Origin of the sequence: Pseudorhizobium xiangyangii (genome assembly GCF_020531965.1) — a bacterium.
Classification (GTDB): Bacteria; Pseudomonadota; Alphaproteobacteria; order Rhizobiales; family Rhizobiaceae; genus Neorhizobium; species Neorhizobium xiangyangii.
The window spans coordinates 56,648-113,108 of record NZ_JAJAWH010000013.1; the positions used below are offsets into that span (position 1 = coordinate 56,648).

Genomic DNA, 56,461 nt, shown 5'->3' on the forward strand with positions numbered 1-56,461 from the left:
TTCTTCGGCGTTTTTGGAAAGAGCTTCTTTGTGTTTTGGCAAACAGGACGCAGTTGTCGCGGCGACCGTTCAGGCTAACGCAAGGCGAGAGCGGGCACCGCATCCATGGCAATGCCCGCTCTCGTGATCTGAAGTCGGGATAACGTCAGCCTACCAGAGGGAGCCAAGGGCACGTCCCAGGGTGGCGAGGGAAAAGAATGCCGGCCATACCCACAAGGCTGCAGCCATGGCGGGGTGGTCACCTCGAAGACCCATGAAATCAAGGATGATAAGCCGGGCCTTGATGAGGGTCAGGACGAGGATGATCACAATCACGGCCAGAGGAACCGCTTCATGTTTCCATTGCGCCGCAATCAATGCTCCCACGATGGCAAGCATCATCACCCAGTTGGCGCTCGAGAACAGGCGGGAGGACTCTTTTGCTTTCATGACTGCTATCCGAGGTAGATCAAAGGGAACATCACAAGCCAGATCAGGTCGACGATATGCCAGATCGTGGTCGCCATCACGGTGTTCTGCTGGCGTGGCTTGAGGGCGATCAGAAGCAGAACCAACGTCAGAAATGCGACGTGTGCCAGGTGGAAGCCGGTGATGAGGAAATAAAGCTCAAAGAAAGAACCGAACGCCGGATTGGCCGCACTTGCGACTTCCGCGGAATATTCAGCGATCTTTACCGCAATGAACCCCAGTCCGAGAACGGAGGTTGCCGCGAGATAGAGCCTCTGCAGCCGTCGGTTCGAGCCAGCCTGGACCGCGAGAGCCGCTGTCCAACTGCTGGCCAACAGAACGACAGTGTTGAAACCCGCCAGACGTGTCGAAAGCTGCAACTTCCCGGCGGCAAACTCCGCCGGTTGAAAGAACGAGACCACGAGAAAGCCGGCAAACAAAATGCCGAAGGTGACCAGTTCACTCCACACCAGGATCCAGAGAAGCAGGTCTCCACCCTCGTCCGCCGTTTCTGTCGGCGAAACCGCCATGTCTGCCATTTACCATCTCCATTTGCGGACGGGAAAATGGCCGGGGATCAGCGATTGTTCTTTGTCAAATAGCAAAGACGGCACTGGTTTGGCCCCTAGAATGGTCCCAAACAAAGGAACATTCTATGACTGATGCACAAGTCGGCTTAGCACTGGCCACACCGATCATTGTCGGCTTCGCGATCGCCCTTCGAAAAATGGGGGTGCTTCAAGGCTACAGTTCTCTGGCAGCGGTCCTGTTTTCGGTCGCTATTGCTGCGGTATTGTTCTTTCAGCAATAGGCTCCCGTCGCATCAGGGATCCCGCCTTTATCCGTGGGCGCGCGAGGCGCAACCAGACCGCCGCCAATATGGGCAGAGCGGAGGTCACCTCATCTATTCCTGAAACAGCGTCGGCACTTCGATCACACGAGCATCTGCAGGCTCCGAGTCAATCATTTTGAACAACTCCTGCAACATGCCGGGGACATCCTGACGCAGCATGATGATGTTTTCGGTCAGCACCGAGACCAGCGGATCCCAGTCAAAGCACCCGATATGGGGAGGGCAGTCGCCAAAATGGCCGCTTGCCTTGATCCACCGTATCACGCCTTCCAAGGGAATGGTGGAGCTGACGAACATGGCCGCTGGAAGCTTGCCGTGCTTGGCCGCAAGCTCGCCAAGCGCGCGTTCAGCCTTTTCCGGCGCATAGCCGGTCGCCAGGATCATGGTGTCGTCTACGGCAATTCCGGCCTCTGAATGCGCGTCACGAAATCCTTGAATACGCTCGGTCGTGTTATGATCGGGTCGTCCGCCGACATACAGCAGCGGCTGGCCCGGCACACGATCGCCTGCCGAAGCCGCCAGAATGCGCTGTGTGAGCGCATTGGCGCCTCCACGGTTATCCGAAATGACCGAGGGCGCAAGTCGTCCCGGAAGGTCGAGATTGAGCGAACGCACGCCGGCTGCCGCGCAGATTTCGGTGATGCGATCCGGATCGGTGGCGCCGGTCGCAATCAGGCAATCCACCTGGTGTGCGATCATGGCGCGCGCAGCCTGTATCTCCAGCTCCGAATCGCGTTGCGTACAGGTAACGATTGGAAAGAGCCCCCGATCGCGCGCCATGGATTCAAATTTCTCGACGATCGATCCAAAATAGCGGTTGTCGTACTTGGGGACAATCATTCCAATCAGATGCGACTTGTCCCGCCGAAGGCCGCTGGCCTGCATGTTCAGTGCATAACCCTGCTCGTCTGCGATACGGGTGATCCGTTCCGCCAGTGCCACGCTGATACGCCGCTTTTTCCATGTTCCGTTCAACACCGAGCTGACCGCCGTCGGCGAGGCTCCGGACAGTGTCGCCAGATCATAGATCGTCATGCGCCTACCCGGTGCTTTACTCTCTTTGGCCAAATCCACTCTCCTCTTTGCTGCACCAGCTTGACAGCCAGATTTGGCTTATGCAAGTGTGCTGCATCGGTTGAGCAAAGATGCTCCACCGATTGAACAGATCCAAGGCATCCTGATGCTGCGGGGGGAGAAGCTTGAGCAAACCTCATTCGGCACGGCATTCCCGTGAAGATTGGCGGATGTATCGACGGCACGGGAGATGCGCCGGCGTAAGCAGATTTTCTGCTGCAATTCAGCGAGGCTGATTGGAAATTCGGAAATTTATGGAGGAGATGAATTGATGAGAAAGCACACTCTGCGTGCCGCTGTCAGCGCCCTCGGGCTGCTGGTCGGCAGCGCCGCCATGGCCCAGACCAGCGGCACCGTTGCGTTTCTGATGCCCGACCAGGGATCGACCCGCTATGAGGAGCACGACTACCCCGGCTTCAAGGCCGAAATGGCGAAGCTCTGCCCCGATTGCACGGTGATCTATCAGAACGCTAACGCCGACATGTCGCTGCAGCAGCAGCAGTTCAATTCTGCGATTACGCAGGGGGCAAAGGTCATCGTACTTGACCCCGTTGATTCTGCCGCGGCCTCAGCTCTTGTAACCATGGCACAGTCCCAGGGCATCAAGGTCATCGCCTATGACCGCCCGATTCCAGATACTCCGCCGGATTACTACGTGTCTTTCGACAACGAGGGCATTGGCTACGCCATTTCGAGGTCGCTGGTTGACCACATGAAGGCCGAGGGCATCCCGGAAGGTTCGGGCGTGCTGCAGATCAACGGTTCGCCCACCGACGCGGCCGCTGGCCTGATCCGTGACGGCATCCACCGCGGCCTGGCTGAATCGGGTTACAAGACCCTGGCTGAGTTCGACACGCCGGACTGGAAGCCAAGCGAAGCGCAGGAATGGGCTGCCGGTCAGGTCACCCGCTTCGGCGCCGAGATCAAAGGCGTCGTAGCTGCCAATGACGGCACCGGCGGTGGCGCGATCGCAGCCTTCAAGGCAGCTGGCGTCGATCCGGTTCCGCCGGTCACCGGCAACGACGCGGTCATCGCGGCGCTGCAGCTGATCATCTCCGGCGATCAGTACAACACCATCTCCAAGCCTTCGGAGATCGTGGCGGCAGCGGCGGCCAAGGTTGCCGTACAGCTTCTCAAGGGCGAAACCCCAGAGGCCAAGACCAAGCTGTACAATGCTCCGTCCGAGCTCTTCGTGCCTGCCGTCGTAACGGCCGAAAACATCAAGGCCGAGATCTTCGACAAGGGCATTCAGACGCCGGAAGAGGTGTGCACTGGTGAGTATGCCGAAGGCTGCAAGGCCCTGGGCATCACCAAGTAGACGAAGCGACCTATTGGCGCGCCGCGCGCGCCGATAGTTCTGCATCCGGCCGGTCCCTCCCGCCGGCCGGATGTTCACTGTTTGGTATCTGTTTACGTGAGGGTTATCGCAATGACGCATTCCACCCGGCCGCCTGAACAGGGTGAGACAATTCTCAGTCTTAAAGGCGTATCAAAGAAGTTCGGCGCGGTCTCAGCGCTGACCGACATCGAACTGGACGTGCGTGCCGGTGAAGTGGTGGCGTTGGTTGGCGACAATGGCGCCGGAAAATCCACGCTGGTCAAGGTTCTGGCAGGCGTGCATCAGCCGACCTCCGGGACGGTCGAATTCATGGGTCGCGAGGTTACGCTGGACAATCCGGCAACTGCATTGAACCTCGGCATCGCCACTGTGTTCCAGGACCTCGCGCTCTGCGAAAACCTCGACGTCGTGGCAAACCTCTTCCTTGGCCACGAATTGAACCCTCTGCGTCTAAACGAGGTGCAGATGGAGGTTCGGGCCTGGACATTGCTCAGGGAGCTTGCCGCCCGCATACCGTCGGTGCGCGAGCCTGTGGCCTCCCTGTCGGGCGGCCAGCGTCAGACTGTGGCTATTGCGCGTTCCCTGCTTCTCGACCCCAAGATCATCATGCTCGACGAGCCGACGGCTGCGCTTGGAGTTGCGCAGACCGCCGAGGTCCTGAATCTGATCGAACGCGTCCGCGACCGTGGACTGGGCGTCATCATCATCAGCCACAACATGGAAGATGTACGTGCCGTCGCCGACCGGATTGTCGTGCTGCGGCTGGGGCGCAATAGCGGGATTTTCACCCCTGACGCCAGCAATCATGAACTTGTCGCCGCAATCACCGGAGCGACAGAAAATGCCGTCTCGCGCCGCACTCAGCGCAAGGCCGTAGAAGTTGAAGGACCCCGTGTATGAGCGAGGCAAAGATTACACCACTTGACCGTGCCGATGAACGGGTGCGCCACGACGACACGATTAAGGGCGCGGTCCTGGCCTTTGTGGATCGAGTCCGCTCGGGCGATCTGGGAATGCTGCCCGTCGCGGTTGGCCTGGTCGTCATATCGGCGGTATTCACCAGCCTGAACCCGCTGTTCCTTGCGCCTAACAACCTTGTAAACCTCCTTTTCGACTGCGCAACCGTCGGCGTCATTTCGCTGGGTATCGTCTGCGTCCTGATGCTGGGCGAGATCGACCTTTCGGTCGGTTCGATGAGTGGGCTTGCCTCGGCCCTGATCGGAATGTTCTGGGTGAACATGGGCCTGCCCCTCCCGCTCGCCATCCTGATTGCCCTCGCCGCAGGTGCGCTGATCGGGGCGATCTATGCCTCGCTCTTCAACTGGATCGGCATGCCAAGCTTTATTTCAACGCTGGCCGGCCTGTTGGCGCTTCTGGGCTTCCAGCTCTATCTGCTGGGCACGAGTGGCTCGATCAATCTGCCCTACGCTTCGTCGATGGTAAAATTCGGCCAACTCCTGATCATGCCGGCCTGGTTCTCCCACACGGTTGCGTTGTTGCCCGGGATCGTTTTGCTCTGGAGCGGCCTGGGTGTCGCCAGGCAGCGCAAGACAGTGGGGCTGACCGCCCAGCCGCTCAGCATGCTTCTGGTCAAGGTGGTCGCATTGACGGCGGCATTGGAATTTGCCGTCTGGTATCTGAACCTTGGTCGAGGCGTGCCGTGGATGTTCGGCCTGTTCGTCCTTTTGGTCGTGATAATGAACTACGCGCTGACACGCACGAAGTGGGGTCGCTCGATGTTTGCCGTGGGCGGCAACCGCGAAGCCGCGCGTCGCTCGGGCATCAACGTCAAGCGCATCTACCTCTCGGCCTTCATGTTGTGCTCTACCCTGGCGGCGCTGGGCGGAATGCTGTCAGCTTCGCGGCTGGCATCCTCCAGCCAGCAAGCCGGCACGGGTGACGTGAACCTGAACGCGATAGCCGCGGCAGTCATAGGCGGCACCAGCCTCTTTGGCGGCCGTGGCAGTGCCTATTCCGCGCTACTGGGCATCATCGTCATTCAGGCCATTTCGAACGGGCTGACGCTTTTGAACCTCTCGTCGAGCCTGCGTTACATGATCACCGGTGGCGTCCTCGCCGTCGCGGTCATCGTCGACTCGCTGGCGCGCCGCTCCCGTGCGGCTCACGGCCGCGGCTGATCCAATTGGAGAATAACATGTCGGAAGAAATGAAGGGCAAAGTCGTCGCCATTACCGGTGCGGCCTCTGGGATCGGGCTGCAATGCGCCCGAACGCTGATAGACGCCGGGGCGACAGTGGTGCTGATCGACCGAGCCGAGGAGCGACTGAAGCAGCTCTGCGCCGAGATCGGGCCGAACGCACTGCCGCTGGTCGTCGATCTGCTTAACGGTCCACAGGTCTCGGCCATGTTGCCGCGCATCCTGGAACTCACCGGACGTCTCGATGTCTTTTACGCCAATGCCGGCTCCTATATCGGTGGCGCGGTGGCCGAGGGTGATCCGGACGCCTGGGACCGGATGCTCAATCTCAACGTCAATGCAGCCTTCCGCTCGGTGCATGCGGTGCTTCCGCACATGATCGCGCAGAAGTCGGGTGACATCATCTTTACCTCGTCGGTCGCCGGCGTGATCCCGGTGGTGTGGGAGCCGATCTACACAGCTTCGAAGTTCGCGGTGCAGGCATTCGTCCACTCTACCCGCCGTCAGGTCGCCCCGCATGGCATTCGTGTCTGCGCTGTGTTGCCCGGCCCGGTCGTGACAGCACTTCTCGACGACTGGCCCAAGGCCAAAATGGACGAGGCGCTGGCCAATGGCAGCCTGATGCAGCCGCAGGAAGTGGCCGACGCGGTGCTGTTCATGCTGACCCGCAAGCGCACAGTCACCGTTCGCGACCTGGTGATCATGCCGAGTAGCCTGGATCTCTGATTTCCGGGAAGGAAGCGCCATCATGACAGAACGCGACGAACGTCTCATCCTCGGTGTCGACGTAGGCACCGGCAGCGCGCGGGCCGGCTTGTTCGACCTTTCGGGCCGGATGCTGGCCTCCGCCAAGCGGGAAATCACCCTCTGGCGCGGCCCCGGCTCCATGGTGGAGCAGTCGTCGTCGCAAATCTGGTCCGCGATCTGCCAATCGGTTCGTGCAGCGCTGGACGAAGCCGGCATCGATCCGGCGCGGGTCGCCGGGGTTGGCTTCGATGCCACCTGTTCCCTTGTCGTACTGGGTGCGGGCGGGACGTCCCTGCCTGTTGGACCCTCGGAAGACCCTTCGCGCGATGTCATCGTGTGGATGGATCACCGCGCTGTCGAGCAGGCCGAGCGCATCAATGTCATGGGCCATGACGTGCTGCGTTATGTCGGCGGCAGCATCTCGCCTGAGATGGAGACGCCTAAACTTCTCTGGTTGAAGGAGAACCGACCCGAGGTTTTCGCCCAGGCATGGCAGTTTTTCGATCTCGCCGATTTCCTGACATGGAAGGCAACTGGCGATCTCGCACGCTCGACCTGCACGGTAACCTGCAAATGGACCTATCTGGCCCATGAACGTCGCTGGGATCCATCCTATTTCCGCCAGATCGGCCTAGGAGAACTGGCGGACGAGGATTTCGATTGTATCGGCAAGCGCGTGGTGGATCCCGGAACACCACTTGGCCAGGGCCTGACTGCAGCCGCTGCCGCCGATCTCGGTCTGCTTGTCGGAACAGCTGTTTCCGCCGGCATGATCGACGCCCACGCCGGTGGCATCGGCACTGTCGGGATCGAGGGTAGCCCCACGACCCATATGGCCTATGTCTTCGGCACCTCCTCCTGCACCATGACCTCGACTGCAGATCCAGTCTTCGTTCCCGGCGTCTGGGGGCCATATTTTTCGGCCATGGTGCCGGGAATGTGGTTGAACGAAGGTGGCCAGTCGGCGGCCGGCGCCGCGATCGACCATCTGATAGAATGCCATCCGGCCGGCGTCGAAGCACAGGAGATGGCGCGCGGGCGCGGCATTCCTGTGTCCCAGCTCCTCACGGAGCGGCTGCTGGCTCATACCTCTTCGATCTCCGACATCGTGCACCATGCTGACGGCCTGCATGTTGTTCCCGAATTCCTCGGCAACCGCGCACCCCATGCCGACCCGCATGCCCGCGCTGTCATTGTCGGGCTTGGGATGGAACGGGGCCTGGACAGTCTCGCTGCACTTTACCTCGCCGGCATCTGTGGCATCGGCTACGGGCTGCGGCAGATCATAGAAACTCAGGCGCAGGCCGGCGCACCGGTCGAGAAAGTCGTAATTTCAGGCGGTGCGGGACAATCGACAATGATCCGCCAAATTCTTGCGGACGCCATCGGCAAGCCGGTGCTCGCTTGTGAGGCAGAGGAGCCGGTTCTTCTGGGTGCGGCAACCTTGGGTTCTGTCGCCGCCGGCCTCTACCCCGATCTTCGAAGCGCGATGGCCGAGCTCAGTCGCGCAGGCGCTACGTTCCTGCCCGCGGATGGGGAGATCGCCTCATTGCACGCAACACGATATCGGGCATTCCAGCGCCTGCAGGCACTGGCGAGAGAAATCCGTTGATGGTGGCTCAGCAAGTGCCCCACCGGTTGATGCGAAGATCACTGATGCCCGTCGCATTTGCAGAGATGCTTCGATCTGGTCATCCGCGCGCACCATCCATGGCCTCGACGTCGCCAATTTCACAGAGGAGATCAAAATGAACAACCGTCTTGGTTTGCACGCCAACGTCTGGGTCGCGGGCTGGAGCGATGAGGAAGCCATCCGTGCGATCGATAAAACAGCCGAATTCGGCTTCGATCTCATCGAGATTTCGGCGATGGCTCCTCACTTGATGAACATTGACCTCACGCGCAAGCGGCTGGAACAGGCGGGTATCGGGGTCACCATGTCCCTGGGCCTGGATGCCGAGAAGGATATTTCCTCGCTTGATCCCGATCGGGTCCGTGCAGGCGAGGCACATCTGATGGATGTGGTTTCGACCGCCCGCGACATCGGTGCCACCCATGTCTGCGGCATCCTCTATTCCGCGTTCCAGAAGTATTCCGAACCCGCAACCTCGGCCGGTGTCGCGTCTTCGATCGAGGTGATGGCACGGGTGGCCGAAAAGGCCGCAGCCAGCGGCATCACGCTCGGCATGGAGGTCGTCAACCGGTACGAGACCAACATGATCAACACGGCAACGCAGGCGGTGGAATATTGCCGACGCGTCGGTGCGCCGAACGTCAAGGTTCACCTCGACGTCTATCACATGAACATCGAGGAGGCCGACGCCGTTGCGGCGATCCAGGCCACCGGCGACTATCTGGGATATTTCCACACCGGCGAAAGCCACCGGGGCTACATGGGCACCGGATCGATCGACTTGAAGTCGATGTTCCAGGCGCTGGCGCGGATCGGCTATGCCGGCCCGATCACCTATGAATCCTTCTCCTCTCGCGTCGTCGGCCAGCCGTTGACCGGTATCCTCGGCATCTGGCGTGAGACCTGGGAAGACGGAGACGATCTCGTACGGCATGCCAAGATGTACACCCAGTCGCAAATGATAGCCGCGCGCAACGCGGTATCTCGCAAGTCTAGCCTCGCCTGAACGGAGGGAGGCAGGCGAAACGAGGGAGGCGGTCCCAGGAAGATGTGAAATGGTCACTTTCGGCTGCGTAGCTGTTTCCTGACCAGACGGGTTCCGCCTTCCTGCACTGCATACGCTCGACCCGCCTCCCATGCTCGGAAAAGCCACGGGCTTGGTGCTAAAGTGTAAAATTGCACCGACCATCGACCTCACATATTCGGATAGACCGGCCCCTCGCCGCCCTGCGGCGGCACCCAGTTGATGTTCTGGTTGGGGTCCTTGATGTCGCAGGTCTTGCAGTGGACGCAGTTCTGCGCGTTGATAGCGAAGACGTCCTCGCCGTCCTTCTCGAGCCATTCGTAGACGTCGGCCGGACAGTAGCGGGTCGACGGGCCGGCATAGATGCCGAGCTCCGAGCGCTTCTGCAGATCCATGTCCTTCACCTGGAGATGGACCGGCTGGTCCTCCTCGTGGGTGGTGTTGGACAGGAACACCGAGGACAGCCGGTCGAAGGTCAGCACGCCGTCGGGACGCGGATAGTCGATGCGTCTGTGCCTGGCCGCCGGCTCCAGCGAGGCGGCGTCGGTCTTGCCGTGCTTCAGCGTGAACGGCGAAGTGCCGAAGATCTGTTTGACCCACATGTCGAGGCCGCCGAGCGCGATCCCCAACGCCGTCTGGGCCGTACCGACCGCTTAGTTCATCGGACGAATCTCAAGCACAGCTCAAAGGACCTTCTGCCGGTACGCAAACGATTCGACATCCTCTTGATGATCATGTATCCGGGCGATTAATCGTTTAATCAGGTCCCGTTCCGCGACGCGATGCACAGCAACCGCACTCGACCGAATCTCAGCCAGATAGCCGCCCTGCTCGATGTATCGGTGGCGACCGTATCAAATGCGCTTTCCGGCAAGGGGCGCGTTTCGAACGAATTGGCCGACAAGATCCGTGCGACAGCCTCCGATCTTGGTTATGTACCAGGGACAGCCGGGCGCGCCTTGCGTACAGGGCGGTCCTATGTGTTGGGGCTCGTGCTGCCGGATATCGCAAACCCGCTGTTTCCGCAGATCGCGCAGGCCATAGAGCACGCCGCTGCCAAGGCCGGATATGGGGTGTTGATTGCCGACTCGCGCGGTGATGTCGCAATGCAGACCGAGGTAATCAACCGGCTGCTTGAGCGGGGCGTCGATGGCGTCGTCATCTTGCCCCGGCGTGGCACCCGCATCTCCGACATCGGCAGTCCAATTGCCGTAATCGACAGCAGTTCGACGCCCGGCAACACCGTTTCAGCCGACCATTGGCAGGGTGGTCAACTGGTCGCCGAGCACCTCGTTTCGCTCGGCCACAGCAAGATCCTGATCATCGGGAACAATCCCGATTCCAACGTGCAGAACGATCGCATAGGCGGAATGAAATCGCGAATTCCGGCCAAGGTGCAAAGCGAAACCATTTGGATCGAAAGGCTGGAAGCCGCTGCCCATGTCGGCTGTTCGCTCGGGCTGGATCGAAAGTTTAAAGAAGGATTCACCGCCTTCGCGACCGTTTCTGACCTCCATGCCCTGCGCGCGCTGACCGAGCTTCTGGGGTGCGGCATCACCGTACCTGAGCAGGCAAGCGTCACGGGCTTCGATGATCTCACCTGGTCATCCGCCTTCAGACCGGCCCTGACGACCATCCACATGGACATGCCCGCGATTGCCAAGATTGCAGTGGACGCGCTGACCAGCGCGATCGAGGGCAACGCTGCGGGCGATACACCGCCAACGCCCGGACCGGTGCGGCCCTTGCCTGATGCCTGCGAAAGCGTGCCGATGACCCTCGTCGTGCGCCAGACCTCGGCGCCTCCTCGTTTGACTGCCGCTTAAAACATGAAGCCCCAGAAGGAGAACATCATGAAATTCAAGATGGTATTGGCCTCGGCCACCGCTCTGATGCTGAGCATGGGCGTAGCCCAAGCTCAGGAAAAGACGCTCACTATTTCTGTCTACGCCTTCGCGCAGGACGAGTTCAAGGAACTGGTCTACGATCCGTTCGAAGCCAAGTGCGGCTGCAAGCTCGTCGTCGAGACCGGCAACAGCGTCGAGCGTCTCGCCAAGATGGAAGCCAACAAGGCGAACCCGGTCATCGACATGGCCGTCGTCTCGATGGCGGACGCGCTTCAGGCAAGCCGCGCCGGGCTGACCGACAAGGTTGACACGACAAAGCTCACCAACTTCGGCAAGCTCTACGACATCGCCAAGGATCCGAACGGCGACGGCATGAGCGTCGGCTATACTTTCTACGCCACCTCGATCGTCTACCGGACCGACAAGATGAAGGTCGAATCCTGGGCCGATCTGCTCAAGGACGACGTCGTCTCTCACGTCGCTTTCCCGAACGTCACGACCAACCAGGGACCGCCTGCCCTCTACATGCTCGGTCAGGCGCTTGGAAACGACACACCGGACCTCAAGGGTCCGATCGAGGCCATCGGCGCGAAGAAGGACGAAATCGTCACCTTCTACGTGAAGTCATCGCAGCTCGTTCAGCTCATGCAGCAGGAAGAGATCTGGGCCGCGCCGATTGGCCGATTCTCCTGGGCGCCTTTCGCCAAGCTCGATCTGCCGCTCGCATGGGCAACCCCGAAGGAAGGTCAGACCGGCGGCATGAACGTCATGGTCATGACCAAGGGCTCGAAGAACCAGGACCTCGCGCTTGAGTTCATGGACTTCTGGCTCTCCACCGAAGTGCAGACGAAGCTTGCCGAAAAGCTCGTCGACAGCCCGGCCAATGCCGAAGTCAAGGTCTCCGACGAGGTCGCCGGCAACATCACCTACGGTGAGGAAACCGCAAAGAGCCTCAAGCTCATCCCGTCCGCCACAGCACTCGACAATCGCGATGCCTGGCTTTCGGAGTGGAACGCCACGGTCGGCCAGTAACCGCAGAACGTGGAGCCTCCCCCAGGGCTCCTGCCTGATCGACGCGGCGGGCGGACACACGTCCGCCGCGTCCTGCCTGCCAAAGAAACGGATCAAAAAAGGGTTAGACGAAATGTTCCAGAACCGGGCAGAAGCGCTGGCGCTTGCCCTTCCGGCGGCTCTCTTCGCTGCCATCGTCTTTCTGGTGCCGGTCGCCCTTCTTCTTTCCGAAGGGTTCCGATCGGCCGAGAGTTGGACGATCTCGGCCTATGTCGATTTCTTCGCCGAGCCACTCAACCGTGCAGTCTTCCTGCGCACGTTGAAGCTCGGCCTGATCGTGACCGTTGCCGCGGCCGTCATCGGCTACGCCACGGCCTATGCCATCGTCTCGCTGCCACCCGGCACAAAGGGCCGGATGATCGGTCTGGTCGTCCTGCCGCTAATGATTTCGCCCGTGGCGCGAACTTATGCCTGGATTGTCATCCTCGGTCGCACCGGCATCGTCAACCAGGGCCTGATGCTGTTCGGCCTGACCGACGAACCCCTGCGCATTCTCTTCACCGAGACCGCCGTCTTCATCGGACTGTTGCAGCTCTTCCTGCCGCTGATGGTCATCTCGCTGATCAGCGCCCTGGAAAACCTGCCCAAGGATGCCGTTCCGGCGGCTCGTGTTCTCGGAGCCAACTGGTTCCAGGTCTTCTGGAAGGTGATCCTGCCGCTGACCCGCGAGGGGCTGGTGGTCGGCGGCACCCTCGTCTTTACAGGCTCCATGACCGCATACATTACCCCCGCCATCCTCGGTGGCTCCAAGGTTCTCATGCTGGAGACCTTGCTCTACCAGCAAGTGACCGTAGCCAACAATTTCGTGTCCGCGAGCGTGATCGCCTTCATCCTGATCATCATGAGCTTCGCCGCCAACATCCTGCTGAGACGCATCGCCACTGCAAGGAACAAGAAATGATGCAGAGACTGTTTGCGCCCCTCACCCTGCTTCTCGTGATGATCTTCCTGATCGGGCCTTTCCTGATCATCGTCGCCGCCTCCTTCTCCGCCGGCGACACGTTGGCTTTCCCGCCGCAGGGCTTTTCGCTCAAGTGGATCGCCAAGGTCTTCACCGTGGAAAGCTTCCGCCAGAGTTTCGCGACGTCGATGGTCCTGGCGATAGGCGGCACCTTCGCCGCCCTCGTGCTCGGCATTCCCGCCTCCTACGCAATGTCGCGTTACCCGCTGCCCGGCGCCGAGACTGTGCGCTTCATGGTATCCATGCCGATCATAGTGCCCGGCATCATCGTCGGCCTCGCTCTGCTGCGCTATTTCGTGATCCCCTTGGGCATGTCGATCACCCTCGCTCTCTTCGTCGCCCACACGGCGCTGGTGCTGCCCTATGCTGTACGGGTCGTCTCCGCGAGCCTTGCCAATCTCCGCTCCGACATGGAGGAGGCAGCAGTCCTTTTGGGCTCGTCACGACTTGGAGCCTTCTTCCGCGTGGTATTGCCCAACATTCGCGGCGGCATCCTGTCGGCCTTCATCCTCGGCTTCGTGACGAGCTTCAACCAGGTGCCGGTCTCCCTCTTCCTGTCCGGCCCAGGCGTGCGCACGCTGCCAATCGACATGCTGGGCTATATGGAAATCGTGTTCGATCCCTCGATTGCCGCCCTTTCCTCGCTGCTCGCCTTCCTTTCCATCGGCATCGTCTTTGCCGCAGAACGCTTCCTGGGGTTTTCCCGTTATGTCTGACGCTTCGTTCCTCACCCTCGACAAGCTCTCGCTCGCCTATGGCAAGACCACTGCGGTCAAGGATCTCGACCTCCAGATCCGCAGAGGCGAACTCCTCGCGCTGCTCGGCCCTTCGGGCTGCGGCAAGACCACCACCATGCGATCCATCGCCGGTCTGATGCCGGTCCAGTCCGGGCGCATCACGCTCGACGGCAGGGATATCACGCGCGTCTCCGCCAACCGCCGCGAAGTCGGGCTCGTCTTCCAGTCCTACGCGCTTTTCCCGCACCTCTCCGTGTTCGAGAATGTCGCCTTCGGTCTGAAGCTCAAGGGCATGACTGGCGAGGTGCTGAACACCAAGGTCTCGGCCGCGCTGAAATCCGTCGGCCTGTCGCAGTTTGCCAGCCGCAAGACGCCGGAACTGTCGGGCGGCCAGCAGCAGCGCGTGGCGCTCGCCCGTTCCATGGTCATGGAACCGAAGGTGCTGATGCTGGACGAGCCGCTCTCCAACCTTGACGCCCGCCTTCGCCTCGAAATGCGCACCGAGCTGCAGCGTGTGCAAAAGGAAAGCGGCGTGACCATGATCTTCGTCACCCACGATCAGGTCGAGGCACTGGCGCTCGCCGATCGCATCGTCGTCATGCGCGACGGTGCCATCGAGCAAATCGGCACACCTGAAGACATCTACAATCGTCCCGCCTCGAGCTTCGTCGCCGATTTCGTCGGCTTCGAGAATATCTTCGCCGTCCGCAACGGCAAGATTGTTACCGAGAGCGGCGAAACCTCCCTTTCAGGCGCTGCGCCCGATACGGCAGGCCTTGCTTGGCGGCCGCGTGCGATCCCGTTGGGGTCAGGACCTTTCACTGGCATCGTGCGCGGTGTCTCCTTTGCCGGCAGCACCCGCGAATACGTGCTGGAAACGCCGGTCGGCATCGTCAAGGCCGAGACCGAGGCGTCGCTTCCTGCCCATGAACTCGGCGCATCGGTGGCGTTCGACCTCCCGGTCGAAAGTGCTGCGCCCCTTGACCGCTTCGGGTGAAATCGATGGGCGTGTGGATCGATACCGACATGGGCTTCGACGACATTGCGGCCATTCTGGTCGTGATGCATGCGAAACTCGACATCGACGGCATCTCGCTTGTCTTCGGCAATACGCCGATGGAACAGGTGAGGCGCAACGCCGCCGGTGCGGCAAGCGCCTTCGGCTGGACGTTGCCCATGCATGTCGGCCGTTCCGCACCCGTGATGGGTGCGCTTGAGACCGCACAGGCCATCCTCGGCGAAAGCGGCATCCCCACTGCCGGCCGCACGCTGCCCAGGAGCGAGGCACTGCCGGAAGGTGACGCCTTTTTGAGCCTTTGCCGCTGGCTGGAGGAAACGCACGCGCCGCGCCGGATCCTGGCCCTCGGACCGCTGAGCAACCTTGCGGCGCTGGCTCTTGCACGGCCGGACCTGGCCGCCCGCATCGACGAACTTACCTGGATGGGTGGCGGCCTGACCCGCGGCAACCATACGGCATCCGCCGAATTCAACGCGTTTGCCGATCCCGAAGCCGTAGCGATCGTTCTGGCCCATGGCCTGCCGCTACGCATGGTCGATCTCGATTTCTGCCGGAAAGTTCTTGCCGAGCCGTCCGAGGTCGAACCTTTACGGAGTGCCGGCGGTAAAAACGCGGAGTTGATCGCCGACATGCTCGCCGGCTTCATCGACATCGCCATCTCCCGCGGCCGTCCGGCCATGGCGCTCTACGATCCCGCGGCGGCCGCCGCCTTCGTCCGCCCCGACCTCGTCACTTTCGAACCGGCCCGCATCGAGATGGAGTGTGCGGGCAAGCTCACCCGTGGGCGTACGATAGTCGAGACGCGAGTAACACACGGCGCCTTCAACGCCCATTTTGCCACCGACTGCGATGCGTCCACCGTCAAGGACGTCATCATGGCAGCACTGCGCTGGGAGGCCGGCAAATGAAGAAATCCCGTCCGATGGAACCGCTCGACATCGCCGACGCTGACCTTCGCCTGCGCGCCGTTGCCGCCGCCAGGGGCGCCGCACCTTTCGACACGCTGATCGTCAACGGCATCCTCGTTGACATGGTCACCGGCGAGCACCGGCCGGCCGATATCGGCCTGGTCGGCCCGCTCATCGCATCGGTCCATGCTCCCGACACGCGCGCCGACGCCAGCGAAATCCTCGACGCAAAAGGCGGCTTCGTCACCCCGGGCCTCATCGACACGCACATGCATGTCGAAAGCTCAATGGTGACGCCCGCAACCTATGCGGACGCCGTCGTCGCGCGCGGCGTAACCACGGTCGTCTGGGATCCCCACGAGTTCGGCAATGTCCACGGCGTCTCCGGCGTCGATTTCGCCATCCGTGCGAGCCGCGGCCTTCCGCTGCGTTTCGTCGTCCTCGCCCCGTCCTGCGTTCCGTCGGCGCCGGGGCTCGAGGGCGCCGGTGCCGATTTCGACGCGACAACCGTCTCCTCCCTTCTCGGTCGCGATGAAATCGGTGGCGTTGCCGAAGTCATGAACATGCGCGACATTATCGAAGGCAAGCCACGCATGAGCGGCATCGTCAATGCCGGGCTCGCGGCGGGAAAACTCGTCTGTGGTCATGCCCGCAGCCTTGCGGGCCGCGATCTCCAGGCCTTCATGGCCGCCGGCGTCGCCTCCGATCACGAATTAACCTCCGGTGCGGACTTGATGGAGAAGCTACGCGCCGGGCTCGCGATCGAGATGCGCGGCTCCCACGATCACCTCCTGCCGGAATTTGTGGAGACGCTCAACGCTCTCGGCCACCTGCCGCAAACAGTGACGCTTTGCACCGACGACGTCTTTCCCGACGATCTCGTCAAGGGTGGCGGTCTGGACGATGTCGTGCGGCGCCTCGTGCGCTACGGTATGAAGCCCGAATGGGCACTGCAAGCCGCGACCCTGAACGGCGCACGCCGCCTTGGCCGCGAAGACCTGGGGTTGATCGCTGCCGGACGCCGCGCTGACATTGTCGTCTTCGCGGAGCTCACGCGCCTCGAGGCCACATTGGTCGTCGCCAACGGTGTAATCGTCGCCAAGAACAGCGCCATGCAGCAACAATCTCCACAAACCGACGCCGGTGAATTCCAGGCCTCGGTGAAGCTGCAGCCGCTTCTGCCTGACGATTTCCGCGTCCGCTCCAGCGGCAGCCGCGTTCGTGTCGCCACCATCGACAAGCCACGATTCACCCATTGGGGTGAAGCTGAAACAGACGTGGTCGATGGCTTTGTTACCCCACCCGAAGGTGCGACGCTCATCGCCGTCGCCCATCGCCACGGCCTGGGTGATCCTGCCCCGCGTGTCGGTTACTTGCGCCACTGGGGTACATGGAAGGGGGCCTTTGCTACCACCGTTGCCCATGACAGCCACAACCTCACCGTCTTCGGCGGAAACCCACATGACATAGCGATCGCCGCCAATGCGGTGATCACTGCCGGTGGCGGAATGGCCGTAGCAGCCGGCGGCAAGGTGCTCGTATTGCTGCCCCTGCCGGTCTCCGGCCTTGTCTCCGAAGCTCGCCTCGACGCGGTCGCCGACGGTTTCGCGGCGCTGCGTGAGGCGATGGATAAGGTTGTCGAATGGCAACCGCCGTATCTGGTATTCAAGGCCTGCTTCGGCGCCACGCTCGCCTGCAATGCCGGCCCACATCAGACGGACAGGGGCATTGCTGACGTGACCACCGGCATCGTTCTTGCATCGCCTGTACTTGACATCATTGCCTGACAACATGAAGCAAAAACCAGATGACTGATCCCATAACCGCCGACATCCCTTTCCTCACCGAAATCCGCCGCGATCTTCACGCGCATCCGGAACTTGGCTTCGAAGAGGTGCGGACAAGCGGGATCGTCGCCCGCCTGCTGGAGGAGGCAGGCATCACCCTTCATCGGGGCCTGGGCGGAACCGGCGTGGTTGGCACGCTGCAAGTGGGCAACGGCACTCGGAGCATCGGCCTTCGCGCAGACATGGATGCCCTCGCCATGCCGGAACTCGCCAACCGCTCCTACAGGTCCATTATCGACGGCAAGATGCATGCCTGCGGGCATGATGGGCACACGACCATTCTCCTCGGCGCTGCGCGGGCACTGGCGAGGAGCCGCAACTTCTCCGGCACCGTGCATTTCATCTTCCAACCGGCAGAGGAAGGCCGCGGCGGAGCAAAACGCATGATCGAAGAAGGACTATTCGACCGCTTTCCCTGCGATACGGTCTACGGCTTGCATAACATGCCCGGCCTCGATCCTGACGAGATCGCGGTGATCGAAGGCCCGCAACTCGCCTCATCCGACAGCTGGCTCGTGACGTTTCGTGGCATCGGCACCCATGGTGCCAAGCCGCATCTCGGCCGCGACCCGGTGACGGCCATGGGTACTTTCCTGACCTCGCTTCAGTCGATCGTCGGTCGTGTGGTCGATCCGCTGCAGCCGGCCGTCGTCAGCGCATGCTCCGTACAGGCAGGCGATCCGAAAGCGCTCAACGTGATCCCGGATATTGTCGAGATCGGCGGCACGGCACGGGCCTACACCCCTGAGGTACGCGACCAGCTGGAAACGGAGATCGGTCGCATCGCAGAAGGCACCGCACAAATGTTCGGCATCGCCGCCGACTATCGCTACATCCGCCGCATCCCGCCCGTCGTCAACCATCCGGATCCGACTTCCCGCGCGCTGGCCGCCGCTCGCGACGTCTTCGGCGACAAGGTCCGGACCGCCTTCCCGCCATCGACGGCAGGCGACGACTTCTCCTACATGTCCGGGAACATCCCCGGCTGCTATGTGTGGCTCGGCAACGGCCCCGCCGTTGACGGTGCCCTTCATCACAATACGTCCTATGACTTCAACGACGCAGCGATCGGTCCGGGCGTGCGCTTCTGGACTCGACTCGTCGAACGCGAACTGGCCACGGACTAGGAGGCACCATGCAGCCGCACGACTTCTGGCAAGAGATCCACCCTCCCGCGACATTCGACGTCAATCGCGGTCACCAGCACTTCTACCCCGCCAGCCTTGCCGACGGCCGGCAGATCCGCCTCCCCATTCGCCCGCTTGCGGATGGCAGCCACGCACTGGCCTCGCTCATCGTCAACCAGGCCAGCTTCGCCGTTCTCGATGCCCTTGCAACGGATCTCGCAGCACGGCTGAAGGAATCCGCACCGGACGTCGTGGTTGGCTTGCCGACACTTGGACTGACATTGGCGGCAGAAGTGGCAAAAAAACTCCACCACGGCCGTTACGTGCCCCTCGGTACGTCGCGCAAGTTCTGGTACGAAGAGGCGCTTTCGGTACCGCTATCGTCTATTACCACACCCGATCAGGTCAAAAGACTCTATGTCGATCCGCGCATGCTGCCGCTGCTCAAAGGCCGGCGCGTCGCACTCGTCGACGACGTCATCTCCAGCGGACGTTCGATCCGCGCCGGCCTTGAACTGCTCGACACCCTAGGGATTCGGCCCGTTGTCATCGGTGCCGCGATGTTGCAGTCCGATCGGTGGCGTGACGCCTCCGCCTATCCCTACGACGGATGGACCGACATCGTTCGCGGTTGCTTTGGCACGCCCATGCTCGAAAAGGACGCCGGCGGGTTGTGGCATGACTATACCTGACGCTAGCCAGGCGTTTTCTGGGGCGTGAGTGTCGGCACTCTTGTTGAAGGTCCCGGCCGACTAACTCTTGATGGAAACCGACTGCCACAGAGCAATGATCTTTGATGATCTGCCGATCAATGTGACGGCGATAATGCCGTTCTGAGCGAGAGCGCAACGAAAGCTGGTCCCTGAAGCTTTTCCGGCGGCTTAACTCAGGCCGCGACTTCCCGGATCGCTCGCGTAAAGACGGGCAGAGAGCGCTCCACCATGTCGTCGTTTGCGGTCAAACTGATCCGCAGACGTCCAGGCAATTGCGCGACGCTGCCCGGGAGCACCCAGACACCATCCGTCGCGAGGCGTGCCGCGAAGGCCATATCGTCGGGTATAGGGGAGCGTGGGATGATATAGAAGGTACCTTGAGGTACCGGCAAGTCGTATCCCGCTACCCTCAAGCCCTCGATCATACGATCGCGGCGCCGCGCCAGAGCGGCAACATCTATGCTAAGCTTCTCGAGATCAGGCAGTGCCCGCTGAAGCGTACGCCCGGCGAAAGCCCAACCGTGAGATACTTGCGCCATATCGACAGCCTCGCGTAGCTTTACGCGATCGCCCTCGGGCATATCTGCCCCGAGGGCCAGCCAGCCCAAGCGCTCGCCGGGCGCGAGCAAGGTCTTGCCGAAGGAATAGGCGATCAGCGTGTGCGGGTAGCTCTCGGCCGGACTGACATGCGCATTGCCGTCAAATACCAGTCGCGCGTAGGGCTCGTCGGCAAGAAGATAAATCACCTTGCCAAATCTTTCCGACGCGGCCACGAGCACGTCGGCCAGCGCATCGAGTTGAGCTCGTGGAAAAATGCGGCCGGTCGGATTGTGCGGCGTATTGACCACCACCACGCGGGTGCGCCGGGTGATCGCAGCCTCGATCCTTTCGAGATCAAGGTCGTAGGTTTCCGGTGCCAGGTCGACGGCAACGGGTGTCCCTGCCGCGCCACGAATCTGGGCACCATAGGCAAACCAGCCAGGACGCGGATAGATGACTTCCTCTCCCACCTCGAGCACGGCGAGCAGCGCCGCCGCTATCGCGCCGAACCCTCCAGCTGTAATGGCAATATCGGCCGGTTCGTAGGAGCGGCCACGCGCTTCGCTCAGCCTACGAGCGACCGTCTCGCGTGCCAGATCATTGTATTTCTGGTAGCCGAACCAGTGAACATCCTGTGGTTCGGTGTGGCGAACCAATGCATCGACAAGTCCACGTAACGGCATCTCCTGCGGATTACCGAACATGAAATCACATGCATCGGGGCCAAGGCCGTCGCCCTCCAGAACCTTTCGCGCATAATCCATGACCGTGCGCATTTCCTCGGTGACGGCGAGCATCCGGCTGGACACAGTGGTGACAGGCACGGCGCGCCCCCCCGTTGCGGGCGGCGCCTATCCCTCGACGAAACCGCCTTTGGGCTACATTACCATTTTTGCTGCCATGCGCGTAGCAGAAGTTCTTGTGCAGTCCGTGCGCGATCTGCAGTTGGTCAATACGCGCGTAAGAACCACGGATCAGGTTTGCCAAGGCGCGGCAAAGATTTTTGTCAATATGACATAAATTCTTGGCTTGCTGGATACGTGCGTTCTGGTGAAGTCGCGGCCAAGCTTTTCGGAGTAGGAAACTACCAATATTTGCTTACCGCCACTGCTTGGACTGGATGGCCGCTTCGTGCCACATTCATTTGAGGCGTCTACGGGCGGTCACTATCACTATCGAGTTTCCAAAGTGCAACATCGTAAGTTAACGGCCACCGCGCTCGTTACGCGGAATTCACTGCCCTACATCGAGAGTGTATTTGCGCTCAACAAGGCACGCCAGCCACTGGTCAACGTTCCTGACGAGTCCTTCTCGGATGCGCTGAGCGGAATAGACATCGAGCGCTGTATCGTCCCCGATGAGGGAAGTGGCTGGTTCATTGAAAGTCATCCGCTGATCCGCGATGATCGACCGGCTCAGGTCACCTATACCTCGGGTACAGAGGGCAAACCAAAAGGCATAGTCCTAACCTATTCAAATCTCGCGGATGCGGCGGAGAGGATCATCGACCAGATGGATCTGACGCCTGACGTACGCGAGTATGTCGGCGTGCCGGTTACCTTCAGTTTCGGCATCGGTCGCATACGCGCAGTCAGTGCGGCAGGCGGCCGATCCTATCTGCCGCCACGCGGCTTCGACCCCCTCGAACTTTCTCGAATGCTCAAATCAGGTGAAATCAACGCCCTTTCCGCAGTGCCTACCCTTCTGCGGATCTTGCTGCAGACGCCGGCAGTCATTGGAGATGCCGGCAAGAATCTGCGTTGGTTGGAAATCGGCTCGCAGTACATGACGGGCGTAGAGAAGCGCGGGATTCGCGAGCTTTTTCCCAATGCCCGGATTGTTCAGCACTACGGCCTCACGGAGGCCTCCCGCAGCACCTTCCTACAGATCTCGGAAATCCCGGACGAACTGCTGGAGTCGGTAGGCAAAGCGGTCGGCAAGACCGAGGTGGGCATATCGGCAGAGGGGCGAATCCGCATTCGTGGTCCGCACGTCGCCCGCTGGCGCTTGGATGGAGATCAGCTGCTCGACCTGTGCGATCCAGATGGGTGGTTGCAGACCAGCGATCTGGGCCACATGAAAGACGGCCACCTTTATTATGACGGCAGAGCCGACGATCTAATCAATACCGGAGGCGTGAAGATCAATCCGGACATGCTCGAGGCACGGATTGGCAAACTCCTTGGGCAAGGCGGCAAGATCGTCGTGGCCAAAGTGCCTGACGCACTTCGTGGAGAGGGCGTTCTCGTTGCAGCGGAGTCGACGGATCTTGCGATTGATCGGCTCCGCGCAGCTTCCACCGACGCTCTGAAAGAGCTTGGGGTTCACGCAGGAGATGCTCTGCATGTCAGGGTTATGTCGGAGATTCCGCGGACGGCGACCGGCAAGCCATTGCGTCGCCTGCTGACTGATGAATTCGTCCAGCTGAACAAGGCCGCTGCGGTCGATCCTGTTGTTGATCAGGTGACCGAGACCAGAACTGACGACGTGCTGACGTTCTTCCAGCAATTTTTCCCCGGACGGACCATCGATCGTGAAGACAGCTTCGAAACCATGGGAGGGGATTCGCTTAGCTACATCCAGTTCTCGATGGGATTCGAGGACCGCTTTGGGCCGCTACCCAGCGGATGGGAGTCGCTGACGGTCGTGCAACTGGAGGAGAGTACGATACCCGCCGGAGAGTGGCTTTGGCGCCGGCTGGAATCCGCCACATTGACGCGCGCATTCTTCATGATTTGTATCGTTGCTCTGCATCTCGACACATTTGTTTACAGCAGCAACTGGGGCGCCGCATATTTCCTGTTCATGCTGTGCGGCTACAGCGTCATGCGCTTCCAGTGGCCGGAAATCAGTCGCACGGGGAAGGTCAGCACACTTTTCGGCACCATTGTGCGCGTGGCCATACCAACAGTGCTGGTCGTGATCACAATGCAGGTTTTGGCCAGGACTTTCGAGCTGAAACCGTTGCTGCTGATATCCAACTGGTTCGATCCGGATCAATACCACGTCGCATTCTACTACTTCGCGGAAATCTACATGCAATTGCTGCTCATCATCGGCGTGCTGCTATCGATTCCGACAGTGCGCAAATTGCTTCGAGAGAACCCCATGATGAGTTGCACCGCCCTGATCATCCTGGCGATGGCTGTAAGTTGGGTGGTCAATCAGGTCTGGGACACGAACTACCTCTACCATCGCACGCCTATCTGGTATCTGTGGACAGTTGGTGCCGGCATGCTGATGGCCAGTGCGCGTAACTTGCCAAGTCGTTTGCTGGCCATGGTGATCGTGGCCGTTGCCGTAGCGCTGCACCACGGCTTTACTTCGGCTACCGGCTACATATTGGGTGGTTCGGCGTTGCTGCTTTTCTGGCCCGAGATATCGGTCCCCTCTCCGGTGAAAACGATCGCCGCCGAAATCGCCGGTTCATCGATGTTCATGTATCTCAGCCATTTTCAGATCAAATCGCTGATCATCAGGCTTTTTCACGGTCCGATGCCGTGGCTCGCACTTTTCGTTGCAATTGGGTTCGGCATCGTCTCCTCGCGCGCATACAATTGGATCGAAGGCAGGGTGCGCGCTTTCGCGAGCGCGCAAGGTGGGGCGGGGCGAGTATGGGTCGCGTTCCCCAGGATGTTCTCCGGCCGTTCGGCAAGTCTAGATCGCTGAACAGATGTATTTCATCTCGAGATATTCCTCGATCCCAAATTTTGAGCCTTCGCGGCCCAGGCCGGACTGCTTGATGCTGCCGAAGGGAGACATCTCATTGGAAATAAGGCCCGTGTTGTGCCCAACCATCCCGCACTCCAAACCTTCCGAGACGCGGATCAAGCGGCCGTGGTCGCGGGCATAGAGCCGATGGTAACCAGCTATTTCGTCAGGGCTCCCCGAGCCGTCGCGGCTACACATAGAAGCAAGCAGAATTGCACCATTTAGTGGGTGGAGCGAGAGAGCCAGCGGTTGTCCGCCTGCGGCGAGCGATACCTGCACCAGATACAGCAGGACGAGAAGCCCGGCCCACCAGCCAAAGCCTCGGAGGCGGTGGATAAGAAGAGAGCCCGCAATCAACATTAGAATAGGCACCGACAGCGCCCCACCAAGCGCTGCATGCATTTCCCAAAACGAGCTTTCTTGGAAGAGGCCGATCCCAGCAGTGAGGAACTGTCCGAACAGCCCGATCGGGAGCAGCCGAGCGCAAAAGGTGAACCAGCCCGGCGTACCGAGTTGAAGGTCAACGAGGGTGTCGTGCGTCTTCGACATGCTCAGGCCGCCTTTTCTGCCGAAGTGAGGTTGATCCAGACGCGCAGAGCATCGGTGTAATCGGTAGCTGCGACCTCCAGCTCGGCAGGCGTCAACTTGTCTGCCTTGTAAAGCACAAAAGGCTTTGCCCACAGGAGTCCGCAGCGATGCGCCGTGGCCCGCAACGGAGCAAAAAGCTCGTTCATGGGAAACATGTTACGGCCGCCGAGTTGATAGGCATCAGGAGTGTTTCCTGCCGTAGCGGCAATCATGAGCTGTGTCCCTTCCAGCCGTCGACCTTCGCTCTCGTAGGCGAGGTAGAACATTCGGGTGAGAACGGCATCCTGCCACGCCTTCAAGAGCGGCGGCGTTGAGTACCACTGAACTGGAAATTGCAGCACGATATGGTCCGCGGCCAAAAGCATCGCTGCCTCAGTTTCGCCGTCGCGGAACATGTCGATGCCACTGGGATACGCAGCATACATGTCCACCAGCTCGGTGTCGGACATGGCGGCAACCGCCCTGGCCAACGCAGCATTGGCCTTCGAGTGGGAAAGGTTCGGGTGAAAGAGAAGTACCAAGGTTTTGGACATCGTTGTCTCCTTGCGTTGAGATGAAACGATGTTGGCGCACGTCAGATAATTCTTCTAATCGATAGATGATCTATCATATTATTGATGGCATGAATTTACGCTCTATCGATCTCAACCTCCTGGTGATCCTCGACGCCCTGCTGGATGAAGCCCATGTCAGTCGCGCCGCCAGCCGTCTTGGGCTTTCCCAACCTGCAGCTTCGGCAGCTCTCCAGCGTTGTCGTCACCTGTTCCAGGACGATCTTCTTGAACGTGGGCGCGGGACGATGCGCCTTACCCCCAAAGCAGTGTCTTTGCGTGTCTCTTTGAAGTCTCTGTTGGCCAACGTGACGGACCTGATTGATCCGCCGGATGTTTCCTTGGCTGACATCCGCCAGTCACTTCGCATCAGCATGGCAGACTATCCCGCTTTGTTCGTGATCGGCCCCTTGCTGGAGAACTTGCAGGATACAGCACCTGGAATCGATCTCGTGATTCAACCTTGGCACGGAGCCGATGCGGCAAAAGCCGCTCTTGTCGATGGCACCACTGATATCGCCATCTCTGTCTTTCCGGATACTGACGACGACATTCAGCGAGAGGAGCTGCTGACCGAGCATTACGTCGTGGCGATGCGTGAGGGCCACCCGATTGTCGATAAATTCAACCTCGAAAGCTGGCTGGGCTTCCCGCACATCCTGGTATCGGGGCGCGGGGATCAGCGCAGCCCCGTTGATGCTCAACTGGCCAAACTGGGTCATTCTCGACGGATAGGCCTGGTGGTGCCAAACTTTCAGATGCTGCCAAATTTGCTGCGGATGTCTGACATGGTTGCTATGCTGCCATCACGCGTCGTGCCAGCAAGTGGGGAGCTGCACACCTTCGCAACGCCCATCCCTGTCAGCGGTTTCACTCTGCACCTTGCATGGCACCGACGCCGGGGCCATGATGTAGGGCTACAGCATGTGGCAAAGTTGCTGACAAGTCTGTTGCAATGAGACGGCGTGCCTTCTGCCGCATCTAACGGTGCTAGTCGGCCAAAAACGCCTTCGATCAGCCTCTGATGTCCGCTTGTGGCGCACAGGCGACGTGACGCGGGCGCCGAGGCCATGTCTGCTTTTAGGCAAGCACGACGAAATCCTCTATGACATGAAGGCGCAAAGTCGCTCAATGATCCCTGGAGAGGCTCCCTGGGCAAAAGGGAACGGCCCCGCAACACGCAGGGCCGTTCCCTTTCAAATTTCAGTACGCTCGGCCAGTTCCAGTGCATCCTCTATGTCAACGTCGAGATACCTAACTGTGTTCTCGATCTTGGTGTGACCAAGCAGGATCTGGATTGCGCGAAGGTTGCCAGTGGCCTTGTAGATCATGGCAGCTTTCGTTCGCCGAAGGGAATGCGTGCCGTAATCCTCCCGACGCAGGCCAATCGCAGTGACCCACTCATCGACCAGCCGAGCATATTGGCGAGTGCTGAGATGATCGGCGTGATCGACCCGACTGGGAAAGGCATAGTCATTGACCGTTCCTCCCCTCCGCCCAAGCCAGGCAAGTAGGTTGGCCCGGACCTCGGTCGTGATCTCGAACTGTACGGGACGTCCGGTCTTCTGCTGAACGACCATCGCACGAGTTCGAATTTCTTGGCCGTGACGAGGGTTCCGATTTTCATCTTAACGAGATCGCAGCCGCGGAGCTTGCTGCCGATGGCAAGATCGAACAGCGCACGATCTCTCATTCGCCCTTCTCGGTCCAGGAAGAAGCGGATCGCCCAGATCTGGCGCTGCTTCAGAGGTTTCTTGACGCTAACTTGTCGGCCGGCATTCCATGCCGGTCGGCCCAGTGCGGCTGGATTATATTGTGCGATACCCATCTTCGTTCTCCTTAGGCCACCATTGGCCTTCAGAAAAACGTGGGGGTTCGAACTCAACGATCCGACTGCTGATCGTAGACGGCCACGGCGCCCAAGAAGGCGGACATTGCAGTACTGGCTGTGGAAGGTCTAGGTTCGGCCCATTGCGGTAATCCCGCCAGTTCCCGGGCCTTCTATGCCATGACATGGGTTAAGCTGTTCCGCAGAAACGGCGTCGCGGAGAGCTAGCGAAGCGGAAGCAACGTCTAGCCCGCGTCGTTAACGCGCCAGTACCTGCCGGAAGCCTATCCAGTCACGCGGCTCTACTTTTCAACGACGTTTCCGAGGCTGCTCGCCGGACCCCTCAACGCCGTACATGCCGAAGACCAGGCCTTGGCGTCAGAGCCGAGCGCGGTTCTCAACCATGCCAGTGTCATGCGCTTTGTCGCCTCGAGCGCATCCGGTGCCTCCACCTCGGTTTCTTTGGCGTCAAGGCCGGCAATGCCACCAAGGCCGTGTCCTACGCCATGAAGCGTGAGAAGGAAATGCGCGCCCATTCCATCATGATAGGCGTCGGCGTGCCATTCTGGGCCACGAGAGGTGAAACGGGGATTATCGTCTGCACCGCACACAACCAGGGTCGACGTGCTCATGTGGGAGAAGTCGACGTCAAAGAACGGAAACCGTGCAACGTTCTCTTCCGTCAGGTCCTTTCCACCTCTTCCAGGCGTGGTGAGAAGTATCCCCGCCTTGATGCGCGGATCGCCAAACGTTTCTCCATGAAGTTGCGCGCCCAGAAGAAGGCTCACGGTATGGCCGCCGAGCGAATGTCCCACGGCAGCGATGCGGTTATGGTCAAGCCGACCAGAGACTGCCGGCGCACGCTCCTCGATATCGGACAGCCGGTCGATGATTGTCCGGATCTCCGCGACACGCTCGCGCCAGAAGAAGGGCGCTCCTTCGGCGTCTGCAGGAAGCCCGCCGACGCGGGAGCTCGCGTGAGTGGGCTGAACAACTGCAAAGCCGCGTTCCGCCCAGAACTGCGCCATGTGCGCGTAGCCGTCCTTCGAGGCAACGTAGAATGATGGCCCATACCCATGCGACAGAATGACGATGGGGAGGCGATCGCCGGCTGCTGGTGCAGTCAGACGCAGTTCCAGAGGCTGCCGCCCGACCATGTCGAGCCGGATCGGCGAGTAGGCTATTGTAAGAGCAGCATCCGGCGTCGGGATATTGCGGGCGATATCGATAAGATTGTTCGTGGTCATCTGTGGTCTCCTTGTGCGCCACTAAGATGGACGAAGGAGGTTGGATGATCTATATCTGGATATCCGAACTTATTTAGTGGAAGTCCAATTTGTCTGATCCACTGGCCGGAATCGTCTCGCTGCTCAAGCCCGTGCCATCAATCGCCAAGCTGGTCACGGCCGGCGGGGCGTGGTGGGTTGAACGCCGTGAACTTGGCAGTCCGTTCTATTGTGCAATGGTGGAAGGCCGCTGCCTGCTCACGATCGCCGGCAGATCGCCGATCATGCTCGAGGCAGGGGATTTCATTCTGGTCCCGCAAATCCACGCCTTCACCATGAGCAGCCTTCAACCGCCTCGGCCGGGCACGTTGCCACAGCGGCTGGAAACGAGTCCCGGCGTGTTCCGCCTCGGCGATCCAGACGTGCGGGTCGAAGTCACGGCCATGGTGGGTCACTGTTCCTTCTTGGCGAACGACAAGCAGTTGCTAAGCTCGCTCCTGCCGGACATCGTTCATGCCCGAGGCGAGCCCCGGCTCATGGATCTCGTCACGATGATTCACACCGAGATGGTCGGGGGACTTGCGGCGCGGGAGATGATCCTGACGCGGTTACTTGAAGTTCTCTTCATCGACGCGCTGCGGAGCGCAGGAGGGGCAGAGACATCTCCCGGCCTGTTGCGTGGCCTTGCCGACATCCGCCTAGCTCCAGCGCTGCGACGCATTCATCTGGACCCGAGCGGAAGTTTGTCCGTCGAGGCATTGGCAGAGACCTCCGCTATGTCTCGGTCGGCGTTCTTCGAGCGTTTCCGAAGGGAGGTGGGCCTCCCTCCAATGGAATACGTGACTGGCTGGCGCATGGCTCTTGCAAAGGACCTGTTGGTCCGGCGAGAGACGCCGCTCGTCGAGATCGCAGCAAAAATCGGTTATGCCTCGTCCAGCGCGTTCAGCGTCGCGTTCACGCGCCATGTAGGCGTCACGCCAGGCGTTTTCGCCCGAACAGATTGATCCCCACTCACGCTTTTCGCGGCCCAATTTGTACTGCTTCTGATCGAAAAGACGTAGAACTCCGCTCTGCAATGTGCGCTTCTGGCGCACACGCGACGTGACGACGCCATGAGCGATGTCCGCTTTCAGGAAGCGAGCGAGACGGCGTCTACGGCCGAGATGGAGGCGCATAGCCGCCATAGGATTTGCGGTCTCAGGACGGCAACCTTGGTGCCGGAACCGAAATAATTGCCGCTAGCTACCTCCTGTTGACTGAGGCCCAAAGCCAGGGCACAAAGGGGGTATCCATAGTCGCTCGCGATGGGAAAACAGAGGGAATTTCAAGCCTTTTTTCTACGTCATTGAAATAATGTGAGAATCCTGGCTCCATCTTGAACTTTTCCGTGAAATTGCCTTTGCCCATGTAGGTCTCCTTGCCTCAGCTTTAGGAAAGAAGGCGTCTACAAATCTAGGGGCTATTCATTCTCCAGCGCCTTCAGCCGCGTTGCCTGCATCACCTTCAGATCGCCATATTAACGACACCAGCGGTAGTAGCTCTGCTCCAATATCGCCCAGACCCCGGCAGATCGCCCCGGTCTTCTCTCCCTGCGAAAGCCGCACCTCCGCCTCCCGCAACATCCCGATGATCTGCTCGGCTGTGTAATTCTTCCGTGCCATTCCGTGCTCCTTTCAAAGCCCAAAATAGCCGAAACTCTAACTCTCAAAACGGACCAACTTTCAGGGGGAAGGCCACACCTAAACCGAACTGCACCAACACATCAGCCCGTCTCCTTTAGACCTGAGCAATACTTTCAACTAAGAGAAACCGATCTACGCTCGGCTGGTGCATTGCCGGCACCACGGTATGCTGTCATCTCCATTTCGACCCTAAATTCCGGAGAACTGAGCGCGTTGCAGTTAATCGTGCGCTGCGGATCGATGCCCTTCAGCCTCTCGCCGATGTAGGCCATGATTGCAGGCACATCGTTCTGGTCGGGAATGAAAATGCGTGAGGACACAATGTCCGTCAGGTCTGATCCCACGGCCTTCAGCGCCCCTTGAATATTGTCTAAGCACTGTTTCGCTTGCGCTACGGGATCTGGCGATATCTCACGCGTACGATAATTCCTGCCTGCCGTATTCGATACGAGTATCCAGTTATCGATGCAGACGAGTCGCGAATAGCTTTCCTTTTCTTCATAAATGGATCCAGATTTCAGTTTCACGATCTTCGGCTCTGTCATGTCGTTCCTTTCCACGTCTTGTTCGTTTAGGTCTTAGAGTGCGTCGGCGGGGCATTCCCGGACTGGCACGCCACAGCTTGATTACCGGTCATGCCGTATTGCTTTTTCGACAGGCGGCTCCATCTGAACGGAGTCGGATCGACGACGTAGCTGCGCTCAAGGATCATGTCGGCGAGCAGTCGTCCGATGCCGGGGGACAGACCGAAACCATGGCCGGAACAGCCCGACGCAATCCATGCGCCCCCTAGTCCCGGCACCGCGTCGATGACCGGCACCGCATCCGGAGTCACGTCCATCACACCCGCCCATGCGTGACTGATGCTGAGATTGTCGAGTGACGGAAACGCCTTGCGGGCGTTTTTGAGCGCGCGTTTCAAAAACAGGTCGGAGGGCTTGGGATCGAGCGTACGTACCTTCTCGAAAATGGTTGGCTCACCAAAGTCCCATTTTCCGGGCAGCGCCAGTTCACGGAAGAAGGACGGGCCGAAGCGAAGGTGGAACTCCCGCCAGCTGTCTAACAGGCGGGGGACATACTCGCCGAACAGACGGAAATTATCTGGCAAGATCTCGGCAATATTCGCGTTTCTCAGGGTCAGCGTATGGCCGCCATCCTGACGCGGGCGAATGGAGAAATTCTCGGTCCCGAACGGATGGTCGGGAATGTCTTTTGCACCTATGACGCGGGCAACCGTTCCGGTAACGCGCAATTGCGGAAAGTCGATATCATGATTGCGCAGCAGGACACGACTCCACACGCCGCCCGCGATAACCACGCGCGAGGCACGGATGCGGCCCTTTTCCGTCACCACGCCGGCAATGCGGCCACCTTCAATGTCGAGTGCGCGCACGGCGCAATTCGTCAAAATGGTCGCACCGGCCTTGCGCGCCGCCTCGGCCATGGCGGGCGCAGCAATCCAGGGTTCGGCACAGCCATCGTCGGGCGACCACAACGCCATCTGCACCGGCCCCCTGATGCCGGGGATCGCCTGGCGAACACGCTCGGCGCTCAATAGCGTGGTGTTGATGCCATGGCGTTTTCCCACCTCGTGCCAGCGCGCCCAATGGGCGGCATCGCGCCGGGTAAATGCGGCATAGGTGATGCCCGTCTGGCGAAACCCGGTAGACGCACCGATACGCGCATCCATGCCCTGCCAAAGGTCCAGCGCCACCGCCGCCAAAGGCAGCTCGGCTTCCTCGCGGCCCATCTGGCGCACCCAGCCCCAGTTGCGGCAGGACTGCTCACCCGCCACGACGCCCTTTTCGCAAATGGTGACGGAAAGCCCCGCTTCCGCCAGCTCAAGCGCCGTCATGATCCCGACGATACCTCCGCCGACAATCACCACATCGGCAGCGATAGGAAATTCAACACTTCCCTGAACGGGAGCGACGGGAACCGAAATACTCATATTCAGGACTCCAGATCGATCCAGATCGTTTTTGTCTGTTGGTACTGCGCCAGCGCTTCTAGGCCATTGTCACGGCTGAGCGAGCCGGAGCGGCGATAGCCGCCAAAGGGCGTCGCAACCGACCCTTCGGAGAAGCTGTTCACCGACACTGTGCCCACCGGCAGCGCCCGCGCGAACTGCAGTGCCTGGCTGATGTTTTGTGTAAACACGGATGCGTGGAGGCCGAATTCCGTATCGACGGCCAGCCGCAACGCCTCCTCGTCGCTGTCGACAGTGATCATGCCGAGCACAGGGCCGAAAATCTCCTCGCGGGCAATTTTCATGTCGGGCGTCATGGCGTCGAATACGGTGGGTTTCAGGAAGAAGCCGGGATTGTCATCCAGCGACGCACCGCCAAGCAACACCTGCGCGCCCTCACTGACGCCCGATTGCAGGAAGCCCTCCACGCGGTCGCGATGCTCTGCCGTGATCATCGCGCCAATATCCGTTGCCGGGTCGAGCGGATCGCCGACGACGAATGCCTTCACCCGCTCGATGACGCGGGCCACGAATTCGTCGCGATGACGCCGATGCACGATCTGGCGCATATTGGCGGAGCAGTTCTGACCGCCATTCCAGAATGCCGCCATGACGGCGCTTTCGATCAGCGAGTCTGTAATCGCCGCCTGTTCGAGAACGAGGAACGGGCTTTTGCCGCCAAGCTCCAGCCCGACCGGTTTCAGGTTCGACTGCGCGGCGTAGCCAAGCAGATAGGCACCCACCTCGCCCGAACCGGTGAAGGACACCATGTCGATGTCGGAATGGCGGCCAATCGCCTGTCCGGCCTCTTCGCCTAACCCCGGAACGACATTCAATACGCCCGCCGGAATGCCCGCTTCGGCGGCCAGTTCTCCGAGCCGCAAGGCGGTGAGCGGGGACTGTTCGGCAGGCTTCAGCACGACAGAGCAGCCGGTCGCCAGCGCAGGCGCCAATTTCCATGCCGCCATCAGCAGCGGAAAATTCCACGGCACGATCAGTCCGGTGACGCCGATCGGCTCCTGCACGATCATCGAAACTGTGCCCTGACCGGTCGGCGCAACGCGCCCGAAGCTCTTGTCGATGGTCTCGGCATACCATTGGAAGAAGTGTGGCACTTCATGCGCCACCTCGTTGCGGCAGTCGCGAATGGTCTTGCCGCTATCCAGCGATTCCAGCAGCGCTAGCTCCTCGCCATGCTGGCGAAGCAGCGCCGCAAAGCGCAGCAACGTTTCCTTCCGCTTACCGGGATCACAGCGCGACCACGCCCCGTCATCGAAGGCGCGCCTGGCCGCCTTCACCGCGCGGTCGACATCGGCATGATCGCATGCCGCCACCTCGGCCAGCAGCGCACTGGTGGCAGGATTGAGCGTTACGAATGTCTTGCCCGACTGGGCGGGAACGGCTTGTCCGTCGATCCAGGCTCGGGTTTCGATCCTGATTCGGTCTGCAAGCGCACGATTGCCAGGTGCATCATTCATCGGTTGGCTCCGAGGTTTCGATGGATGTGAAAGGGGGAGGATCGAAGGCCCGCACCGGCGGCACGAGGCCTGTCCATTTGCGGATCGCGACGCGGGCGATCTGGCCTGTGCAGCCATGGGTCAACTGAGACGCACCGACATCGGGCGTCAGCACATTGGCCGTGCCATGGGCGCAGAAAATGCGCGCTGTTCCATCCGGGTCCGGTTGAGGGTCGAACCAAGCGCCAGTTTGCAGATGGGCGACGCCGGGCATGACCAGCGTCGAAACCTCGACGCCTGCAAGGCACGCGCCATATTCATTTTCCAGCCGCGCAATATCACCGCTGGCCAGCCTCAGCCTGCCCGCATCGTCGGGGTGCAGCCTCAGCTTTTCACGTCCAGCAACCTTTGCCGCGGCTGAGGTTGCGCCGAAATCAAGCTGGCTGTGCAGCCGGGTGGATGGCGCATTGGCAATCAGAAAATAAGGGCGCTCTGCATCGGGCGCGCGGCGGTGCGGACGCCAGACCGGCAGGCCCGGCGCATCGTCATGGCCGTAAGATGCGATCTGCTCGCTGAAGATTTCAATCCGCCCGCTCGGCGTTCCGAGCGGTGCCGAAACGGGATCGTTGCGAAACGCTTCCAGAAAACCGCCACTATCCGGCTCGCACGGCAAATCGAGCCAGCCACGCTCCCAAAACGTGTCGAAATCAGGCGCAAACAGCCCTCTTTCTTCCAGTGCAATACGGGTCGGCTCGTAAAGCCGCCGCAGCCATTCATCCGCCGTTCGGCCTTCGGTGAAGGACTGATGCTCGGTCGGTCCCAGAGCTTCCGCGATACTGACCAGCGCATCATAGTCCGAGCGCGCCTCGCCCTTTGGCGGGCAAAGCTGTTGCATGGCGAACAGTCTCGGGTCGTTGCGTGTCGCGCCGAAATCCGAACGTTCGAGCGAAAACGAAATCGGTAGCACGATGTCGGCTGACTTCGCGGTCGCCGTCCACACCTGCTCCTGCACGACGGATGTATCGACCCTGCCGACGGCCTCGGTCAGTCGAAGCAGGTCCTGATGGTGATGGAACGGATTACCGCCCGCCCACCAAAGCAGATGAATTTCCGGATAGGTTCGCCGCTCGCCCATGAAGCTGAACGAAGCGCCCGGATTGAGCAGCATTTCGGAAATGCGGGCGACAGGAATCCACTCCCGGCAAGTGTTGCGGCCCTGCGGCAGGACCGGAATAGGCACCGAAACTTTCTGCCTGCCGGTATGGGCCAGCGAGCCGAAGGCATAGGTGAAACCACATCCGGGCAGGCCGATCTGCCCCACCATGGCGGCAAGCGCCAGCGCCGCCCAGACCGGCTGTTCGCCGAACTCGGCCCGCTGGAGCGCATGCGCGACCGACACCAGCGATTTGCACCGCACCATATCACGCGCCAGATCCGCAATGGTGGATGCCGCAACACCGGTGATGCTTTCCGCCCAGGCAGGCGTCTTCGGGCCGCCATCCGTGTCGGACAGTAGATAATCGCGAAAATACTCGTAGCCGACGCAATATTTTTCGAGGAACGCTGTGTCGGCAAGACCCTCATCCTGAATCACATAGGCCATCGCCAGTATCAGCGCCGTATCCGTACCCGGCCTGATGCTGTGCCACACCACATTGATGTCGTCCGGCATGTCGTCACGGATCGGGGAGAACAGGTGAAATACGCCGCCCCGCGCAGAAACACGGCGCATGGCGTCATGCTCTATATGGTCGCTCACGCCGCCATTGCCGATGGCGGTGTTACGCAGCGGCATGCCCCCGAAGCTGACAATCACGTCCGTTTCGGCAACCACCTGCTTCCACGACACGGTGTTGCGCGAAATGTCCCCGAAACTGCCGATCAGCCGTGGCAGAAGCGGTGCGGAGGCGCCCGCACTATAGCTCGACACACCGGCGACATAGCCGCCAAATGCAGTGTTGAGAAAACGGTGAACCTGGCTTTGCGCATGGTGGAAGCGCCCTGCACTCGCCCAGCCATAGGAACCGCCATAGACGCCCGAGGCCCCATAATTTTCGCGCACGCGGCGGATTTCGTCGGCAAGCAGACACGCCGCCTTCTCCCAGCTAACCTCGACGAACGGCTCGCCGATTTTACGCGAGCGCGGGCCGGGTCCGTCGCGCAACCAGCTTTCGCGAACGGCGGGACGCAGCACACGGGCGGGATGGTCCAGCGCGTTGCTCATATTCTGAAGGATCGGGCTTGGCGCGCGGTCACCTTCATGAGGGGTAATTTCCAGCCGGTCTTTGCCGCGGCGCGCATAGAAAGCGCCCCAGTGGCTGGAATGCACGACAGGTAACATGATCATAATTCCGCAGGTGGCAGTGTTTCGGCATGGTGGCAGGCCACCAGACCACCACCGAAGGGCCGCAGGACAGGCGTTTTGGTGCGACACACATCCGTCACGAACTGACAGCGCGGATGGAACCGGCAGCCGCTCGGCGGGTCGAGCGGGGATGGCGGCTCGCCCTCCTGCACTTCGGCAAGAGCCGGCTTTTCAGGGTCCGGCACCGGGGAGACGCTGCGCAGCAGGCGCGTATAGGGATGCGACGGCGCGTCGAAGATTTCCCGGGTCTGCCCGGTCTCTATGACCTGGCCGAGATACATCACCGCCGTGCGCTCGCAGAAATGACGCACCACGCCAAGATCGTGGGAAATGAACACGAAAGCGATGTTGCGCTCGGCCTTCAGTCGCGCCATCAGATTGAGGATCTGCGCCTGCACCGACACATCGAGCGCGGAAACCGGCTCGTCGGCAACAATGATGGAGGGCGACAGCACCAGCGCCCGCGCAATGCCGATGCGCTGCTTCTGCCCACCTGAAAACTCATGGGGAAAGCGCTCGGCGGATTCTGGCGCCAGACCCACCTCATTCAGCGCATCGCGCACCAGCCTGTCCACCGCCTTGCCCGAGGCGATGCCATGCACACGAACGGCCTCGGCCAGCGCGTCACCAATGCGCATGCGCGGCGACAGCGATGCGGCAGGGTCCTGAAAGATCATCTGAAGCTTCGGGCGCAGCCGCCGCAACTGCCGCACGGGCAGGCGCGAAATGTCGATGCCGTTGAAGACCACGCGGCCCTCTTTCAGATTGACCAGCCGAAGGATTGCTCGCGCCACGGTGGACTTGCCGCAGCCGCTTTCACCGACAATGCCGAAAGCCTCGCCCTGCCGGACATCGAAGCTGACGCCATCGACGGCTTTCAGTTCATGCGTCTTCGGGAACGGCCAGCCCCGGCGAACGGAGAAGCTGACCCGCAGCCCTTCAACCTTAAGCAGCATGTTCGCCTCCCTGAACATACAGCCAGCATCGGACCATATGCAGGTTCGCGTCGCCGACATCGGCCGGCGGCGGCATGCTGTTGCATTTTTCCATGGCGTGCGGGCAGCGATCCATGAAGCGGCAGCCATCGGGCATATTGACCAGCGTCGGCACGCGTCCCGGAATCGAGGCGAGTTCCGAAAGGTCCCGGTCGACGCGCGGCAGGCTGGCCAGCAGCGCGCGCGAATAAGGATGCGCCGGATTGCGGAACAGGTCCGTCACCGTCGCCGACTCGACGAGATCGCCGCCATACATCACCGCCACACGGTCGGCATGCCCGGCGACAATACCGAGATTATGGGTAATCAACAGCATGCCCATCTTGCCTTCGGTGCGCAGCACATCGAGCAGGTCGAGGATCTGCCGCTGCACCGTGACATCCAGCGCAGTGGTCGGCTCATCGGCAATCAGCAGACGCGGATGGCAGGCAATGGCAAGCGCAATGACGACGCGCTGGCGCATGCCACCCGAGAACTCATGCGGATAGGAACTGTAACGGCTTGCCGCCGAGGGAATGCGCACCTTTTCCATCAGGCCAATGGCCGCCTTGCGGGCTTCGCGGCGGGAAAGGCCGAGATGATCGCGCAGCGGTTCGGAGATCTGTTCGCCCACGGTAAGAACCGGGTTCAGCGCCGTCATCGGCTCCTGAAACACCATGCCGATTTTTGCGCCACGCACGCGCTCCATGCCGGTTTCCGACACCGCCTCGATGGGCAGCGAATCCAGCAGGATGCGACCTGCCGTGATGGATGCCACGGAGGGCAGCAGCCGCATGATCGACATGGCCAGCATGCTCTTGCCGCAACCGCTTTCGCCCACCACGGCCAGCGTCTCGCCCTCTTCGATGGAGAAGGAGATTTCGCGCACCGCATGATATTCCCCGCCATTGATCTGGAGCGAGGTACGCAGATCGTCGACAACCAGCACGCTCATGCGGTCGCCCTCGGATCGTTGGCGTCCCGCAATCCGTCACCGACGAGATTGAGGCCGATCATGACGATCAGGATGGCAAGCGATGGCCAGATGGCGAGACCGGGATAATCAAGCAGATTGTCGAAACCATCGCGCACCAGACCGCCCAGCGTCGCCGCAGGCGGCGGCGCGCCGAGGCCGATAAAGGCCAACGAGCTTTCGGTGCGCACGGCAGTGGCCAGCCACAGCGTCGCCACGATGATGATGTCGTCGAGCGTTTCAGGCAGCAAATGGCGCACGATGATGCGTATATCGGAATAGCCCAGCACCCGGCAGGCATCGATATAATCGCGCTCGCGAAGTGCCAGTGCCGCCGAACGCGCCATGCGGTAGAAGGCCGGAAACGCCGTAATGGCGATGGCGATGATCAGATTGGTGATGCCCGGGCCGAGCAGCGCGACGATGATAATCCCGGCCACCATCTGCGGAAAGCTCATCAAGAGGTCGTTGGCGGCAGACACCCAGCGATCGACCCGTCCACCATGATAGCCCGACAGAATGCCGATGGCGGTACCACAGACCATGGCCAGAGCGGTCGAGGCGAAGGCCGTCCACAAGGTGATCTGCAACCCGTAGAGAATGCGGGAGAAAGTATCGCGCCCGAACTGGTCGGTGCCGAGCCAGTATTCGGCCGAGACCGGGCGGAAGCGGGCGAGCATCGACTGTGCGTAAGGATCGTGCGGCGCAATGATGGGCGCAAACACCGCAGCGAAGATGACGACGGCCATGATCGCAACGCCCGCGACGATGGCGATGCGCCCCGGCGCAAGCCTGGCAACACGGTGGCGTGGGGTGACGACGGCGGACATCAGGCTTTCACCCTCGGATCGACGAAGCGGTAGCACAGGTCGGTCAGTGCGTTGACCACCACGACCAGCACGGCATAGGCGACGACCAGCCCCTGCAACAGGGTGTAGTCGCGTCGTTCGAGCGCGCCGATCACCAGCTTGCCCAATCCGGGCCGGTTGAAGACGATTTCAGTCAGCACCGAGTTGCCGATCAGGACGCTGAAATACAGGCCGGTGAACGTCACCACGGCCAGAAGCACATTGCGCAATGCATGTTTCCACACGATGCGGCTGGCCGGCACACCCTTGGCGCGGGCGGTACGGATATAGTCGGAGCGCAGCACATTCATCATGCCGCCGCGCGTCACACGGGCCACATAGGCCATCATTACAAATCCCAGATTGGTGGCTGGCAGCGCCAGCGACATGAAACGACCCCACGGGTCAGTAATCGGCTTGCCGGACGCGATGACCGGGAACCAGCCCAGCATCACCGAAAAGACCAACAGCATCAGCACCGCCGAAACGAAGGCGGGAAAGGAAAGCCCGCCCAGCGTGAAGATGCGCACGAACCAGTCCACCCAGCCGCCATTCGAGCGCGCCGCGACGACACCTAACGGAACGCCCAGCGCGACGCCAACGAACACCCCGGCCAGTGAAAGTTCCAGCGTGTAGGGCAGGACTTCCAGCACCGAGGTAAGGACCGGGCGGTTCGAGATCATCGAAACGCCCAGATCCCCCTGAATGAGTTGGGTCAGGAAGGCGAGATATTGCTGCCAGATGGGCTTGCTCAGCCCGGTCTGTTCGTGAAACTTCGCAATCGCCTCCGGCGTGGCCTGATCACCGAGAATGATCAGCGCCGGATCGCCGGGCACGATGCGCACCAGCACAAAGGCCAGTGTCAGCACCGCGAACAGCGTCGGGATCAGAGTCAGCAGCCGCTGTCCGACAAAGCGCAGCATGTGTCCGCCTTCCTTTCTGTTACTTCAACTCTGTCAGTTCCGTCACGGTCGGGCCGAGATGCATCCCCGCCTGCAGGTCGTAACCCCAATCGACATTGTCGCGCCGCGCATAAGCGATCAGCTGCTCATAAAGCGGCACCGCGCAGATGTGCTCAATGATCTTCTTCTGAGCGGTTGCCCAAAGCTGCTTCTGAACTTCCGGATCGGTTTCCGAACGCGCCTTGACGATCTCCTCATCAGCCACATCGCAATGCGAGAAGTTGATAGAGGCGGTCGGCGTCCCCACGATGGATGCCGAGTGGAAGAACTGCGTCAGGAACACATCAGCAATCGGGAAGCGCGCTGCCGAGTAGTAGACCACCTGGCTGCGATCTTCGCGGATCTGGGCGTGGAAGGTCTGATGGTCCACCACCTCAAGCTGAAGGTTGATACCGGCGCGGGCAAGCTGGGCCTGCGCGACCTGCGCGACGCTCAGCATGTTCGGCAGCGATGTCTGGATCATCTTGAGGGTGATGCCATCCTTGAAGCCCGCATCTTCCAGCATCTTGCGCGCGGCATCTGCATCCCCTTCACCATAGATCGGCGCCGAACCATCCCAGCCCAGATTGCCTGCCGGAATGACCGAGCCTGCGGGTTGGGCGAGGCTTTCGCCGATGAACTGGATATATTCGGGGCGGTTCAGCGCCGTCGCAACGGCCCGGCGCACCTCGATATTGTCCAACGGTGCCGATTTCGTGTTGAGGTGGAACTGCTGCAATTCGGCCGGACGCATGATGTCGACCTTCAGCCCTTCAGTCCCGCCGATGGAATTGATCCATTCCTGATCCTGACGGCCATAAGAGACGTCCAGTTCGCCCGCACGCAATGCGAGATCGCGGGAAGAGTCGGACGGGATGTAGCGATATTCAATGCCGTCGAGCTTCGGCACGCCACGGAAATAATCCGGGTTGGCGACAAAGGTCACACGCTCCTGCGGCACATATTCCTGGACCATGAAGGGTCCGGTGCCGACCGGCTTGGTCGCGAAATCTGCCCCCCGCTCTTCGGCGGCCTTCTTCGAGACGATGTTGCCGCCATGATAATTGGCGACGAGGCCAAGCAGCGAGGGGATCGGCTGCTTCAACGTTATCCTGACGGTCGACGGATCGACCGCCTCGACCTTGTCGATCGACTTGTAATCGGAGGCGAATGCGGATGTATCCGGATTGGCGCTGCGGTTCAGCGAATAGACGACATCATCTGCCGTGAGTTCACCATAGCCATGGTGGAACTTCACGCCCGAACGCAGCTTGAAAGTCCATACCGTGCCATTTTCGTTGCTTTCCCAGCTTTCGGAAAGGTCGGGCTCCAGCGCGCTAATATCATCGGATCCTGGCTTGAACCGGACAAGGCCGTTGAACAGCCAGCTGGAAATGGGCTTGTCGGGCGTGCTGGTTGCCCGATGTGGATCCATGGTGCCGAGATCCTGTGCAGCCATGCCGTAACGCAGAACTCCCTCCGCGAGCGCAGGAGTCGCAGTGGAAATGCCTAACACCATCAAGAGCGTGAGTGCGTAATCCCCTATTCCATTCATGTTCGGACCCTCTGGTTTGTTTCTTGATCTTATTGGTGCCGGTCTTCGCGGCTTGAGGCCGGTCCCCCGAAACCGGAAGTGTTCTGGGGCGGCGCTCGATAAAGGCTAGTCAAAACACTTAGCATCAGTCAAATATCAATGTCTGACGTTTGCATTCGGATATGTTATGCTGAGCCAAAGATCGTTGGAAGTGTTTCGAGAGGTCATGCTATACGGTTCGCTTGTCGGCGCGGCGCAGCAGTTGCACATCTCCCAACCGGCTGTCTCTCGCCATATTAGCGATCTGGAAGCACAGACCGGACTCAAGCTTTTTCGTCGAACAGGCAACCGCGCCACGCCAACAAAAGAGGCTTTCGGGTTACTTGCCGAAGTTGACCGCGCGTTCATCGGCCTCCGCGAGATCGAAGCCCAGGTGCCGCGCATCGCCAGCGGGGAGGTGGATTCGATCACGCTCGCTGCAATGCCCGTCGTGGCAACAACCATGCTGCCGGAAGTCGTGGCCGGTCTAAGCCGAGAGTTCCCCTCCGCGAGTGTCGAGCTTCAATCCGCGCACAGCACGCACATCATACCACGTGTGCGTGGCGGTTCGTTCGCCCTTGGCATCGTCTCGTTACGTCAACCGACTATTGGCGTGCGCGTTATGTGGCGCGACAGCTTCCCTTACTATTGCCTCCTGCCAAGCGATGACCCGCTCGCCGCCAGGGAAGTTATCCGGCCGGCCGATCTCGCGGGACGTCATCTGATTGGTTATGCCGAGACGGCCGTGTCGGGCGTCATGCTGGACAGGGCGCTATCAGGTGTCAGCCCACCGCCTATCATCCGGATGCGTGTTCACCTCAGCAAGACTACATGGGCGTTAGTTGAGAATGGATGCGGCATCGCGATCGTCGACTCGTTTGCCGCACACGTGCACCGTTCTCGCGGAGGAACTGTGCGAAAATTTGATACGGATACGAAATTCGATTTGACGCTCATAGTTTGGGACGGAGCAATCCGGGACCACTATGTCGACCACTTCATCAATGCGCTCAGCGCGGTCAGTGAGCAATACAAGAGCGACGGATTCTTATCTCTAATCTCTTAATGGCCACACGATGCTGCGCTTCAGGCAACACCAACAGACTGCCTAGAACCTCAGAAAATCATGACAAACTCACCGCGAACGCCCTCCCGGGAAGCGGGTTCGTGCATGGGGCGCAAAGCTGCCGCGCGCTCTATCCCTGCGGCACCGCATACGTGAGGTCCGAAAGCGGAAATTATTGCCGCTCCTCCGTCCTGTTGACAGACACCCAAAGCCAGGGAACAAAGGTGGCATCCACGGCCGCTCGCGGCAGCAAAATATAGGGAATTCAAAGGCGATTTCGCTAGGCCATTGAAATCACGTGAGAATCCAAGGCCCCCAGGCAAGCCATTTTGGCACGTATTTTCTCCGTTTTATAGTTGCCATTCCCCACCAGAAATGGTGGCGTCTTTTCAGCTACTTGGCGCGATTTCCCGTCAATTGGAATGTGACGTTTCCCAGATCCCAAAGATGCTTCAGGTGGTCAAAATTAACAGACGTCATCAAAGCCAATCGACATCGAACCAACACACACTGCATGGGTATGTCGTACAACCTTGGCAAGCAATCCCACCAAGGCGAAATATTGGCAGTGATGTACTCTCGACTAGAGTCGAGATGCCTGGCTTCATCTTTGGCAAAGGCCGGATCGACAGCCCCGTGGGCGCCAATGGGAGTTATCGGCAGGAGCGCCAGGACAGACACCGCTCCACTTCGTCGCTACGTGACTAGTTAGCAAACCGATACGCATAAGTTCCATAATCCTGGCAGGCTTACAAGGGCGTTTCGGTTAAACTAAGATCAGACGGCGGCGAGCCGCCGGATCGTGACACGCCCTCCGTTCTACACTTCCCTCAACGATATGGCTCCAGTAGTGCGAACATCGCCGTTCGGATATTGTCTGGAGCTTTGCTGAACGGCTGGAGAATATCGAGATGGGGATCGACTTCCCCTCGATTGCGGATGGACTCTACGAGTGCATGTTGATGATCTTCGTCCAGGGCACCATAGTAAACCAGCGTGGTACGGTAATCCTCATGCCCAAGGTTCTGGCTGAGTGCCTTTCGCTCTTCAGCTGTTGCACCCCACCGCTCGATCATTCTGGCAATTGTTGAACGGATCGCATGAGGCCGGGAATATTTCGTTCCCGCCGCTTCGGCAGCGGCTTTCATCACATGCCGGACGGGAGCGGCAGACGCGAGAAAATCGAAACGTACCTCCTTCAGTTCACCCCAGTGCTTTTTGAAACCTCGAGGAAAGAGCGGATCATTGTCCTGAGCGCCAAGATCTCGCAACTCTTCAAGCCAATCGATAACGGTTTTTTCGATGTCCTCTCCAACCGGAAACCAGGCTGTCCGCATTGTCTTGCTTGCCTTGGTGGCGACTCGTTTGGCGTCCTGGAAGACCAACTTGCGGGAGGTATCAACGTGCTTGACGCGCAGCGTGACCAGCGCCCCATCACGCACGCCCGTCAGATAGAGAAAGGCGATCATTGCACGGTCGCGCCGCTGGAGAACGGTATTGGCCGGAGCCGCCGCAATCAACATCCTGATCTCATCCGCAGTCGGCACGTGTTTCTCCGTCGCCGCCTTGGCGATCTTTGCAAGGCGTTTGGATGGGGTGAAGTAGTCCGGCAGATCGCGCGGCATCTTGGTGAATGCGAACTGCTTGGAGAGCCATAAAAAGAAGGCTTTCAATGTGCCGAGGCTATGGACAACCGTGGATGCGGACAATGTCCCTTCCTCCTCGGCTTTAGTCTGCATGTTGTTCTTGTATGCGATGATTTGATCGCGGCTCACCTGGCTGAAGTCGACATTGCCCGTTGCCTCTTCGAACTGGCGTATGTGCCTCAGAGCGGCATCAATCGTCTTGTCGTCCAAGCCTTGGGCTTGCTTAAGCTTGGTCTGATAGTCGTAGATAACGAATGCATTCTGATGAGACGGCATGCTGTCTCGCTCTCTTGTATATTGATTGCTGAAAGTCTTGGTTCTGCGAACATCCCCGAAAACGGTGGTTTGCGGGGATGTTGAGGTGCCGGTGTCCGATTGAAACACGTCGAAAACTTATCGATAGCCGACACCGTTTCAAGCGAGGACCAATTTAGGGCGATTTGCCCAATCCGAATGGGAAGGTGACCATTACATTAGTCTGGAATCGTGCCATTGGGATTGTGTTCTGTGGCGTCCTTGATCACGGCCCATTGCTCATCCGTCAACCACCGGCTCGCGCGACCACGCCCCTCCGAGCAAGCAAGCGACAAGCGTACCAACCCGGTGCGGCCTGGATGGACGTTAATACCTCCCTCCAGCAGGGAATGTTTCCCCCCACATGAGACGCAGTGGATCTCATATGGGCCGCATGGTGATTTGCTACGGTCGCGACGGGCGCGATGGAAATCATTCAACTGGTCGCCTCGAAACAAACGGCGGCCGCCTTTTTCGAAGCAACACAAGCCAGACCTCAACCAATTGCCGACCGTGTTGCGGCATACTCCGTAGAGAGCCTGCACCTCGTCAGGCGAGTAGAAGTAATTGATCTTCGCGAGGCGCTCGCTGTGGAGATTACGGCGGCGGGACTTGCTCATCGCTCACCTGCCATACGCGCTTCGTATGCCACGACCTCACTGAGGCGCCAGCGCGTCGATCCCTTCTCGACCTTCAACGGCTTGGGAAAGCCCTCGGACGTCTTGATCCAGCGCCAAATGGTCTGTTTGCTGACCTTGAAGAGGGCGGCAACCTCGTTATCGGTGAGAAGTTGCTCTGCTTTAGCGGGTGCATGAGCTGCCGGGATAGATGTACGCTCAAGCTTTTGAGCGGCGCCGATCTTGGGAAGCAGCGCGCCCAACACTTTTTGGGCGATGAGATCAGCGAACTGATTTGTGTATTCGTCCTCGCTCGGAGCGATGTCGGTCACACCAGTCGCGGCGGCATAGGCATTGCCAGTAGCCGCCAGCTGAGCGTCGCGATCATGTTGCTGTTTATCGAGGAGGTTTGCCTTGGAAGATTTACGCATACCGTTCCCTTTCTCCGCATTTAGCGGGGTGTAGGGAAGCCGGCACGTCTTGCGCAAACTTCGAATAAATCATCGCGGCGAATTGTTCACCGGATGTGATGCCATGCGTATCAGAATATTCTCACGGCGCAACAGGCTATCGTGCAAAATCCATTTGCGAGAAGATTTATTTCGGTGCGATGGGCCAGATGATGGGCCAAGAGAAACGGCATCCAAAAATATCTTAAAAAACAACGACTTGATGGATCTTATGGCGGAGAGGGTGGGATTCGAACCCACGATACGGTTGCCCGTATGCCGCATTTCGAGTGCGGTGCTTTCGACCACTCAGCCACCTCTCCGCTTAAGACGTGATGACGCGTTGGTCAGCGCGGGCTGTCTCATAGCGACGAAAGATGAGGCTGGCAAGCGCCAAATCCAAGATCGTCAATCCTTTTATCTTGACAGTTTTCATGCCCTCACGTATGCCCGCAACCGATCAGGCGTGGAAAGGGCTCCATGCCTCTTTTCTTGTTCGGATGCCTCCCAAGGGCAACGTCAAGACCACCGGCAGGATGGCGACTTTTCAGTATCCCTCCTGCTCACCCGACTGGCAAAAAGACGGCCGCCTTACAGGCAGAGCCGGAACGAACATGAAAGGATAAAAAATGTTCGCAGTCATCAAGACCGGCGGTAAACAGTACCGCGTGGCCGCCAACGACGTGCTCACCATCGAAAAGCTGGAAGCAGAAGCTGGCGCAATCGTAGAATTCAACGAGATCCTGGTCATCGGCGTAGGCGCTGATGCCAAGTTCGGTGCGCCTTTCGTAACGGGCGCCACCGTCAAGGCTGAAGTCGTTGAGCACAACCGTGGCAAGAAGGTCCTTTCCTTCAAGAAGCGTCGCCGTCAGAATTCCAAGCGAATTCGCGGTCATCGCCAGCATCACACGGTCGTTCGCATCACCGACATCGTCGCTTAATCAGGATTTTCGAAGGTTTAAAGGAGAACTCCAATGGCACATAAAAAAGCTGGCGGTTCGTCGCGCAACGGTCGTGATTCCGAATCCAAGCGCCTTGGCGTGAAGAAGTTCGGCGGCGAAGTCGTCATTCCAGGCAACATTATCGTGCGTCAGCGCGGTACGCAGTGGCATCCGGGCACCAATGTCGGCCTCGGCAAGGACCACACCATTTTTGCGCTTACCGCCGGCAATGTGAACTACCGTACGAAGGCCAATGGCCGAGTGTACGTCTCTGTAATGCCGAAAGCAGAAGCAGCGGAATAAGCCGGTAGCGCTCTAAAGCAGCCGGTGTCTCATCGACCCGGCTGGCACCACCAGGTTTCAGTCCAAAGAAAAGGGAAGATGGGCACCACCCAACTTCCCTTTTTCTTTGATCCAAACGGAGGACTGAACCATGCAAGGCGAATTGTTAAGGGTGAGCCAATCCCGGCCACCGGAAGAACGGCTGAGACCCGAGCGGTCGAGGAGCGATTGCCCCGTCTTACTGTCGCAGAGACTTGTTCTGCGCGCACCCCACGAAGAAGACATCGACGCCCTTGCCCATCTCGCCAACAATGCAAACATCGCGACCATGGTGTCACGCATGCCGCATCCCTACACGGCAAAAGACGCCGCGGATTTTGTGCGACGCACGAAAGCCGGCGAGATTGGCAAGTGCGTCTACGCCATTACGCGAGGCGACAATGGCGCCTTTCTAGGATGCTGCGGGCTTGAACCCCAGGAAGACCAGAAGACCGTGGAAATCGGCTACTGGCTTGGCGAACCGCACTGGAACCAGGGCTATGCTACCGAGGCGGCGCATGTCCTGATCGACATGGCCTTCCGCACACGCGACATCGACCAGATCGACGCGCGTTGCAGGGTCACCAATGTTGCATCTCGGCGGGTTATCCAGAAATGCGGCTTCCAGTTCCAGGGCTCGGGCATGTTCGGGTCCCTGGCCATGGGAGGCATGGTGCCTGTCGAATGGTTCCGGCTCGACCGCAAGACATGGATTTCACTCCGCAGCTGGGGAGAGCTTAGATGAGCGCCACAGTTCTTGAACGCCGGTCAACGGAAGACAGGATGCCGGGGCCATGCCCCGTCATCACCAGCCGTCGCCTGGTCTTGAGGCCCCACCGGGTGTCTGATGCAGACAGCATTGCGCAATCGCTGGCCGACTTTTCCGTCAGCCGCATGCTGGCTCGCGTCCCGCAGCCGTACGATCGGGAAGATGCCCGCAACTGGCTGCAGATCCGGCTCTCGGGATCTTCACCGGGCTGGACCATGGCGATCACGACGCGCGATGACGTTCACATCGGTATTGTGTCGTTGGAGCTGCGCGGCGAATCCTGGCATCTTGGCTACTGGCTGAACCGGCTCCATTGGGGAAAGGGCATCATGACGGAAGCCGTCGATGGCGTACTGGATCTATTTGTGCGGCGCATGCCTGACACCGAGGTCCATTCCGGGGTCTTTGCAGACAATTCTGCTTCATTGAAGATCCAGCAAAAGCTCGGGTTCAGGATCACCAATTGCAACGAGTTGTTCAATTTGGCTCGCAACAGCATGGTACCGCATATTGAAACCCTGCTGCGGCCGGAAGATCTCCGCCGGCCGTAACGATCAGGAAGTAGCCGGCGGATCAGTCCGCCGGCACTGTTAGGCCAGTTCGAGCCAGACCGGGAAGTGATCGGAGCCGAGCGCCTGATTGTCCACCTGAACAGATTTCAGCCTCGGAGCGAGCTGTGGGTTTACGAAGCAATGATCGAGATACATCTTCTCCGTCCCGTCCCCCGGCGATTTCACCCAGGTGTAGCTTTCCGGTGTCGTTGCGCCCAGTCGGGCGGACGCGTCGACTGCGTGGTTGGCACGCAGTGCTCGCCGATAGTAGCTGTCGGTTCTGCCGACCATCTCCACGTATTCAGGCGATTCCGGGACCATGTTGAAATCGCCCATCATGACGAAATCCTCGGCAAGCGGCATATCGGCCAGACCGAATTCGCTGGCGCCCGTCAGCGATCCGCCCTCGGCGACGAAATTCAGCGCTCGAGCCTTCAGGAACCGGACCTGCTCAATGCGCTCATCAGGCGAGACATGATCCAGATGAACGGAGTAGACACGCAACGGACCCGACGGAGTGGCAATCACTGCCTCCACCGCACCCCTCTGCAGGTTGAGCTTTTCGAAAGTGCGGTTGCGCGGCAACAGCAGATGGCGCACCGCAAGGATGGGCCATCGCGACAGGATCATGTTGCCGAACTGCAGGCGACGCTCGGTCGGCTGCCCGTCAACGTCGACCATGTCGATGAACAGGTCGCACGGAGCCGCGAAACTGGAAAAAGCGTGGGGAAGCAGCGTCTTGATCCCCTCGACCATGTCCGCATAGTTGTTCCTGGAGAAGCCCCGGGTAACCTCCTGGAGCGCAATGATGTCGGCCTCGGCAACGCTGTCGGCAATACGGTCGAGACTATACAGCCCATCCAGGCCGATCCCATATTGAATATTATAGCTAACCAACTTCATGATATTCTTTGACCTCCGCCTGAACGGCCTATATCGAACCCGGACAATGTCTTATGGGCAATGACGTTGTCGGTAACACAAGACAGATGGCAGTAAGATGAAGTTTCTCGACGAAGCAAAAGTTTACATTCGCTCCGGCGACGGCGGTGCGGGCGCGGTCTCGTTCCGGCGGGAAAAATTCATCGAGTTCGGCGGTCCCGATGGCGGTGACGGCGGGCGCGGCGGCGATGTCTGGATAGAGGCCGTGAACGGTCTCAATACGCTCATAGATTTTCGCTTCCAGCAGCACTTCAAGGCGACGATCGGCACTCATGGGATGGGCCGGAACCGTACCGGCTCCAACGGCGGCGACGTCACATTGAAGGTGCCGGTCGGCACGCAGATCTTCGAGGAAGACAACGAGACACTGATCATCGACCTGACGAAGGAAGGCCAGCGCTTCCGTCTCGCCAAAGGCGGGAATGGCGGCTTCGGCAACAGCCACTTCAAGTCGTCGACCAATCAGGCGCCCAATTGGGCAAATCCCGGCTTGGAAGGCGAGGAAAAGACGATCTGGCTGCGGCTCAAGCTGATCGCCGATGCCGGTCTCGTCGGCCTGCCGAATGCGGGTAAGTCGACTTTCCTGGCAACCGTGACCCGTGCGCGTCCGAAGATTGCGAATTACCCGTTCACGACACTGCATCCGAACCTCGGAGTTGCCACCATTGATGGACGGGAGTTCGTTTTGGCTGATATTCCCGGCCTGATCGAAGGCGCCCATGAAGGCGTCGGCATCGGTGATCGGTTCCTGGGCCATGTCGAAAGAACGCGCGTTCTTCTTCACCTGGTCTCATCGGTCGAAGAGCATGCCGGCAAGGCCTACACGACCGTCAAGAACGAGTTGGAAGCTTACGGCGGCGGCCTGACCGACAAGCCTGAGATTGTAGCGCTATCGCAGATCGATGTGCTCGACGACAAAGAGCTGAAGAAGAAGGCCAAGGAACTGGAAAAGGCATGCGGCCAGAAGCCCTACCTGATTTCGGCAGCAACCGGAATGGGCATGACCGACGTGTTGCGGGCGCTGAGGGACGTCATTGTCCAGGCTGGCCAGGACACTGCCCTTCCCGACCGTAGCGCACGTTGGCCGGCTGGCGACGCCGAAGAGGACGCTGAGGAATGAGCGCAACCCGCAAACCTCTCTCCAGTCATCGGCGGATCGTCATCAAGATCGGTTCTGCCCTGCTGGTGGACCAGCAGACGGGATTGAAAACCGCTTGGCTCGATGCGATCTGCGCGGATATCGCGGCCCTCAAGGCTCGTGATATCGATGTGCTGGTCGTGTCATCGGGCGCCATCGCACTTGGGCGCACTGTATTGAAGCTTCCCTCCGGCGCGCTGAAACTGGAGGAAAGCCAGGCGGCTGCAGCCGTCGGTCAGATCGCACTCGCCCGAGCCTGGTCCGAAAGCCTGTCGAGCGATAGCATTGTCGCGGGACAGATCTTGCTGACGCTCGGCGACACCGAAGAACGCCGCCGCTATCTCAACGCCCGCGCCACCATCAATCAGTTGCTGAGGATCGGGGCGATCCCGATCATCAACGAGAACGACACGGTCGCGACCTCGGAAATCCGCTACGGCGACAATGACCGACTGGCTGCGCGCGTGGCCACCATGACAGGCGCCGATCTGCTTGTGCTTCTGTCGGACATCGACGGACTGTACACGGCCCCGCCTCATCTCGACCCCGATGCCCGCTTCCTCGACAGCATAGCGGCCATAACGCCGGAAATCGAAGCCATGGCAGGCGGTGCGGCTTCCGAACTGTCCCGCGGTGGCATGCGCACGAAAATCGACGCCGGCAAGATAGCCACAAGCGCAGGCTGTGCGATGATCATCGCTTCCGGCAAACCGGATCATCCGCTTCGCGCTATCGAACAGGGCACCCGCTCCTCCTGGTTTGCACCGTCCGCAACGCCCGTGACCGCACGAAAGACATGGATCGCCGGGCATTTGCAGCCGGCCGGTGAACTGGTCGTTGACCGAGGCGCGGTTACCGCGCTCGGCAGCGGAAAAAGCCTCCTTCCCGCCGGCGTAGTCTCCGTTGCGGGCAACTTCCATCGCGGTGATACGCTGGCCATCTTTGATGCCGACGGACGCGAAATCGCCCGTGGCCTTGCCAGCTACGATGCCGAAGAAGCGCGCCAGATCGCCGGGCGGAAGTCTGCAGAAATCGAATCCATTCTCGGCTATCCCGGCCGGGCGGCCATGGTCCACCGCGATGACATGGTCATGGCGGCAGCAACCGGCCGCAAGAAGGCAGACTTGGACTCAAGGGAGGAAGCCGCCCATGCTTGATGTCGTGGCCAGCAATGCCGATGATGTCGCATCCGTGATGAACGCTATCGGGCTTCAGGCCAGGCAGGCAGCGCGCGCACTGGCGACGACCGCGCCGGACGCAAAGAATGATGCCCTCCATGCTATGGCCGATGCCTTGCTGGCGTCGAAGAACGATCTTTTGCAGGCAAACGCTCAGGACCTCCAGCAGGTCGAGGGCAAGGGCTTGCCAGCATCCTTCATCGATCGCCTCACTCTGACACCGAAGTCCATAGAGGCCATGGCACAGGGGCTGCGGGAGATCGCGGCCCTGAAGGACCCGGTCGGGGAAGTGATCGCCACCTGGGACCGTCCAAACGGGCTGAAGATCGAGCGCGTCCGTACGCCGCTCGGGGTCATCGGCGTTATCTATGAAAGCCGACCCAACGTTACGGCAGATGCGGGTGCACTTTGCCTCAAGGCCGGAAACGCCGTGATTCTTCGGGGAGGCTCCGACTCTCTGCATTCTTCGCGCGCCATCCATCGGTGCCTGGCGGAAGGGCTGAAATCCGCCGGACTGCCTGAGCATGCCATCCAGATCGTTCCAACAAGCGATCGCGCGGCGGTCGGCGCGATGCTGAGCGGTTTGAGCGGTGCAATTGACGTCATCGTGCCGCGCGGCGGCAAAAGCCTGGTCGCCCGGGTGCAGAACGAGGCGCGCGTGCCCGTGTTCGCGCATCTCGAGGGGCTTTGCCACATCTATGTCGATGCATCCGCCGACCTGGAGATGGCCAAGAGGATTGTCGTCAACGCGAAGATGCGCCGGACTGGGATCTGCGGTGCCGCCGAGACACTGCTCGTTGATAGCGCTGCAATCGGAACCCACCTGATACCCCTTCTTGAAGCACTTACCGACGCCGGATGTGAAGTCCGCGCATCTGCAACGGTTCTCAAGGTGTTTCCCGGTCTCAAGCCAGCAACCGAGGACGACTGGCGGACGGAATATCTCGATGCGATCATCTCGGTTGCCGTCGTCGATGGCATTTCAGGTGCGATCGCCCACATCGGCACCTATTCATCCAACCATACCGAAGCGGTCATCGCCGAAGATCCAGCGGTTGCGGAACGGTTCTTCAACGAGATCGATTCCGCAATCCTGCTCCACAATGCCTCCACGCAGTTCGCAGATGGCGGGGAATTCGGCATGGGCGGTGAAATCGGTATCGCAACCGGCAAGATGCATGCACGCGGCCCGGTCGGCGTGGAGCAGTTGACCTCCTTCAAGTACCGTGTGCGTGGCACCGGCCAGATCAGGCCATAGCCTCACGTGACGGTGTCCCCACCAAGCCGTTGCTACCTCACCATGCCGCATGTCGAGCGCGGCATGGTCGTCGGCCTCTTTGGTGGCTCGTTTAACCCTCCGCACGAGGGCCATCTCCTTGTGGCCGAAATTGCCTTGCGCAGGCTGAACCTCGATCAGCTCTGGTGGATGGTGACCCCTGGTAATCCGCTGAAAAGCCGCAGGGAGCTCGCTTCCTTGAGCGACAGGATCGCCATGAGCGAGAAACTGATCGATGACCCGCGCATCAAGGTCACGGCATTTGAGCAAGCCCTCGGCAGCTCCTATACTGCCGAAACCCTGGCGCACGTCAGGGCACGCAATCGGAGCGTCCATTTCATCTGGATCATGGGAGCTGACAGCCTCAGGACTTTCCACCAGTGGCAAAAGTGGCAGTCCATCGTTAGCACATTCCCTATTGCCGTCATCGATCGTCCCGGCGCCACCTTGTCCTTCCTCTCCGCAAAAATGAGCCGGACGTTTGACTATGCAAGGATCGACGAAGACGATGCCGGCGTTCTGTGGCGCAAGCCGGCACCGGCCTGGACCTTCATTCATGGTCCGCGCTCTGCCGTAAGTTCCACGAGCCTGCGCGCCAGGACAGATCCGTGAACCGCCCTGAAGACCGGTCAGGTTTTCTATCGCCTATCTTGAAAGATTAGCGGTTCGATGCCACCTTAAATTAGCGACCCGTAAAATCGGGATTCGCTGACAGTGCTGTAACTGTTACTTGGAAGAAAGGACGAACCCTGACAACAGTGCACACCAAGGGAAAGATGCTCGGCATCCTTCCGCAGAGCCAGGAAAGTGGCGCCGATGCCGCCGCCCGCGCTCTTGAACTGGTCCTCGCAAGCCTGGAGGACTCCAAAGCAGAAGACATCGTCACCATCGACATCGCCGGCAAATCCGCGCTTGGAGACTACATGATCGTAGTATCCGGGCGATCCAACCGGCACGTCACCGCCATCGCCGAGCATTTGATCTCAGACGTCAAGGAGGACGGGCTGGGAACACCTCGTGTCGAGGGTTTGGAGACGGGCGACTGGGTGCTGATTGACACTGGCGATGTCATCATCCATGTGTTCCGACCGGAAGTTCGGGAGTTCTATAACATCGAAAAGATGTGGGCTGCCCCCGAGATCCTGGAAGGTACACTGCACTAATCCGCTGTCGGGCACGTCCTGGCGCGGCATGAACCGGTTCGAAGAGCGGCTGCGCCGACGCGTAGGCCGCACCTTCCGATGCCGGTCCTTGATATCGCGGGACGGGACATGCGCATCAGCCTTTTTGCCGTGGGACGGCTGAAGACCGGACCGGAGAAGGATCTTGCGTCCCGGTACCTTGATCGCTTCGCCAAGACCGGACCTGCAGTGGGGCTTGAATTTGTGCGATTGGTCGAGGTGCCTGAAAGTCGTGCTTCGAACCCGGACACGCGCAAGCGGGAAGAAGCAGCCGCCCTCGACAAGGCGCTGCCGGAAGGCTCCATCCTCATCCTCCTCGACGAGCGCGGCAAGTCGCTGGATAGCGAAAATTTCGCGAACACGATGGGACGATTCCGTGACAGCGGCAAACGCGACCTGATGATCGCGATTGGCGGAGCCGACGGACTTGACCCCGACCTTCGCGGCCGCGCCGACGCTGTCCTTAACCTCGGCGCCATGACCTGGCCTCATCAGGTCGTCCGCATCCTGATTGCCGAGCAACTCTACAGGGCAGTCACGATTTTATCGGGCCATCCATACCATCGCGTCTGAGATCCTCACGCCGGAACACGTGGTTGTTTCTAGTCACGGGCAGCAAATCGGCTTACCCTTTCGCAATCGCGGCAACGGACATCGCATGAGCCAACCGTCAGAGATCATATTTGGTGGAAAACTACCCCTCTGGCTGGTCCCAGCGGTGGTTATCTTTCTGCTGCTGCCGATACGCGACGATATGGCCGCATGGGCGCAGGTGATCGAGCAACCGGCGACATCAGATCCTGCCCTCGACCTTGAGCGAAAGCGCAACGAAGCGCGACAGGAACTGGACGGGCTGAGCCAAAACATTGGCCTTTCAGTCGAAAAGACCGAAGCCATTGAACAGAATATTGCAGAACTGGATAAGACGACCGCCAATCTGCGCCAGGCATTGATCGAGTCCGCTGCTCGCCGCAAGGATCTCGAAGGGAAAATCCAAAGCAGCGAAGAGAGGCTGGCCAGACTGCGCCTGAGCGAGGCCGAAATCAGGACCTCGTTGCGCGACCGGCATGATGTACTCGCAGAAGTCCTTGCCGCGCTGCAGAGGATGGGACGCAACCCTCCCCCGGCCCTGCTCGTGACACCCGAAGACGCACTCGCCTCTGTCAGGAGTGCCATCCTGCTGGGTGCGGTGGTTCCGGGGATGCGGGCGCAGGCCGACAAACTGGTGGCGGATCTCCAGTCATTGGCAAACCTGCAGGCCGAAGCGCTGACCGAGAAAACTTCGGTGACGGCAACGATCGAGGAAAGCCTCGAAGAAGAAAAGCGCATGGACTTGCTGCTTGCCGAAAACGAGAAGCTCAGTCGCCAGAGCACCGCGGAATTGGAAGTCGAACGCCGCCGCTCCGAAGAGTTGGCGGGAGAGGCCACCTCGCTTGAAGGCCTGATACAGTCGCTGGAGGGCGAGATCGCCTCCGTACGCGACGCGATGGAACAAGCGCGTCTCGAGGAAGAACGCCAGCGCCAACTCTCGCAGGACGAGCGGGAGCGCGCGAAGGAAAGGGCGCAGAATACACTGCCTGACAAAAACCGCATTGCCCCAGCATATGCGTTTTCCAGCCTCAGGCAGAAGCTTGAGCTTCCCGTCACCGGCGAGGTTTTGCGTTGGTACGGGGATGCGGACGGGACAGGACATTCTGCCGTGGGCATGACGGTCGCTTCAGGTTCGGATGCGGTGGTGACGGCGCCAGCAGATGGTCTGGTCGTTTTCGCCGGAGCCTTCCGTAGCTATGGGCAGATGATCATCCTGAACGCAGGAGACGGCTATCATTTGGTGCTCGCCGGCATGGACGAAGTCAGAACGCGGCAAGGAAAGTTCGTCCTTTCGGGTGAACCTATCGCCGTAATGGGTGAAAAAAGAGTGGCGAGTGCTACAGCCTTGACGCTGGAAACAGATCGTCCGACACTTTACATAGAATTCAGGAAAGATGGGACACCGGTCGATTCGAGACCTTGGTGGACCGCAAAGCAAATCGGAAGGGCACGAAATGATTCGTAAGGCTTCTCTTGTGATCGTCGGTGCGCTGATGGGTGCGACGGCAATGAGCGCCATCTATTCAGCTGGAGTGCCTGCGCAGGCTGCAGGCCCTTCCACCTACAAGGAACTGTCAATCTTCGGTGATGTGTTCGAGCGCGTTCGCGCGCAATACGTGACCCCGCCGGATGAGAGCAAACTGGTCGAGAATGCCATCAACGGCATGTTGACGTCGCTTGACCCCCACTCCAGCTTCTTGAACGCCACCGACGCCGAAGACATGCGCACGCAGACGCGCGGCGAATTTGGTGGCCTCGGCATCGAAGTCACCATGGAAAACGAGCTCGTGAAGGTCATCGCACCGATCGACGACACGCCTGCGTCACGTGCGGGCATCCTGGCTGGCGACCTTATCGCGGAAATCGACGGACAAGCCGTCCGTGGCCTCAAGCTTGAAGAAGCGGTCGAGAAGATGCGCGGCCCGGTCAACACGGCGATCAAACTGACGATCCTTCGCGAGGGTGCCGACAAGCCGCTCGATATCAGCGTCACTCGTGACATCATTGCTGTACGGGCGGTGAAGTCGCGGGTTGAAGGAGACGTCGGTTACGTTCGCGTGATCTCCTTCACCGAAAAGACCTATGACGACCTGGAGAAGGCAATCCAGCAGATCAAGGCCGAAGTGCCTGCTGACAAGCTGAAGGGCTATGTTCTCGATCTGCGTCTCAACCCAGGTGGTCTCCTCGACCAGGCAATCAACGTATCCGACGCCTTCCTTGAACGCGGCGAAGTCGTCTCGACCCGCGGCCGTAATGCGGATGAAACCCGGCGCTTCAACGCTGGCGAGGGCGACCTGACGGACGGCAAGCCCGTCATCGTGATGATCAACGGCGGGTCGGCATCGGCATCGGAAATCGTGGCCGGCGCATTGCAGGACCTGAAGCGAGCAACCGTGCTTGGCACACGCTCCTTCGGCAAGGGTTCCGTTCAAACGATCATCCCACTTGGCGAAAGCGGCGCACTCCGCCTGACGACAGCGCTCTACTACACCCCGTCCGGCAAATCGATCCAGGGAACCGGCATCAACCCGGACATCAAGGTCGAACAGCCGCTGCCTGAAGAGCTGCAGGGCAAGGTGCGTGCCGAGGGCGAATCCAGCCTGCGCGGACATATCCAGGGGCAGAGCGAAACCGAAGAGGGTTCCGGCTCCGTCGCTTACATTCCGCCGGAAGCCAAGGATGACATCCAGCTGAACTACGCACTCGATCTGCTGCGTGGCAACAAGACTGATCCGAGCTTCCCGCCAAGCCCGGACAAGGCTGCCGCAGCC

Annotated in this window: 52 protein-coding genes, 1 tRNA gene and 4 pseudogenes (1 of these 57 only partly in view); 32 read left to right on the plus strand and 25 right to left on the minus strand. The window is 60.1% G+C overall.

Annotated features, from left to right (window positions below):
* Positions 1 to 150: 150 nt before the first annotated feature.
* Positions 151 to 429: a cytochrome C oxidase subunit IV family protein gene (locus tag LH464_RS13455; RefSeq protein ID WP_226786913.1), complete on the minus strand. Its 279-nt coding sequence runs from the start codon at positions 427 to 429 to the stop codon at positions 151 to 153.
* Positions 430 to 434: 5 nt separating this feature from the next.
* A complete protein-coding gene (locus LH464_RS13460; protein ID WP_226786914.1) occupies positions 435 to 986 on the minus strand; it encodes a cytochrome c oxidase subunit 3 in 552 nt (183 codons plus the stop codon).
* A 116-nt stretch (positions 987 to 1,102) separates the two neighbouring features.
* Here LH464_RS13460 and LH464_RS13465 point away from each other — a divergent pair, with 116 nt between their 5' ends.
* Positions 1,103 to 1,258, plus strand: coding sequence for a hypothetical protein (locus LH464_RS13465; RefSeq protein ID WP_226786915.1), 156 nt, complete (start codon positions 1,103 to 1,105; stop codon positions 1,256 to 1,258).
* A gap of 93 nt (positions 1,259 to 1,351) precedes the next feature.
* Here the strand turns inward: LH464_RS13465 and LH464_RS13470 are convergent, their stop codons facing one another.
* Positions 1,352 to 2,335, minus strand: coding sequence for a substrate-binding domain-containing protein (locus tag LH464_RS13470; RefSeq protein WP_226786916.1), 984 nt, complete (start codon positions 2,333 to 2,335; stop codon positions 1,352 to 1,354).
* Positions 2,336 to 2,645: 310 nt separating this feature from the next.
* On the opposite strand from LH464_RS13470, the gene LH464_RS13475 reads away from it, so the two are divergent.
* The 6 genes from LH464_RS13475 (at position 2,646) to LH464_RS13500 (ending at position 9,257) form a co-directional block, all read left to right on the plus strand.
* Positions 2,646 to 3,692, plus strand: a complete 1,047-nt coding sequence (locus LH464_RS13475) for an ABC transporter substrate-binding protein (RefSeq protein WP_226786917.1) — start codon at positions 2,646 to 2,648, stop codon at positions 3,690 to 3,692.
* A 111-nt stretch (positions 3,693 to 3,803) separates the two neighbouring features.
* Complete coding sequence (locus LH464_RS13480) at positions 3,804 to 4,613, plus strand: ATP-binding cassette domain-containing protein (RefSeq protein ID WP_226786918.1); 810 nt, start codon at positions 3,804 to 3,806, stop codon at positions 4,611 to 4,613.
* Positions 4,610 to 5,851, plus strand: a complete 1,242-nt coding sequence (locus tag LH464_RS13485) for a sugar ABC transporter permease (protein ID WP_226786919.1) — start codon at positions 4,610 to 4,612, stop codon at positions 5,849 to 5,851. The genes LH464_RS13480 and LH464_RS13485 overlap by 4 nt, the downstream gene beginning before the upstream one ends.
* A gap of 17 nt (positions 5,852 to 5,868) precedes the next feature.
* Complete coding sequence (locus LH464_RS13490; RefSeq protein WP_226786920.1) at positions 5,869 to 6,597, plus strand: SDR family oxidoreductase; 729 nt, start codon at positions 5,869 to 5,871, stop codon at positions 6,595 to 6,597.
* A gap of 22 nt (positions 6,598 to 6,619) precedes the next feature.
* Positions 6,620 to 8,230 carry an FGGY-family carbohydrate kinase gene (locus LH464_RS13495; protein WP_226786921.1) on the plus strand — a complete coding sequence of 537 codons (1,611 nt, stop codon included), beginning with the start codon at positions 6,620 to 6,622 and terminating at the stop codon, positions 8,228 to 8,230.
* A gap of 136 nt (positions 8,231 to 8,366) precedes the next feature.
* A complete protein-coding gene (locus tag LH464_RS13500) occupies positions 8,367 to 9,257 on the plus strand; it encodes a sugar phosphate isomerase/epimerase family protein (protein ID WP_226786922.1) in 891 nt (296 codons plus the stop codon).
* Positions 9,258 to 9,445: 188 nt separating this feature from the next.
* Here the strand turns inward: LH464_RS13500 and LH464_RS13505 are convergent.
* Positions 9,446 to 9,910, minus strand: a pseudogene (locus LH464_RS13505) (4Fe-4S dicluster domain-containing protein); the annotation flags it as partial.
* Positions 9,911 to 10,057: 147 nt separating this feature from the next.
* On the opposite strand from LH464_RS13505, the gene LH464_RS13510 reads away from it, so the two are divergent.
* The 9 genes from LH464_RS13510 (at position 10,058) to LH464_RS13550 (ending at position 19,483) form a co-directional block, all read left to right on the plus strand.
* Positions 10,058 to 11,101 carry a LacI family DNA-binding transcriptional regulator gene (locus LH464_RS13510; RefSeq protein WP_226786923.1) on the plus strand — a complete coding sequence of 348 codons (1,044 nt, stop codon included), beginning with the start codon at positions 10,058 to 10,060 and terminating at the stop codon, positions 11,099 to 11,101.
* A gap of 27 nt (positions 11,102 to 11,128) precedes the next feature.
* Positions 11,129 to 12,154, plus strand: a complete 1,026-nt coding sequence (locus tag LH464_RS13515; RefSeq protein ID WP_226786924.1) for an ABC transporter substrate-binding protein — start codon at positions 11,129 to 11,131, stop codon at positions 12,152 to 12,154.
* Positions 12,155 to 12,266: 112 nt separating this feature from the next.
* Entirely contained in the window at positions 12,267 to 13,094 is an 828-nt protein-coding gene (locus LH464_RS13520) for an ABC transporter permease (RefSeq protein WP_226786925.1), read from the plus strand.
* Positions 13,091 to 13,870 carry an ABC transporter permease gene (locus LH464_RS13525; RefSeq protein WP_226786926.1) on the plus strand — a complete coding sequence of 260 codons (780 nt, stop codon included), beginning with the start codon at positions 13,091 to 13,093 and terminating at the stop codon, positions 13,868 to 13,870. The genes LH464_RS13520 and LH464_RS13525 overlap by 4 nt, the downstream gene beginning before the upstream one ends.
* Complete coding sequence (locus tag LH464_RS13530) at positions 13,863 to 14,888, plus strand: ABC transporter ATP-binding protein (protein ID WP_226786927.1); 1,026 nt, start codon at positions 13,863 to 13,865, stop codon at positions 14,886 to 14,888. The genes LH464_RS13525 and LH464_RS13530 overlap by 8 nt, the downstream gene beginning before the upstream one ends.
* Before the next feature lie 5 nt (positions 14,889 to 14,893).
* Positions 14,894 to 15,817, plus strand: coding sequence for a nucleoside hydrolase (locus LH464_RS13535; protein ID WP_226786928.1), 924 nt, complete (start codon positions 14,894 to 14,896; stop codon positions 15,815 to 15,817).
* Entirely contained in the window at positions 15,814 to 17,604 is a 1,791-nt protein-coding gene (locus tag LH464_RS13540; protein WP_226786929.1) for an adenine deaminase, read from the plus strand. The genes LH464_RS13535 and LH464_RS13540 overlap by 4 nt, the downstream gene beginning before the upstream one ends.
* A gap of 20 nt (positions 17,605 to 17,624) precedes the next feature.
* Entirely contained in the window at positions 17,625 to 18,791 is a 1,167-nt protein-coding gene (locus tag LH464_RS13545) for a M20 aminoacylase family protein (RefSeq protein WP_226786930.1), read from the plus strand.
* Between the two features lie 8 nt (positions 18,792 to 18,799).
* A complete protein-coding gene (locus LH464_RS13550; RefSeq protein ID WP_226786931.1) occupies positions 18,800 to 19,483 on the plus strand; it encodes a phosphoribosyltransferase in 684 nt (227 codons plus the stop codon).
* 194 nt (positions 19,484 to 19,677) lie between these two features.
* Here LH464_RS13550 and LH464_RS13555 read toward each other — a convergent pair whose 3' ends face one another.
* Entirely contained in the window at positions 19,678 to 20,868 is a 1,191-nt protein-coding gene (locus LH464_RS13555) for an aminotransferase class I/II-fold pyridoxal phosphate-dependent enzyme (RefSeq protein WP_226786932.1), read from the minus strand.
* Between the two features lie 364 nt (positions 20,869 to 21,232).
* Here LH464_RS13555 and LH464_RS13560 point away from each other — a divergent pair, with 364 nt between their 5' ends.
* On the plus strand, positions 21,233 to 23,713 hold the full coding sequence (locus LH464_RS13560) for an AMP-binding protein (RefSeq protein WP_226786933.1): 2,481 nt from the start codon (positions 21,233 to 21,235) through the stop codon (positions 23,711 to 23,713).
* Here the strand turns inward: LH464_RS13560 and LH464_RS13565 are convergent.
* The 3 genes and pseudogenes from LH464_RS13565 to LH464_RS13575 all read right to left on the minus strand — a co-directional run.
* Positions 23,702 to 23,896, minus strand: a pseudogene (locus LH464_RS13565) (aldehyde dehydrogenase family protein); the annotation flags it as partial. The gene LH464_RS13560 and the pseudogene LH464_RS13565 overlap by 12 nt on opposite strands.
* Positions 23,897 to 24,025: 129 nt before the next feature.
* Positions 24,026 to 24,304, minus strand: a pseudogene (locus LH464_RS13570) (DUF6220 domain-containing protein); the annotation flags it as partial.
* A 2-nt stretch (positions 24,305 to 24,306) separates the two neighbouring features.
* Positions 24,307 to 24,876 carry an NAD(P)H-dependent oxidoreductase gene (locus LH464_RS13575; RefSeq protein WP_226786934.1) on the minus strand — a complete coding sequence of 190 codons (570 nt, stop codon included), beginning with the start codon at positions 24,874 to 24,876 and terminating at the stop codon, positions 24,307 to 24,309.
* 89 nt (positions 24,877 to 24,965) lie between these two features.
* On the opposite strand from LH464_RS13575, the gene LH464_RS13580 reads away from it, so the two are divergent.
* Positions 24,966 to 25,853 carry a LysR family transcriptional regulator gene (locus LH464_RS13580; RefSeq protein ID WP_226787000.1) on the plus strand — a complete coding sequence of 296 codons (888 nt, stop codon included), beginning with the start codon at positions 24,966 to 24,968 and terminating at the stop codon, positions 25,851 to 25,853.
* A gap of 237 nt (positions 25,854 to 26,090) precedes the next feature.
* Here LH464_RS13580 and LH464_RS13585 read toward each other — a convergent pair.
* Both LH464_RS13585 and LH464_RS13590 read right to left on the minus strand, forming a co-directional pair.
* A pseudogene (locus LH464_RS13585) lies at positions 26,091 to 26,722 on the minus strand (tyrosine-type recombinase/integrase).
* Positions 26,723 to 27,024: 302 nt separating this feature from the next.
* The gene (locus LH464_RS13590) at positions 27,025 to 27,969 is read right to left on the minus strand and encodes an alpha/beta hydrolase family protein (protein ID WP_226786935.1); all 945 of its coding nucleotides are present in this window, start codon (positions 27,967 to 27,969) and stop codon (positions 27,025 to 27,027) included.
* Between the two features lie 89 nt (positions 27,970 to 28,058).
* On the opposite strand from LH464_RS13590, the gene LH464_RS13595 reads away from it, so the two are divergent.
* A complete protein-coding gene (locus LH464_RS13595) occupies positions 28,059 to 28,952 on the plus strand; it encodes an AraC family transcriptional regulator (RefSeq protein ID WP_226786936.1) in 894 nt (297 codons plus the stop codon).
* Between the two features lie 459 nt (positions 28,953 to 29,411).
* On the opposite strand, the gene LH464_RS13600 is transcribed toward LH464_RS13595, so the two are convergent.
* The 10 genes from LH464_RS13600 to LH464_RS13645 form a co-directional block, all read right to left on the minus strand.
* Positions 29,412 to 29,609 (minus strand): hypothetical protein, encoded by a 198-nt coding sequence (locus tag LH464_RS13600; RefSeq protein ID WP_226786937.1) that lies wholly within the window; start codon positions 29,607 to 29,609, stop codon positions 29,412 to 29,414.
* Positions 29,610 to 29,743: 134 nt separating this feature from the next.
* A complete protein-coding gene (locus LH464_RS13605) occupies positions 29,744 to 30,175 on the minus strand; it encodes a RidA family protein (RefSeq protein WP_226786938.1) in 432 nt (143 codons plus the stop codon).
* Between the two features lie 26 nt (positions 30,176 to 30,201).
* Entirely contained in the window at positions 30,202 to 31,581 is a 1,380-nt protein-coding gene (locus LH464_RS13610) for an NAD(P)/FAD-dependent oxidoreductase (protein WP_226786939.1), read from the minus strand.
* 2 nt (positions 31,582 to 31,583) lie between these two features.
* Positions 31,584 to 33,077: an aldehyde dehydrogenase gene (locus LH464_RS13615; protein ID WP_226786940.1), complete on the minus strand. Its 1,494-nt coding sequence runs from the start codon at positions 33,075 to 33,077 to the stop codon at positions 31,584 to 31,586.
* On the minus strand, positions 33,070 to 35,397 hold the full coding sequence (locus LH464_RS13620; protein WP_226786941.1) for a molybdopterin-dependent oxidoreductase: 2,328 nt from the start codon (positions 35,395 to 35,397) through the stop codon (positions 33,070 to 33,072). Before LH464_RS13620 ends, LH464_RS13615 begins: the two co-directional genes overlap by 8 nt.
* Positions 35,398 to 35,399: 2 nt before the next feature.
* Entirely contained in the window at positions 35,400 to 36,377 is a 978-nt protein-coding gene (locus LH464_RS13625) for an ABC transporter ATP-binding protein (protein WP_226786942.1), read from the minus strand.
* The gene (locus tag LH464_RS13630) at positions 36,367 to 37,350 is read right to left on the minus strand and encodes an ABC transporter ATP-binding protein (protein WP_226786943.1); all 984 of its coding nucleotides are present in this window, start codon (positions 37,348 to 37,350) and stop codon (positions 36,367 to 36,369) included. The genes LH464_RS13625 and LH464_RS13630 overlap by 11 nt, the downstream gene beginning before the upstream one ends.
* The gene (locus tag LH464_RS13635) at positions 37,347 to 38,198 is read right to left on the minus strand and encodes an ABC transporter permease (protein WP_226786944.1); all 852 of its coding nucleotides are present in this window, start codon (positions 38,196 to 38,198) and stop codon (positions 37,347 to 37,349) included. The genes LH464_RS13630 and LH464_RS13635 overlap by 4 nt, the downstream gene beginning before the upstream one ends.
* Entirely contained in the window at positions 38,198 to 39,139 is a 942-nt protein-coding gene (locus tag LH464_RS13640) for an ABC transporter permease (protein WP_226786945.1), read from the minus strand. Before LH464_RS13640 ends, LH464_RS13635 begins: the two co-directional genes overlap by 1 nt.
* 19 nt (positions 39,140 to 39,158) lie before the next feature.
* Positions 39,159 to 40,712 (minus strand): ABC transporter substrate-binding protein, encoded by a 1,554-nt coding sequence (locus tag LH464_RS13645; RefSeq protein WP_226786946.1) that lies wholly within the window; start codon positions 40,710 to 40,712, stop codon positions 39,159 to 39,161.
* Positions 40,713 to 40,878: 166 nt separating this feature from the next.
* On the opposite strand from LH464_RS13645, the gene LH464_RS13650 reads away from it, so the two are divergent.
* Positions 40,879 to 41,796 carry a LysR family transcriptional regulator gene (locus tag LH464_RS13650; protein WP_226786947.1) on the plus strand — a complete coding sequence of 306 codons (918 nt, stop codon included), beginning with the start codon at positions 40,879 to 40,881 and terminating at the stop codon, positions 41,794 to 41,796.
* An 830-nt stretch (positions 41,797 to 42,626) separates the two neighbouring features.
* On the opposite strand, the gene LH464_RS13655 is transcribed toward LH464_RS13650, so the two are convergent.
* The 4 genes from LH464_RS13655 to LH464_RS13670 form a co-directional block, all read right to left on the minus strand.
* Positions 42,627 to 43,718 (minus strand): tyrosine-type recombinase/integrase, encoded by a 1,092-nt coding sequence (locus tag LH464_RS13655; RefSeq protein WP_226786948.1) that lies wholly within the window; start codon positions 43,716 to 43,718, stop codon positions 42,627 to 42,629.
* Between the two features lie 197 nt (positions 43,719 to 43,915).
* Entirely contained in the window at positions 43,916 to 44,356 is a 441-nt protein-coding gene (locus LH464_RS24845; protein WP_226786949.1) for a helix-turn-helix domain-containing protein, read from the minus strand.
* Positions 44,353 to 44,784, minus strand: a complete 432-nt coding sequence (locus tag LH464_RS13665) for a helix-turn-helix transcriptional regulator (protein ID WP_226786950.1) — start codon at positions 44,782 to 44,784, stop codon at positions 44,353 to 44,355. Before LH464_RS13665 ends, LH464_RS24845 begins: the two co-directional genes overlap by 4 nt.
* A 251-nt stretch (positions 44,785 to 45,035) precedes the next feature.
* A tRNA-Ser gene (locus LH464_RS13670) sits at positions 45,036 to 45,125 on the minus strand.
* Between the two features lie 306 nt (positions 45,126 to 45,431).
* Here LH464_RS13670 and rplU point away from each other — a divergent pair.
* The 4 genes from rplU to LH464_RS13690 all read left to right on the plus strand — a co-directional run bounded on the left by rplU (position 45,432) and on the right by LH464_RS13690 (position 47,384).
* The gene (gene rplU / locus LH464_RS13675; RefSeq protein WP_226786951.1) at positions 45,432 to 45,743 is read left to right on the plus strand and encodes a 50S ribosomal protein L21; all 312 of its coding nucleotides are present in this window, start codon (positions 45,432 to 45,434) and stop codon (positions 45,741 to 45,743) included.
* Positions 45,744 to 45,776: 33 nt separating this feature from the next.
* Positions 45,777 to 46,046: a 50S ribosomal protein L27 gene (gene rpmA, locus LH464_RS13680; protein WP_226786952.1), complete on the plus strand. Its 270-nt coding sequence runs from the start codon at positions 45,777 to 45,779 to the stop codon at positions 46,044 to 46,046.
* A 130-nt stretch (positions 46,047 to 46,176) separates the two neighbouring features.
* Positions 46,177 to 46,809 (plus strand): GNAT family N-acetyltransferase, encoded by a 633-nt coding sequence (locus LH464_RS13685; protein ID WP_226786953.1) that lies wholly within the window; start codon positions 46,177 to 46,179, stop codon positions 46,807 to 46,809.
* The gene (locus LH464_RS13690; protein WP_226786954.1) at positions 46,806 to 47,384 is read left to right on the plus strand and encodes a GNAT family N-acetyltransferase; all 579 of its coding nucleotides are present in this window, start codon (positions 46,806 to 46,808) and stop codon (positions 47,382 to 47,384) included. Before LH464_RS13685 ends, LH464_RS13690 begins: the two co-directional genes overlap by 4 nt.
* A 39-nt stretch (positions 47,385 to 47,423) precedes the next feature.
* Here the strand turns inward: LH464_RS13690 and LH464_RS13695 are convergent, their stop codons facing one another.
* Positions 47,424 to 48,287 (minus strand): endonuclease/exonuclease/phosphatase family protein, encoded by an 864-nt coding sequence (locus tag LH464_RS13695; protein WP_226786955.1) that lies wholly within the window; start codon positions 48,285 to 48,287, stop codon positions 47,424 to 47,426.
* A gap of 97 nt (positions 48,288 to 48,384) precedes the next feature.
* On the opposite strand from LH464_RS13695, the gene obgE reads away from it, so the two are divergent.
* The 8 genes from obgE to LH464_RS13735 all read left to right on the plus strand — a co-directional run.
* Positions 48,385 to 49,446, plus strand: coding sequence for a GTPase ObgE (obgE, locus tag LH464_RS13700; RefSeq protein ID WP_226786956.1), 1,062 nt, complete (start codon positions 48,385 to 48,387; stop codon positions 49,444 to 49,446).
* Positions 49,443 to 50,621: a glutamate 5-kinase gene (gene proB / locus LH464_RS13705; RefSeq protein WP_226786957.1), complete on the plus strand. Its 1,179-nt coding sequence runs from the start codon at positions 49,443 to 49,445 to the stop codon at positions 50,619 to 50,621. Before obgE ends, proB begins: the two co-directional genes overlap by 4 nt.
* Complete coding sequence (locus LH464_RS13710) at positions 50,614 to 51,900, plus strand: glutamate-5-semialdehyde dehydrogenase (RefSeq protein ID WP_226786958.1); 1,287 nt, start codon at positions 50,614 to 50,616, stop codon at positions 51,898 to 51,900. The genes proB and LH464_RS13710 overlap by 8 nt, the downstream gene beginning before the upstream one ends.
* A 42-nt stretch (positions 51,901 to 51,942) precedes the next feature.
* The gene (locus LH464_RS13715; RefSeq protein ID WP_226787001.1) at positions 51,943 to 52,530 is read left to right on the plus strand and encodes a nicotinate-nucleotide adenylyltransferase; all 588 of its coding nucleotides are present in this window, start codon (positions 51,943 to 51,945) and stop codon (positions 52,528 to 52,530) included.
* A gap of 164 nt (positions 52,531 to 52,694) precedes the next feature.
* A complete protein-coding gene (gene rsfS / locus LH464_RS13720) occupies positions 52,695 to 53,081 on the plus strand; it encodes a ribosome silencing factor (RefSeq protein WP_226786959.1) in 387 nt (128 codons plus the stop codon).
* Positions 53,082 to 53,189: 108 nt separating this feature from the next.
* Positions 53,190 to 53,672, plus strand: a complete 483-nt coding sequence (rlmH, locus tag LH464_RS13725) for a 23S rRNA (pseudouridine(1915)-N(3))-methyltransferase RlmH (RefSeq protein ID WP_226786960.1) — start codon at positions 53,190 to 53,192, stop codon at positions 53,670 to 53,672.
* A gap of 85 nt (positions 53,673 to 53,757) precedes the next feature.
* Positions 53,758 to 55,155 carry a murein hydrolase activator EnvC family protein gene (locus tag LH464_RS13730; protein WP_226786961.1) on the plus strand — a complete coding sequence of 466 codons (1,398 nt, stop codon included), beginning with the start codon at positions 53,758 to 53,760 and terminating at the stop codon, positions 55,153 to 55,155.
* Positions 55,145 to 56,461, plus strand: partial view of a S41 family peptidase gene (locus LH464_RS13735; protein WP_226786962.1) — the 5' portion only. It continues 9 nt past the right edge of the window; 1,317 of the gene's 1,326 nt are visible here — the first part of the coding sequence; it begins with the start codon at positions 55,145 to 55,147; its stop codon lies beyond the right edge, outside the window. Before LH464_RS13730 ends, LH464_RS13735 begins: the two co-directional genes overlap by 11 nt.

What these genes read in the sequence shown, in the direction of transcription:
- LH464_RS13655 (WP_226786948.1), bottom strand. Translation starts at nt 43,718, where the DNA reads ATGCCGTCTCATCAGAATGCATTCGTTATCTACGACTATCAGACCAAG.
- LH464_RS13550 (WP_226786931.1), top strand. Translation starts at nt 18,800, where the DNA reads ATGCAGCCGCACGACTTCTGGCAAGAGATCCACCCTCCCGCGACATTC.
- LH464_RS13580 (WP_226787000.1), top strand. Translation starts at nt 24,966, where the DNA reads ATGAATTTACGCTCTATCGATCTCAACCTCCTGGTGATCCTCGACGCC.
- rsfS (WP_226786959.1), top strand. Translation starts at nt 52,695, where the DNA reads ATGCTCGGCATCCTTCCGCAGAGCCAGGAAAGTGGCGCCGATGCCGCC.
- LH464_RS13615 (WP_226786940.1), bottom strand. Translation starts at nt 33,077, where the DNA reads ATGAATGATGCACCTGGCAATCGTGCGCTTGCAGACCGAATCAGGATC.
- LH464_RS13485 (WP_226786919.1), top strand. Translation starts at nt 4,610, where the DNA reads ATGAGCGAGGCAAAGATTACACCACTTGACCGTGCCGATGAACGGGTG.
- LH464_RS13480 (WP_226786918.1), top strand. Translation starts at nt 3,804, where the DNA reads ATGACGCATTCCACCCGGCCGCCTGAACAGGGTGAGACAATTCTCAGT.
- LH464_RS13455 (WP_226786913.1), bottom strand. Translation starts at nt 429, where the DNA reads ATGAAAGCAAAAGAGTCCTCCCGCCTGTTCTCGAGCGCCAACTGGGTG.
- LH464_RS13650 (WP_226786947.1), top strand. Translation starts at nt 40,879, where the DNA reads ATGCTGAGCCAAAGATCGTTGGAAGTGTTTCGAGAGGTCATGCTATAC.
- LH464_RS13630 (WP_226786943.1), bottom strand. Translation starts at nt 37,350, where the DNA reads ATGAGCGTGCTGGTTGTCGACGATCTGCGTACCTCGCTCCAGATCAAT.
- LH464_RS13645 (WP_226786946.1), bottom strand. Translation starts at nt 40,712, where the DNA reads ATGAATGGAATAGGGGATTACGCACTCACGCTCTTGATGGTGTTAGGC.
- LH464_RS13690 (WP_226786954.1), top strand. Translation starts at nt 46,806, where the DNA reads ATGAGCGCCACAGTTCTTGAACGCCGGTCAACGGAAGACAGGATGCCG.
- LH464_RS13730 (WP_226786961.1), top strand. Translation starts at nt 53,758, where the DNA reads ATGAGCCAACCGTCAGAGATCATATTTGGTGGAAAACTACCCCTCTGG.
- LH464_RS13685 (WP_226786953.1), top strand. Translation starts at nt 46,177, where the DNA reads ATGCAAGGCGAATTGTTAAGGGTGAGCCAATCCCGGCCACCGGAAGAA.
- LH464_RS13530 (WP_226786927.1), top strand. Translation starts at nt 13,863, where the DNA reads ATGTCTGACGCTTCGTTCCTCACCCTCGACAAGCTCTCGCTCGCCTAT.
- LH464_RS13535 (WP_226786928.1), top strand. Translation starts at nt 14,894, where the DNA reads ATGGGCGTGTGGATCGATACCGACATGGGCTTCGACGACATTGCGGCC.
- LH464_RS13460 (WP_226786914.1), bottom strand. Translation starts at nt 986, where the DNA reads ATGGCAGACATGGCGGTTTCGCCGACAGAAACGGCGGACGAGGGTGGA.
- LH464_RS13470 (WP_226786916.1), bottom strand. Translation starts at nt 2,335, where the DNA reads ATGACGATCTATGATCTGGCGACACTGTCCGGAGCCTCGCCGACGGCG.
- LH464_RS13715 (WP_226787001.1), top strand. Translation starts at nt 51,943, where the DNA reads ATGCCGCATGTCGAGCGCGGCATGGTCGTCGGCCTCTTTGGTGGCTCG.
- LH464_RS13510 (WP_226786923.1), top strand. Translation starts at nt 10,058, where the DNA reads ATGCACAGCAACCGCACTCGACCGAATCTCAGCCAGATAGCCGCCCTG.
- LH464_RS13540 (WP_226786929.1), top strand. Translation starts at nt 15,814, where the DNA reads ATGAAGAAATCCCGTCCGATGGAACCGCTCGACATCGCCGACGCTGAC.
- LH464_RS13600 (WP_226786937.1), bottom strand. Translation starts at nt 29,609, where the DNA reads ATGGCACGGAAGAATTACACAGCCGAGCAGATCATCGGGATGTTGCGG.
- LH464_RS13500 (WP_226786922.1), top strand. Translation starts at nt 8,367, where the DNA reads ATGAACAACCGTCTTGGTTTGCACGCCAACGTCTGGGTCGCGGGCTGG.
- LH464_RS13545 (WP_226786930.1), top strand. Translation starts at nt 17,625, where the DNA reads ATGACTGATCCCATAACCGCCGACATCCCTTTCCTCACCGAAATCCGC.
- obgE (WP_226786956.1), top strand. Translation starts at nt 48,385, where the DNA reads ATGAAGTTTCTCGACGAAGCAAAAGTTTACATTCGCTCCGGCGACGGC.
- LH464_RS13475 (WP_226786917.1), top strand. Translation starts at nt 2,646, where the DNA reads ATGAGAAAGCACACTCTGCGTGCCGCTGTCAGCGCCCTCGGGCTGCTG.
- LH464_RS13525 (WP_226786926.1), top strand. Translation starts at nt 13,091, where the DNA reads ATGATGCAGAGACTGTTTGCGCCCCTCACCCTGCTTCTCGTGATGATC.
- LH464_RS13490 (WP_226786920.1), top strand. Translation starts at nt 5,869, where the DNA reads ATGTCGGAAGAAATGAAGGGCAAAGTCGTCGCCATTACCGGTGCGGCC.
- LH464_RS13610 (WP_226786939.1), bottom strand. Translation starts at nt 31,581, where the DNA reads ATGAGTATTTCGGTTCCCGTCGCTCCCGTTCAGGGAAGTGTTGAATTT.
- rplU (WP_226786951.1), top strand. Translation starts at nt 45,432, where the DNA reads ATGTTCGCAGTCATCAAGACCGGCGGTAAACAGTACCGCGTGGCCGCC.
- LH464_RS13620 (WP_226786941.1), bottom strand. Translation starts at nt 35,397, where the DNA reads ATGTTACCTGTCGTGCATTCCAGCCACTGGGGCGCTTTCTATGCGCGC.
- LH464_RS13625 (WP_226786942.1), bottom strand. Translation starts at nt 36,377, where the DNA reads ATGCTGCTTAAGGTTGAAGGGCTGCGGGTCAGCTTCTCCGTTCGCCGG.
- LH464_RS13710 (WP_226786958.1), top strand. Translation starts at nt 50,614, where the DNA reads ATGCTTGATGTCGTGGCCAGCAATGCCGATGATGTCGCATCCGTGATG.
- rpmA (WP_226786952.1), top strand. Translation starts at nt 45,777, where the DNA reads ATGGCACATAAAAAAGCTGGCGGTTCGTCGCGCAACGGTCGTGATTCC.
- LH464_RS13465 (WP_226786915.1), top strand. Translation starts at nt 1,103, where the DNA reads ATGACTGATGCACAAGTCGGCTTAGCACTGGCCACACCGATCATTGTC.
- LH464_RS24845 (WP_226786949.1), bottom strand. Translation starts at nt 44,356, where the DNA reads ATGAGCAAGTCCCGCCGCCGTAATCTCCACAGCGAGCGCCTCGCGAAG.
- LH464_RS13520 (WP_226786925.1), top strand. Translation starts at nt 12,267, where the DNA reads ATGTTCCAGAACCGGGCAGAAGCGCTGGCGCTTGCCCTTCCGGCGGCT.
- LH464_RS13640 (WP_226786945.1), bottom strand. Translation starts at nt 39,139, where the DNA reads ATGCTGCGCTTTGTCGGACAGCGGCTGCTGACTCTGATCCCGACGCTG.
- proB (WP_226786957.1), top strand. Translation starts at nt 49,443, where the DNA reads ATGAGCGCAACCCGCAAACCTCTCTCCAGTCATCGGCGGATCGTCATC.
- rlmH (WP_226786960.1), top strand. Translation starts at nt 53,190, where the DNA reads ATGCGCATCAGCCTTTTTGCCGTGGGACGGCTGAAGACCGGACCGGAG.
- LH464_RS13635 (WP_226786944.1), bottom strand. Translation starts at nt 38,198, where the DNA reads ATGTCCGCCGTCGTCACCCCACGCCACCGTGTTGCCAGGCTTGCGCCG.
- LH464_RS13590 (WP_226786935.1), bottom strand. Translation starts at nt 27,969, where the DNA reads ATGACCACGAACAATCTTATCGATATCGCCCGCAATATCCCGACGCCG.
- LH464_RS13575 (WP_226786934.1), bottom strand. Translation starts at nt 24,876, where the DNA reads ATGTCCAAAACCTTGGTACTTCTCTTTCACCCGAACCTTTCCCACTCG.
- LH464_RS13605 (WP_226786938.1), bottom strand. Translation starts at nt 30,175, where the DNA reads ATGACAGAGCCGAAGATCGTGAAACTGAAATCTGGATCCATTTATGAA.
- LH464_RS13665 (WP_226786950.1), bottom strand. Translation starts at nt 44,784, where the DNA reads ATGCGTAAATCTTCCAAGGCAAACCTCCTCGATAAACAGCAACATGAT.
- LH464_RS13495 (WP_226786921.1), top strand. Translation starts at nt 6,620, where the DNA reads ATGACAGAACGCGACGAACGTCTCATCCTCGGTGTCGACGTAGGCACC.
- LH464_RS13515 (WP_226786924.1), top strand. Translation starts at nt 11,129, where the DNA reads ATGAAATTCAAGATGGTATTGGCCTCGGCCACCGCTCTGATGCTGAGC.
- LH464_RS13695 (WP_226786955.1), bottom strand. Translation starts at nt 48,287, where the DNA reads ATGAAGTTGGTTAGCTATAATATTCAATATGGGATCGGCCTGGATGGG.